General features: G+C 63.2%; 57 protein-coding genes and 2 riboswitches (2 of these 59 running past the window's edge). Of the genes, 18 read left to right on the forward strand and 39 right to left on the reverse strand.

Going from position 1 to position 55,591, the window contains the following annotated elements; translation table 11 throughout:
* The 3 genes from RBB18_RS10100 to RBB18_RS10110 form a co-directional block, all read left to right on the forward strand.
* Window positions 1–189 carry the 3' portion of a glutathione S-transferase family protein gene (locus tag RBB18_RS10100; RefSeq protein ID WP_103763952.1) on the forward strand. Its footprint begins 459 nt before the window's first position, so the window shows 189 of its 648 coding nt (coding positions 460–648); its start codon lies beyond the left edge, outside the window; the stop codon is at window positions 187–189.
* An 82-nt stretch (window positions 190–271) separates the two neighbouring features.
* Complete coding sequence (gene betA, locus RBB18_RS10105) at window positions 272–1,927, forward strand: choline dehydrogenase (protein ID WP_103763953.1); 1,656 nt, start codon at window positions 272–274, stop codon at window positions 1,925–1,927.
* A 90-nt stretch (window positions 1,928–2,017) separates the two neighbouring features.
* A complete protein-coding gene (locus RBB18_RS10110; protein ID WP_103763954.1) occupies window positions 2,018–2,254 on the forward strand; it encodes a YdcH family protein in 237 nt (78 codons plus the stop codon).
* Window positions 2,255–2,401: 147 nt separating this feature from the next.
* Here the strand turns inward: RBB18_RS10110 and RBB18_RS10115 are convergent, their stop codons facing one another.
* The 5 genes from RBB18_RS10115 to RBB18_RS10135 all read right to left on the reverse strand — a co-directional run bounded on the left by RBB18_RS10115 (window position 2,402) and on the right by RBB18_RS10135 (window position 6,593).
* Entirely contained in the window at window positions 2,402–3,307 is a 906-nt protein-coding gene (locus tag RBB18_RS10115; RefSeq protein WP_274593390.1) for a DMT family transporter, read from the reverse strand.
* A 158-nt stretch (window positions 3,308–3,465) separates the two neighbouring features.
* A complete protein-coding gene (locus tag RBB18_RS10120) occupies window positions 3,466–4,695 on the reverse strand; it encodes an acyl-CoA dehydrogenase family protein (protein WP_306111299.1) in 1,230 nt (409 codons plus the stop codon).
* A 182-nt stretch (window positions 4,696–4,877) separates the two neighbouring features.
* Window positions 4,878–5,327: a CAP domain-containing protein gene (locus tag RBB18_RS10125; protein WP_103763957.1), complete on the reverse strand. Its 450-nt coding sequence runs from the start codon at window positions 5,325–5,327 to the stop codon at window positions 4,878–4,880.
* A gap of 41 nt (window positions 5,328–5,368) precedes the next feature.
* Complete coding sequence (gene hisN, locus RBB18_RS10130) at window positions 5,369–6,169, reverse strand: histidinol-phosphatase (protein WP_103763958.1); 801 nt, start codon at window positions 6,167–6,169, stop codon at window positions 5,369–5,371.
* Between the two features lie 52 nt (window positions 6,170–6,221).
* Entirely contained in the window at window positions 6,222–6,593 is a 372-nt protein-coding gene (locus RBB18_RS10135; protein WP_306111300.1) for a helix-turn-helix domain-containing protein, read from the reverse strand.
* A gap of 302 nt (window positions 6,594–6,895) precedes the next feature.
* Between RBB18_RS10135 and RBB18_RS10140 the strand changes: the two genes are divergently transcribed.
* Complete coding sequence (locus RBB18_RS10140; RefSeq protein WP_274593388.1) at window positions 6,896–7,858, forward strand: NADPH:quinone oxidoreductase family protein; 963 nt, start codon at window positions 6,896–6,898, stop codon at window positions 7,856–7,858.
* Between the two features lie 10 nt (window positions 7,859–7,868).
* On the opposite strand, the gene RBB18_RS10145 is transcribed toward RBB18_RS10140, so the two are convergent.
* A complete protein-coding gene (locus RBB18_RS10145) occupies window positions 7,869–8,741 on the reverse strand; it encodes a LysR family transcriptional regulator (protein WP_103763961.1) in 873 nt (290 codons plus the stop codon).
* A 124-nt stretch (window positions 8,742–8,865) separates the two neighbouring features.
* On the opposite strand from RBB18_RS10145, the gene RBB18_RS10150 reads away from it, so the two are divergent.
* Entirely contained in the window at window positions 8,866–9,063 is a 198-nt protein-coding gene (locus tag RBB18_RS10150; RefSeq protein ID WP_103763962.1) for a DUF1127 domain-containing protein, read from the forward strand.
* 123 nt (window positions 9,064–9,186) lie between these two features.
* Window positions 9,187–9,906 (forward strand): Bax inhibitor-1/YccA family protein, encoded by a 720-nt coding sequence (locus tag RBB18_RS10155; protein ID WP_103763963.1) that lies wholly within the window; start codon window positions 9,187–9,189, stop codon window positions 9,904–9,906.
* Window positions 9,907–10,127: 221 nt separating this feature from the next.
* Here RBB18_RS10155 and rpmG read toward each other — a convergent pair whose 3' ends face one another.
* From rpmG to RBB18_RS10190, 7 genes are all read right to left on the reverse strand, one after another.
* Window positions 10,128–10,295: a 50S ribosomal protein L33 gene (gene rpmG, locus RBB18_RS10160; protein ID WP_050927593.1), complete on the reverse strand. Its 168-nt coding sequence runs from the start codon at window positions 10,293–10,295 to the stop codon at window positions 10,128–10,130.
* A gap of 102 nt (window positions 10,296–10,397) precedes the next feature.
* Window positions 10,398–11,006, reverse strand: a complete 609-nt coding sequence (locus RBB18_RS10165) for a cell wall hydrolase (protein WP_245890507.1) — start codon at window positions 11,004–11,006, stop codon at window positions 10,398–10,400.
* A 168-nt stretch (window positions 11,007–11,174) separates the two neighbouring features.
* Entirely contained in the window at window positions 11,175–13,715 is a 2,541-nt protein-coding gene (locus RBB18_RS10170; protein ID WP_103763965.1) for a putative PEP-binding protein, read from the reverse strand.
* A gap of 85 nt (window positions 13,716–13,800) precedes the next feature.
* Complete coding sequence (glyS, locus tag RBB18_RS10175; protein WP_306111301.1) at window positions 13,801–16,053, reverse strand: glycine--tRNA ligase subunit beta; 2,253 nt, start codon at window positions 16,051–16,053, stop codon at window positions 13,801–13,803.
* A gap of 78 nt (window positions 16,054–16,131) precedes the next feature.
* Window positions 16,132–17,004 carry a DUF1206 domain-containing protein gene (locus tag RBB18_RS10180; protein WP_103763967.1) on the reverse strand — a complete coding sequence of 291 codons (873 nt, stop codon included), beginning with the start codon at window positions 17,002–17,004 and terminating at the stop codon, window positions 16,132–16,134.
* Window positions 17,005–17,066: 62 nt separating this feature from the next.
* The gene (locus tag RBB18_RS10185) at window positions 17,067–17,597 is read right to left on the reverse strand and encodes a DUF6446 family protein (RefSeq protein WP_103764089.1); all 531 of its coding nucleotides are present in this window, start codon (window positions 17,595–17,597) and stop codon (window positions 17,067–17,069) included.
* Window positions 17,598–17,619: 22 nt separating this feature from the next.
* A complete protein-coding gene (locus RBB18_RS10190; RefSeq protein ID WP_306111302.1) occupies window positions 17,620–18,549 on the reverse strand; it encodes a glycine--tRNA ligase subunit alpha in 930 nt (309 codons plus the stop codon).
* 164 nt (window positions 18,550–18,713) lie between these two features.
* Here RBB18_RS10190 and RBB18_RS10195 point away from each other — a divergent pair, with 164 nt between their 5' ends.
* Complete coding sequence (locus RBB18_RS10195) at window positions 18,714–20,486, forward strand: serine protease (protein ID WP_103763969.1); 1,773 nt, start codon at window positions 18,714–18,716, stop codon at window positions 20,484–20,486.
* 168 nt (window positions 20,487–20,654) lie between these two features.
* Here the strand turns inward: RBB18_RS10195 and RBB18_RS10200 are convergent, their stop codons facing one another.
* The 8 genes from RBB18_RS10200 to metZ form a co-directional block, all read right to left on the reverse strand.
* The gene (locus RBB18_RS10200; protein WP_103763970.1) at window positions 20,655–22,238 is read right to left on the reverse strand and encodes a 5-guanidino-2-oxopentanoate decarboxylase; all 1,584 of its coding nucleotides are present in this window, start codon (window positions 22,236–22,238) and stop codon (window positions 20,655–20,657) included.
* Window positions 22,238–23,683: a TrkH family potassium uptake protein gene (locus tag RBB18_RS10205; protein ID WP_306111303.1), complete on the reverse strand. Its 1,446-nt coding sequence runs from the start codon at window positions 23,681–23,683 to the stop codon at window positions 22,238–22,240. Before RBB18_RS10205 ends, RBB18_RS10200 begins: the two co-directional genes overlap by 1 nt.
* Before the next feature lie 90 nt (window positions 23,684–23,773).
* Window positions 23,774–23,986 carry a hypothetical protein gene (locus RBB18_RS10210; RefSeq protein WP_103763972.1) on the reverse strand — a complete coding sequence of 71 codons (213 nt, stop codon included), beginning with the start codon at window positions 23,984–23,986 and terminating at the stop codon, window positions 23,774–23,776.
* Window positions 23,976–24,137: a hypothetical protein gene (locus tag RBB18_RS10215; RefSeq protein ID WP_170067233.1), complete on the reverse strand. Its 162-nt coding sequence runs from the start codon at window positions 24,135–24,137 to the stop codon at window positions 23,976–23,978. The genes RBB18_RS10210 and RBB18_RS10215 overlap by 11 nt, the downstream gene beginning before the upstream one ends.
* A 305-nt stretch (window positions 24,138–24,442) precedes the next feature.
* Window positions 24,443–24,571 (reverse strand): hypothetical protein, encoded by a 129-nt coding sequence (locus tag RBB18_RS10220; RefSeq protein WP_306111304.1) that lies wholly within the window; start codon window positions 24,569–24,571, stop codon window positions 24,443–24,445.
* A 237-nt stretch (window positions 24,572–24,808) separates the two neighbouring features.
* Window positions 24,809–25,486 carry a hypothetical protein gene (locus tag RBB18_RS10225; protein ID WP_306111305.1) on the reverse strand — a complete coding sequence of 226 codons (678 nt, stop codon included), beginning with the start codon at window positions 25,484–25,486 and terminating at the stop codon, window positions 24,809–24,811.
* Between the two features lie 170 nt (window positions 25,487–25,656).
* Window positions 25,657–26,757 (reverse strand): GTP cyclohydrolase FolE2, encoded by a 1,101-nt coding sequence (gene folE2, locus RBB18_RS10230; protein ID WP_274593382.1) that lies wholly within the window; start codon window positions 26,755–26,757, stop codon window positions 25,657–25,659.
* Between the two features lie 97 nt (window positions 26,758–26,854).
* Window positions 26,855–28,045, reverse strand: coding sequence for an O-succinylhomoserine sulfhydrylase (metZ, locus tag RBB18_RS10235; protein ID WP_306111306.1), 1,191 nt, complete (start codon window positions 28,043–28,045; stop codon window positions 26,855–26,857).
* A 60-nt stretch (window positions 28,046–28,105) separates the two neighbouring features.
* A riboswitch (SAM riboswitch) is annotated at window positions 28,106–28,184 on the reverse strand.
* Window positions 28,185–28,334: 150 nt separating this feature from the next.
* On the opposite strand from metZ, the gene RBB18_RS10240 reads away from it, so the two are divergent.
* Window positions 28,335–29,327, forward strand: a complete 993-nt coding sequence (locus tag RBB18_RS10240) for an alpha/beta hydrolase (RefSeq protein WP_306111307.1) — start codon at window positions 28,335–28,337, stop codon at window positions 29,325–29,327.
* On the opposite strand, the gene RBB18_RS10245 is transcribed toward RBB18_RS10240, so the two are convergent.
* The 4 genes from RBB18_RS10245 to RBB18_RS10260 form a co-directional block, all read right to left on the reverse strand.
* Window positions 29,276–29,878: a hypothetical protein gene (locus RBB18_RS10245; RefSeq protein ID WP_306111308.1), complete on the reverse strand. Its 603-nt coding sequence runs from the start codon at window positions 29,876–29,878 to the stop codon at window positions 29,276–29,278. The two genes, RBB18_RS10240 and RBB18_RS10245, sit on opposite strands and share 52 nt — an antisense overlap.
* An 86-nt stretch (window positions 29,879–29,964) precedes the next feature.
* The gene (locus RBB18_RS10250; protein WP_103763976.1) at window positions 29,965–30,570 is read right to left on the reverse strand and encodes an inner membrane-spanning protein YciB; all 606 of its coding nucleotides are present in this window, start codon (window positions 30,568–30,570) and stop codon (window positions 29,965–29,967) included.
* A 17-nt stretch (window positions 30,571–30,587) separates the two neighbouring features.
* Entirely contained in the window at window positions 30,588–31,490 is a 903-nt protein-coding gene (locus RBB18_RS10255; RefSeq protein ID WP_103763977.1) for a DMT family transporter, read from the reverse strand.
* Between the two features lie 39 nt (window positions 31,491–31,529).
* A complete protein-coding gene (locus tag RBB18_RS10260) occupies window positions 31,530–32,054 on the reverse strand; it encodes a peroxiredoxin-like family protein (RefSeq protein WP_306111309.1) in 525 nt (174 codons plus the stop codon).
* Between the two features lie 171 nt (window positions 32,055–32,225).
* Here RBB18_RS10260 and RBB18_RS10265 point away from each other — a divergent pair, with 171 nt between their 5' ends.
* Window positions 32,226–32,732, forward strand: coding sequence for an MgtC/SapB family protein (locus tag RBB18_RS10265; protein ID WP_245890508.1), 507 nt, complete (start codon window positions 32,226–32,228; stop codon window positions 32,730–32,732).
* A gap of 22 nt (window positions 32,733–32,754) precedes the next feature.
* Here the strand turns inward: RBB18_RS10265 and RBB18_RS10270 are convergent, their stop codons facing one another.
* On the reverse strand, window positions 32,755–33,339 hold the full coding sequence (locus RBB18_RS10270) for a hypothetical protein (RefSeq protein ID WP_103763979.1): 585 nt from the start codon (window positions 33,337–33,339) through the stop codon (window positions 32,755–32,757).
* Window positions 33,336–34,799: a signal recognition particle-docking protein FtsY gene (ftsY, locus tag RBB18_RS10275; RefSeq protein ID WP_306111310.1), complete on the reverse strand. Its 1,464-nt coding sequence runs from the start codon at window positions 34,797–34,799 to the stop codon at window positions 33,336–33,338. Before ftsY ends, RBB18_RS10270 begins: the two co-directional genes overlap by 4 nt.
* A 97-nt stretch (window positions 34,800–34,896) precedes the next feature.
* Between ftsY and RBB18_RS10280 the strand changes: the two genes are divergently transcribed.
* The 3 genes from RBB18_RS10280 (at window position 34,897) to RBB18_RS10290 (ending at window position 37,510) form a co-directional block, all read left to right on the forward strand.
* Entirely contained in the window at window positions 34,897–35,784 is an 888-nt protein-coding gene (locus RBB18_RS10280) for a lytic transglycosylase domain-containing protein (RefSeq protein WP_103763981.1), read from the forward strand.
* 225 nt (window positions 35,785–36,009) lie between these two features.
* Complete coding sequence (locus RBB18_RS10285) at window positions 36,010–37,074, forward strand: alkane 1-monooxygenase (protein WP_371931624.1); 1,065 nt, start codon at window positions 36,010–36,012, stop codon at window positions 37,072–37,074.
* 40 nt (window positions 37,075–37,114) lie between these two features.
* Window positions 37,115–37,510 (forward strand): hypothetical protein, encoded by a 396-nt coding sequence (locus RBB18_RS10290; RefSeq protein WP_103763982.1) that lies wholly within the window; start codon window positions 37,115–37,117, stop codon window positions 37,508–37,510.
* 7 nt (window positions 37,511–37,517) lie between these two features.
* Here the strand turns inward: RBB18_RS10290 and xseA are convergent, their stop codons facing one another.
* Both xseA and RBB18_RS10300 read right to left on the reverse strand, forming a co-directional pair.
* Entirely contained in the window at window positions 37,518–39,041 is a 1,524-nt protein-coding gene (xseA, locus tag RBB18_RS10295; RefSeq protein ID WP_306111311.1) for an exodeoxyribonuclease VII large subunit, read from the reverse strand.
* 38 nt (window positions 39,042–39,079) lie between these two features.
* Window positions 39,080–39,640: a type 1 glutamine amidotransferase domain-containing protein gene (locus tag RBB18_RS10300; protein WP_103763984.1), complete on the reverse strand. Its 561-nt coding sequence runs from the start codon at window positions 39,638–39,640 to the stop codon at window positions 39,080–39,082.
* 137 nt (window positions 39,641–39,777) lie between these two features.
* On the opposite strand from RBB18_RS10300, the gene purD reads away from it, so the two are divergent.
* Window positions 39,778–41,043: a phosphoribosylamine--glycine ligase gene (purD, locus tag RBB18_RS10305; protein ID WP_103763985.1), complete on the forward strand. Its 1,266-nt coding sequence runs from the start codon at window positions 39,778–39,780 to the stop codon at window positions 41,041–41,043.
* Between the two features lie 117 nt (window positions 41,044–41,160).
* Here the strand turns inward: purD and RBB18_RS10310 are convergent, their stop codons facing one another.
* A complete protein-coding gene (locus tag RBB18_RS10310) occupies window positions 41,161–41,484 on the reverse strand; it encodes a 2Fe-2S iron-sulfur cluster-binding protein (protein WP_057793755.1) in 324 nt (107 codons plus the stop codon).
* 128 nt (window positions 41,485–41,612) lie between these two features.
* Between RBB18_RS10310 and RBB18_RS10315 the strand changes: the two genes are divergently transcribed.
* The 3 genes from RBB18_RS10315 to RBB18_RS10325 are packed head-to-tail and all read left to right on the forward strand — an operon-like array spanning window position 41,613 to window position 43,292.
* On the forward strand, window positions 41,613–42,008 hold the full coding sequence (locus tag RBB18_RS10315) for an OB-fold nucleic acid binding domain-containing protein (RefSeq protein ID WP_103763986.1): 396 nt from the start codon (window positions 41,613–41,615) through the stop codon (window positions 42,006–42,008).
* Between the two features lie 35 nt (window positions 42,009–42,043).
* Window positions 42,044–42,571: a peptidoglycan-binding protein gene (locus RBB18_RS10320; RefSeq protein ID WP_306121248.1), complete on the forward strand. Its 528-nt coding sequence runs from the start codon at window positions 42,044–42,046 to the stop codon at window positions 42,569–42,571.
* A gap of 58 nt (window positions 42,572–42,629) precedes the next feature.
* The gene (locus RBB18_RS10325) at window positions 42,630–43,292 is read left to right on the forward strand and encodes a hypothetical protein (RefSeq protein ID WP_306111959.1); all 663 of its coding nucleotides are present in this window, start codon (window positions 42,630–42,632) and stop codon (window positions 43,290–43,292) included.
* 25 nt (window positions 43,293–43,317) lie between these two features.
* Here the strand turns inward: RBB18_RS10325 and RBB18_RS10330 are convergent, their stop codons facing one another.
* The 5 genes from RBB18_RS10330 to RBB18_RS10350 form a co-directional block, all read right to left on the reverse strand.
* Window positions 43,318–45,612, reverse strand: coding sequence for a glycosyl hydrolase family 28-related protein (locus RBB18_RS10330; RefSeq protein WP_306111958.1), 2,295 nt, complete (start codon window positions 45,610–45,612; stop codon window positions 43,318–43,320).
* 232 nt (window positions 45,613–45,844) lie between these two features.
* Window positions 45,845–46,909 carry an Mrp/NBP35 family ATP-binding protein gene (locus RBB18_RS10335; RefSeq protein ID WP_306111957.1) on the reverse strand — a complete coding sequence of 355 codons (1,065 nt, stop codon included), beginning with the start codon at window positions 46,907–46,909 and terminating at the stop codon, window positions 45,845–45,847.
* 508 nt (window positions 46,910–47,417) lie between these two features.
* On the reverse strand, window positions 47,418–47,690 hold the full coding sequence (locus tag RBB18_RS10340) for a hypothetical protein (RefSeq protein WP_245890509.1): 273 nt from the start codon (window positions 47,688–47,690) through the stop codon (window positions 47,418–47,420).
* 101 nt (window positions 47,691–47,791) lie between these two features.
* Window positions 47,792–47,981: riboswitch (cobalamin riboswitch) on the reverse strand.
* Between the two features lie 77 nt (window positions 47,982–48,058).
* Window positions 48,059–48,340, reverse strand: a complete 282-nt coding sequence (locus RBB18_RS10345; protein WP_103763992.1) for a GNAT family N-acetyltransferase — start codon at window positions 48,338–48,340, stop codon at window positions 48,059–48,061.
* A 146-nt stretch (window positions 48,341–48,486) separates the two neighbouring features.
* Complete coding sequence (locus tag RBB18_RS10350) at window positions 48,487–49,236, reverse strand: YebC/PmpR family DNA-binding transcriptional regulator (RefSeq protein ID WP_306111956.1); 750 nt, start codon at window positions 49,234–49,236, stop codon at window positions 48,487–48,489.
* A 158-nt stretch (window positions 49,237–49,394) separates the two neighbouring features.
* On the opposite strand from RBB18_RS10350, the gene RBB18_RS10355 reads away from it, so the two are divergent.
* Window positions 49,395–51,167: an SLC13 family permease gene (locus RBB18_RS10355; RefSeq protein ID WP_306111955.1), complete on the forward strand. Its 1,773-nt coding sequence runs from the start codon at window positions 49,395–49,397 to the stop codon at window positions 51,165–51,167.
* A gap of 10 nt (window positions 51,168–51,177) precedes the next feature.
* Here the strand turns inward: RBB18_RS10355 and RBB18_RS10360 are convergent, their stop codons facing one another.
* Entirely contained in the window at window positions 51,178–51,663 is a 486-nt protein-coding gene (locus RBB18_RS10360) for a lytic transglycosylase domain-containing protein (protein WP_245890510.1), read from the reverse strand.
* A 221-nt stretch (window positions 51,664–51,884) separates the two neighbouring features.
* Between RBB18_RS10360 and RBB18_RS10365 the strand changes: the two genes are divergently transcribed.
* Window positions 51,885–52,172 carry a hypothetical protein gene (locus RBB18_RS10365; protein ID WP_103763995.1) on the forward strand — a complete coding sequence of 96 codons (288 nt, stop codon included), beginning with the start codon at window positions 51,885–51,887 and terminating at the stop codon, window positions 52,170–52,172.
* A 57-nt stretch (window positions 52,173–52,229) separates the two neighbouring features.
* Here the strand turns inward: RBB18_RS10365 and RBB18_RS10370 are convergent, their stop codons facing one another.
* From RBB18_RS10370 to RBB18_RS10380, 3 genes are all read right to left on the reverse strand, one after another.
* Window positions 52,230–53,090, reverse strand: coding sequence for a DUF2189 domain-containing protein (locus RBB18_RS10370; RefSeq protein WP_306111954.1), 861 nt, complete (start codon window positions 53,088–53,090; stop codon window positions 52,230–52,232).
* Window positions 53,091–53,295: 205 nt separating this feature from the next.
* Entirely contained in the window at window positions 53,296–55,074 is a 1,779-nt protein-coding gene (locus tag RBB18_RS10375) for an SLC13 family permease (protein WP_306111953.1), read from the reverse strand.
* On the reverse strand, window positions 55,074–55,591 hold the 3' portion of the coding sequence (locus RBB18_RS10380) for a DMT family transporter (protein WP_103763998.1). Its footprint extends 439 nt past the window's final position; only the last 518 of its 957 coding nucleotides appear in the window; the start codon falls outside the window, past its right edge; its stop codon occupies window positions 55,074–55,076. The genes RBB18_RS10375 and RBB18_RS10380 overlap by 1 nt, the downstream gene beginning before the upstream one ends.

A 55,591-nucleotide genomic window follows, 5' to 3' on the forward strand; every position in this document is an offset into this window, starting at 1 on the left:
ATCTGCGGCGACCACTTCACCGCCGCCGACATCGTCGCGGGTCACCTGCTTTTCCGCTGGTTCACCATCGACGTCCCCCGCGCCGCCAACCCGACGGTCGAGGCCTATTACAACCGCCTCACCCAGCGCCCCGCCTACCAGACCCACGTCATGGTCCCCTACGACGCGCTGCGGGTGGAGGGCGCCTGATGCGTCTTCCTCTGGCCATAAATATCCGCGGGGGTTGGGGGCTGGCCCCCAATCCGAGCCCACCATCCAAGCGAGGTTCCTGATGCAAGCCGATTACGTCATCGTCGGGGCCGGCAGCGCCGGGTGCGCCATGGCCTACCGCCTGTCCGAGGCGGGCCATTCCGTGCTCGTGATCGAACATGGCGGCACCGATGCCGGCCCCTTCATCCAGATGCCCGGCGCGCTCAGCTACCCGATGAACATGAAGATGTACGATTGGGGCTACCGTACCGAACCCGAACCGCATCTTGGGGGTCGCCGCCTCGCCGCCCCGCGCGGCAAGGTCATCGGCGGGTCCTCCTCGATCAACGGCATGGTCTACGTGCGCGGCCACGCCCGCGACTTCGACCACTGGCGCGACGAAGGCGCCACCGGCTGGGGCTATGCCGACGTCCTGCCCTACTACAAGCGCCTGGAAAACTGGACCGATGCCGGCCATGGCGGCGACCCCGACTGGCGCGGTTCCGACGGCCCGCTGCACGTCACCCGCGGCCAGATGGCCAACCCCCTCACCCGCGCCTTCATCGAGGCCGGCGAACAGGCCGGCTATCCCGTCACCCCCGACTATAACGGCGAACAGCAGGAAGGCTTTGCGCCCTTCGAGATGACCGTCCACAAGGGCCAGCGCTGGTCTGCCGCCAACGCCTACCTCAAGCCTGCCCTGAAGACCGGCAAATGTGACGTCGTCCGCGGCCTCGCCGCCCGCGTCGTGTTCGAGGACGGCCGCGCGGTTGGCGTCGAGGTCACCCGCAAGGGACGCCAGGAGATCATCCGCGCAAACGCCGAGGTGATCCTCTCGGCCTCCGCCTTCAACTCGCCCAAGCTTCTGATGCTCTCCGGCATCGGCCCGGGCGCACATCTCGCCGAACACGGTATCGACGTGATCGCCGACCGCCCCGGCGTCGGAGCGAATCTTCAGGACCATCTGGAGGTCTACGTCCAGATGGCCGCCTCCCAACCGGTCAGCCTCTACAAGTACTGGAACCTGCCCGGCAAGGCGCTCGTCGGCCTCACCTGGCTGCTGGGCAAGACCGGCCCCGGTGCCACGAACCAGTTCGAATCCTGCGGATTCATCCGCTCGGCGGCGGGCGTGGATTACCCCGACCTGCAATTCCACTTCCTGCCCATCGCCGTGCGCTATGACGGACAGGCGGCGGCCGAAGGCCACGGATACCAGGCCCATGTCGGCCCCATGCGTTCCGAGAGCCGCGGGCACGTCACCCTCAATTCCGCCGACCCCGCCGCGCCGCCGAAGATCTTCTTCAACTACATGAGCTGCGACAGCGACTGGCAGGATTTCCGCCGCGCCATCCGTCTCACGCGCGAGGTCTTCGCCCAGGACGCCTTTGCTCCGTTCTCAAAACACGAGATTCAGCCCGGCGCGGACGTGCAGTCCGACGACCAGATCGACGATTTCATCCGCGAACACGCCGAAAGCGCCTATCACCCCTGCGGCACCTGCCGCATGGGCCGGGCGGACGATCCGCGCAGCGTCGTGGACCCCGAGGGCCGCGTGATCGGCGTTTCGGGCCTGCGCGTCGCCGACAGCTCGGTCTTTCCGCGCATTCCCAACGGCAACCTCAACGCGCCCTCGATCATGGTAGGCGAGAAGATGGCCGATCTCGTCCTCGACCGCGCGCTTCCCGCAGACAACGCCCAGGCCTGGATTCACCCCGACTGGCAGACCGCGCAACGCTGATCCCCGCGCCGGTTTGATCCGCATCAAGGTGCGCGCCCCGGCGCGCGCCTAACCTCTCCTTCGACACGCGAACACCAAGGAGGACCCCGGATGTCACACACCCCGCACGAGCTGCACGAAGAATTCCCCGACATGGCCGACCGCATCACGGCGCTGAAAACCTCGGACGCGCATTTCGCCCGGCTGATGGACGACTACCACGCGGTCAACCGGCAGGTTCACGCGGCGGAAACCAACGTGACCCCGGTCGCGCCCGCCGCCGAGACGGACATGCGCAAGGAGCGCGCCCGGCTGAAGGACGAGCTCTACGCGATTCTCAGCGCCTGACACATCCGGGTCGACCGCCCCTTACCGCACCGCCCGGTGCGGTAAGGCCGCCGCGTGCGAAAAATCGCACCGTCGCGTTACCACCCAGATACCGACGCGATACCGACGTGCTATTTTTGAGGTTCCTGTCGAAATTAACCAAGTGATTCAATACTTGGTCTGATGCGCAGCGGGCGTCACCGCGCGCCGCTTCAGCACGGCCTCGCGCCAACTGATGAAGCTGACCGATCCCACGATCACCAGCCCGCCCAAAATGACCCACGGATCAAAGGGTTCGGCAAAGAACGTCACCCCCAACAGCACCGCCCAGACCAGCTGCAGGAACGTCACCGGCTGCGTCACCGCCAGCGGGGCCGCACGAAACGCCAGTGTCATGGTGTAATGCCCGCCCGTGGCAAAGGCCGCCACGCCCATCAAAATCACCAGTTCCCAAAGGGTTGGCGTCACCCAATTGCTCAATGCGACAGGCGCCAGCCCGATCGTCACGGTGATCGACAGCATCGCCACGACCAGCCCCGGACTGCAGCGATCGGACAGCATCTTGGCCAGCAGGTACGACCCGCCAAAGGCAACCGCCGTGAACAGCATGGCGAAATGCCCCGATTGCAACTCGCGAAAGCCCGGGCGCAGGATGATCAGCGCCCCGCACAGCGCGACAAGGATCGCCACCACCCGCCGCAAGGCCAGCTTTTCGCCCAGGAACAAGGCCGCCCCCAGCGTCACGTAGATCGGCGAAAGGTAGTTCATCGCGGTCACATCCGCGATGGGAATGCGCGCCATGGCAAAGAACCACAAACCCACCCCGGCCGAATGCGCGATGCCGCGCGCAGCGATCAGACCCCAGGTTCCGCGATCCAGTCGCAACCGGCTCAGCGTGCCCAGCATTGGCAATAGGAAGATCAGCCCCAGCACATAGCGCAGGAACGCCGCCTCGGGCGCGGGGATGCGGGTGCCCAAAAGCTTGACCATGGCAGTCACGCCGACGAACAGAACACCGGTCACGACCATCCAGAAAACACCCCAGCCGGGCCGTGCATTCAACTCTGAACTCATGGCCGCATAAAGCCTCCGCCGCTCCGGGATGTCGAGCGCAAAAGCACGGGTTTTTCAGAGGCCGTTAACCTCGTCCTGCCATGATTGCGCCAAGGCAAGCCTTGTCGCGGTGGCAAAATTTTTCGAAAAAATTTTGCGCCCGTCGGCGCGGCAGGCGCTCAGATCTTCTCTTGCGTGTACTTGCGCAGTTCCGCCCGCGCCACCTGCCGCCGATGCACCGCGTCCGGCCCGTCCGCCAGACGCAGGGTGCGCAGGTGCGTCCACATCGCCGCCAGCGGCGTGTCCTGGCTGATGCCCTGCGCGCCGAACATCTGGACGGCCTCGTCCACGACCTTCAGCGCCACCTTGGGCGCCACGACCTTGATCTGGCTGATCCACGGCGCCGCCGCCCGCGCGTCGCCCTGGTCCATCATCCATGCCGCCTTCAGGCACAAGAGCCGCGCCTGCTCGATCTCCATCCGGGCCTCGGCGATATAATCGAAATTCGCCCCCAGCTGCGCCAGCGGCTTGCCAAAGGCCTCACGCTGCAAGGCGCGGCGGCACATCAGCTCCAGCGCCGCCTCGGCCTGCCCGATGGCGCGCATGCAATGGTGGATGCGCCCCGGCCCCAGCCGCCCCTGCGCGATCTCGAAGCCGCGCCCTTCGCCAAGCAGCATGTTCTCGGCCGGAACCCGCACATCGGTAAAGCGGAAATGCATGTGCCCATGCGGCGCATCGTCCGCACCGTAAACCGTCATTGGTCTAAGTTTTTCAATGCCTTGCGTGTCGGCAGGCACCACGATCATCGAATGCCGCTGGTGCTTTGGCATGTCGTCATCGCCAGTCTTGGCCATCACGATATAGACCGCGCAGCGCGGGTCACCCGCCCCCGTCGCCCACCATTTCTCGCCGTTCAGGACATAGTCGTCCCCGTCCCGCACACAGCTCAGCGAGATGTTCGTCGCATCCGAACTCGCCACGTCGGGTTCCGTCATCAGGTAGGCCGACCGGATGTCCCCCTCCAGGAGCGGTTGAAGCCAGCGGGTCTTCATCTCGTCGGTGCCGTATTTCTGGAACACTTCCATGTTGCCGGTGTCGGGCGCGTTGCAATTGAACACCTCCGCCGCCATCGGAGTTTTGCCGATTTCCTCTGCAAAATAAGCGTATTCCACCGTGCTCAGTCCCGCGCCGTCCTCGCCATCGGTCAGCCAGAAATTCCACAGCCCCGCCGCCTTGGCCTGCTGCTTCAACCCTTCGAGGATCTCGGCCTGACGCTCGGTATACGTCCAGCGATCTCCCTTCCCGATCTCGTCGTGATAAGGGGCCTCCATCGGCATGATGACATCGCGGACCATGGTGCGCACCCGGTCAAGCAAGTCGGCAATATGCGGTCGGATCTCGAAATTCATGGCGGTCCCTCCCCGGTCGCGGCTGCATCCCGTGATGCCACGCCGCCCCGTCATGGTCCAGCCTCGTCCGTCAAATGCGCACACATCCGGCACATATCTGGTGGATCAGAGCGACCGAGTGACCCCCTGATTTTACCTTGTTGCGTGTCCGGCCGGTCATGAGGTTCCCGGTGACGCCCACGCTAACACCCATCGCGACCCAACATCATCACCCAGATACGCCCCGGCGCCTCGACCAGCGCGACGCTTTCCGCCTCAGAGGCCAGCATATTCTTTCGATGCCCCGGCGACCTTGCCCAACCGGTCAGAACGCTATCGAGACCTGATTGACCCTTGGCGATGTTTTCCGCAATGAAACAAAAGCCGTAGCCGGCGCGGCGGGCGCGATCTGCGATGCTGCTGCCATCCGCTCCAGCGTGGCTGAAATACCCTTTTCGCGCCATGTCCGCCGCATGCGATGCGGCGGCACGCGTCAACGTACCCGACACCTCAAGCGGTGCACGCCCCTCGTTGGCGCGGAACGCGTTGATCCACCCCAGTGCGGCATGACCCCGGTCGACCACGTCCTGCGCCACCGCCGCAGGTGCACTAAGGGCGACAAGGCATGCAATTATGAACGCGCGCGTATCCATGGCTGGATCCTAGCGGACCGCGCCTGACAGGGCCAGAGCGGTCAGACAAACCCTTCGAGAATGTCCAGCGCCGCCCTGTGCTGTTCCCGCCCGGCAGCGGCCACCACGCGGCCGCCCGCATGCGCCACGCCACCGGACCAATCAGTGACGATCCCACCCGCAGCCTCGATCACGGCGATAGGGGCTTGTATGTCGTAGGCGTTCAGGCCCGCTTCGATGACGAGGTCCACCTGCCCGCTGGCGACGAGCGCATAAGCATAGCAATCCAGCCCGTACCGGGTCAGCCGGACCTGACTGGACACCGCACGAAACGCGGCTCCCTCGGCCTCGGTGCCGACTTCGGGAAAGGTCGTGAACAGCGTGCAGGCCGACAATGCACGGTCGCTTCGCGTCTTCAGAACGCGTTCACCCTGCGGCCCGCGCATCATCGCGCGACCAAACCCACCCTCGAACCGTTCGCCGATGTATGGCTGGTCGATCAGGCCGTAAATCGGGCCGCTCTCGTCGGACACCGCGATCAATACGCCCCAGGTCGGCGCTCCCGCCACGAAGGCGCGCGTGCCGTCAATCGGGTCCATCACCCAAGTTAGACCACTGCTGCCGGGACGGGTTCCGAACTCCTCTCCCAGTATCGCGTCGTCTGGCCGGCGTTCGGCAAGTATCGCGCGCATCGCCTGCTCCGCCGCCTTGTCGGCGGCGGTAACAGGGTCAAAACCCGCAAGGGTCTGCGCCTTGTTTTCGACCCCGATTCCTTCGGTCCGGAACAACGGCAGGACCGCACGCCGCGCGGCATCTGCCAGCGCGTGCGCGGTGTCAACGATTTCGGAACTTTTACAAACCATCCTGCCCTCGCCACGTCTTACATGGCATGGATAGACGGCATGTCAGACAGGCTCAAGCGACGTCGCTCAGAACCCTGGCAAGGTCGAAAAGGCGGCGGCGTTGATTTTCGGGTATGGCATAGTAGGACCGAATGAGATCAAGCGCTTCCTTGTCCCCCAGAAGGTCCGCCGGGATCATGTCGGCGCAGTTCTTGTCACCGCTCTCCTGGTCGAGTCCTTCGAAGAAAAAGCTGACTTCCACATCCAGCGCATCCGCAATGTCCCAAAGCCGCGATGCGCTGACGCGATTGGCGCCGGTTTCATATTTCTGAATCTGTTGAAATTTGATGCCCACGCTTTCGGCCAGCTGTTGCTGTGTCATTCCGACGAGCCAGCGACGGTGGCGAATACGTTTCCCGACATGCACGTCTACGGGGTGCGGCATGGGTGATCCTTTCTGTATGTACTGTGCCGGGCTTTAAACAGACATCCCGAGCAGGCGTTCAATAAAATTCGGCCGCGCATCCCAGCGACACTGACGAAAAAATAAGCGTCAGGAATCGGTATATCAAGAAGTATTGCACCCCGAATAAGGGATCGGTCCCTTATACCTACAATCTAAACGAGCAAATACTTCTTTAGCATAGTATGCCACAACCCAAGGGGGCAGTTTGACTTCTTTTCATGTAATCGTTTATTCGGTCGAAACGCCGGACATGCCGGATTTTTGGATGGAGGAGACTGGAGATGCGCGCGTTCCGGATCGATTCGCACGATACAACCGCAAGCCTGCAGGAAATTGCAGCTCCGGCCGCGGCTCCGGGTGAAATCGGCGTTCGCATCAAAGCCTGCGGCCTGAACTTCGCCGACCTTCTGATGCTGAAGGGCGACTATCAGGACACGCCCGAGCCGCCCTTTACCTTGGGGATGGAGGTAGCAGGCACTGTCGAGACGCTTGGCGAGGGCGTCAAGCGGCCGGCGGTCGGAAGCCGCGTCGCCGTCTTCGGCGGTCATGGCGGGCTGGCCGAGTTCGGCTGTTTTCCGGCAGACCGCTCGGTTGTCCTGCCCGACGAGATGAGCTTTACCGATGCCGCCGCGTTCCAGATTGCCTATGGCACCAGCCACGTCGCTCTGGATCACAAGGCGCGCCTCCAGCCAGGCGAGACGCTACTTGTGCTCGGCGCAGCCGGAGGTGTCGGCCTGACGGCGGTGGAAATCGGCAAGCTCATGGGAGCGACTGTCATCGCCTGCGCCCGGGGGGCGGACAAGCTTGATGTGGCGCGCAAGGCCGGGGCCGATCATCTGATAGATGCCGAAAATGACGATATCCGCGAGGCTTGCCGGGCCCTTGGCGGCGTCGACGTGGTTTACGACCCGGTCGGCGGGGATCAGTTCAAGGCCGCGATGCGGGCCTGCCGCCCCGAAGCGCGCATCCTTACGATCGGGTTCGCCAGCGGCGACGTGCCGAAAATTCCCGCCAATCACCTGTTGGTCAAGAACATCTCGGTGCTCGGGCTCTACTGGGGCGGCTATCTCGGCTTCAAACCAAAGGTCGTCACGGACAGTCTTGAACGTCTGATCGGCTGGTACACGGACGGCAAACTGAAACCGCATGTCAGCCATGTCCTGAACCTCGAGCAGGCGCAGGACGGGCTAGACCTGATGCGCGCGAGGAAATCCACCGGCAAGGTCGTCATCAAGATCGACTGAGTGCTTCGGATCATGCTTGCCGCAGCAGCGTCGGCGTCGCCGTTCGAAATCCCTGCCGCAACAGGTCCGCCAATTGCCGCGTGATGTCGTCGCGATTGGCGACGCCATACATATTGATCTGCTGAAACCCCAGGTCCGGCAGCGCGCCTTGCGCATTGATGGCCTCCTGGTGCGGCGGGATGCTCGTTTCCAGCAATGCGCCCACGGCCAAGTCCGCGCTGATCAGCGCCTCGACCGAGCGATCCTCGTCCGACTCGATCGCCAGTTCCCAGTCTATGCCCGCCGTATCCAAGCTGCGCAGCACCGTGGTCCGGAAAATGCAGAAGTTGCAGAATCCAAGGCGCAATGGTCGTTTGCGCCACGCCTGCCCACCCAACGCGCCGACCCATTTGAGCGGCATCTTCGTCAGTGTCTCGCCCCCCGGCGTCAGTGCCCTTTCGGTGGTCAGGATCAAGTCCACCTCACCCTTCTTGAGCGCCTCGTGCAGACGTATCGTGCTGGAGGATTTCAAGGCGATGTTCACACGTGGAAAGAAACTGTTGAAAGTCTTCAGTACACGCGGCACCACGGGATAGACGATGTCATGCGGAACCCCCAATACTATTTGCCCTTCGTAAACCTCGTCCGACAGGCGCCCCACCGCTTCGTCGTTCAGGTCCACGATACGCCGCGCATAGGTCAGAAGCTGCTCGCCCGATGCCGTCAGTGCGATCCGCCGGTTGCTGCGATCCAGAAGGTCGATGCCCAACATTTCCTCCAGTCGCTTGAGTTGCATCGATACGGCGGATTGCGTCAGGTTCAGCACCTGCGCTGCCCGCGTGACGCCGCCCTGCTCGGCTACTTCAAGGAACGACCGCAGCGTGGTCATGTCCAGATTTCGCATTCATCACACTCCTTGATGGCTACGGGCTCAAACATTCATTTTAATTATCATACATGACGTGGCACTTACATCAACAGAAAGAATGCCTCGACTTGTTTGATCACAAAAATGAAAGGAACGCCTCATGCCTATTCTCTCGCACAGCCGCTACGCACCTTTCCGCCGCTCCCGCCGCGTGTCGCTCCTCGACGTCATAGATATCTATCGTCAACGCCGCGCACTCGACCGTCTTGATGACCACGCGTTGCAGGATATCGGCCTGACCCGAGAGGAGGCCCGGGCCGAGGCGCGCCGCCCGATCTGGGATGTTTCCAGTCGTTGAAATGTGAACTGACTGTTTTCGTACGATTTCCGTGCGGATTTGCTTGAAAAGAGGCGGCGCGCCACCGATATTACTGCCAAACCCCTCGTCGGGGTTTAATAGGGACACTTATCGGAGGCTTGAATGGCTGAATTCGAAACGATCCGGACGGGAACTGGTGCGCGTACCGCTGCGATCGACGAAGGCTTGCGCGCCCACATGAACAAGGTCTATGCGACCATGTCGATCGGCATGTTGCTGACCTTTGCGGCCGCTTGGGCCGTGGGCAACAATGCGGCGATGATGGAGACGCTGTTCACCGGCTTTACCCGATACATCGTCATGTTCGCTCCGCTGATCATGGTCTTTGCCTTCGGCGCAGTGATCAACAAGCTCTCTGCCGCCGCGGCACAGTTTTTCTTCTACGCCTTCTCGGTCGTGATGGGCGTGTCGATCTCGTACATCTTCGTGGTGTTCACGGACTTCTCCATCGCGCAGATCTTTCTTGTGACGTCGATCGCTTTCGCTGGCCTGTCGCTCTGGGGCTACACCACCAAGAAGGACATCTCCGGCTGGGGCAGCTTCCTGATCATGGGTGTGATCGGCCTTATCGTGGCGTCGATCATCAACATCTTCATCGGGTCGCCCGCGATCATGTTCGCGATTTCGGCCATAGGTGTGCTGATCTTTGCGGGCCTGACGGCGTATGACACGCAGTCGATCAAGAATGAGTACCTGGCGCATGCGCATCACGGCGACAGTGAGTGGTTGGGCAAGGCCGCCATCATGGGCGCTCTGCGGCTCTATCTGGACTTCATCAACATGTTCATGATGCTGCTCAACCTCCTGGGCCAGCGCGAGTAATCTTCGCCACATTCGATTGCCACGGGGCCGGTTGTATTGACCGGCCCTTTTCTTTTGCCCTGGTGGGAATGTCGCTGGAGATTTCCCGTCCAGGGCTTGCCCCGGGACCTCACGGTCGGGATCAGTTCCCGCAAGCTGATAACGCGCCGCAGCCACGTTCTACTAAAGCAAAAGGCCGCGCCAGACGGCACGGCCCTTTCAGCATTACGGTCGGGCGGATCTTACTTGATCTTACCTTCTTTGTATTCGACATGCTTGCGCGCGACGGGGTCGTATTTGCGCACCGACATCTTCTCGGTCATGGTGCGGGCGTTCTTCTTCGTCACATAGAAGTGGCCCGTGCCGGCGGTCGAGTTCAGGCGGATCTTGATAGTGGTCGGCTTCGCCATGGGTATCTCTCCTGCGGCGAGGTGTCAGCTACCCCGCGAAATTCGTCATGAAGCCCGCCTTTTATACGGGCAGGCCTGCATGTCAACCGGATTCTCCGCGCCTCAGTTCGAGCTGATGCGCGTCGGCATGCGGTAGAAATGATGCACCCCGATCGTCGTGGTCCGGGCGAAGGTGCGCGACCATTTCGGACGCACCGCCTTGGTGTGGTAATGCGTCGCTCCATCGGTCAGTTGGCGCTTGGCGCCTTTGACCATCAGGTAGGCCACCTTGCCCGCCCGTTCGAAGGCGCGCTTCTCATTGATCCGGTCGCTGTAGCCGTCGCAGGTGTAAGTGAACTGGCATTGGTACTTCCGTCCCGTCCCCTGGTGCACAACGCCGCAGATCGAGTCGGGGAAACGGGCGCTGTCGACGCGGTTCAGAATGACCTCGGCCACTGCGAACTGGCCCTTCACGCTTTCGCCGCGCGCCTCGTGGTAAAGCGCCTCGGCAAGGCAACGCCACTGCTTGCCGCCGGTCTGGGCGGATTGCGCCGCCAGCCAGTCGCGTGAATAGGTGACGTCGACGCCCGGGCGCTCCATGTATCGCGCCACCATATCTTCGGGGATCGAGCTCAACACGCGGTTCTCGTGCGCGTACAAACGGTTGATGTCCTGCTCCGCCGCAGCAGCGGTTCCAAGCATTATCGTCAAAGCTATTGCGAGGTTTCTCAAGGATCGCCTCCTTCAAAAAAAGACCCTACGGGCCCGTCAAGTCGCGGGAGGTACATAAAAGGCCAACGCGAGTCCAGCCCAGCCCCATGCAACACGGCTATGCAGGCGCCACCTGCGGGTCATGGGTGAGCGGTTCCGCGGCAAATGTGGCGAAAATTTGCCGGGCCGCTACCCGATTTTGTCCTTAACGGCCAATTGTGCGGCAGCTAGTCGCGCCACCGGAACCCGGAACGGCGAACAGGACACATAGTCGAATCCCGCCGTCCGGCAGAAGGCTATCGATTCGGGATTGCCCCCGTGTTCGCCGCAGATCGACAAGGTCAGATCTGGGGCAACCTCACGGCCACGCCGTGCGCCGATCTCCAGCAACTCGCCCACCCCATCCACATCCAGCACGTGGAACGGGTCCTCGGGATAAACGCCCTGCTGCACGTAATGCGACATGAACCGCCCCGCGTCGTCACGGCTGAGACCATAGGTCATCTGCGTCAGGTCGTTTGTCCCGAAGCTGAGGAACGACACATGTGGCGCAATCTCGGCCGCCCGCAGCGCGGCGCGCGGGGTCTCGACCATTACACCCAACCTGTAAGTGAAGTCGCGTCCGGTCTCGCGGCGCACGGCATCGGCGACATTGTCGACATTCTCGCGCACAAGTTCGACCTCGCGCATCGCCGAAACCAGCGGAATCATGATTTCGGGTACAACCGGGTCGCTCTCGTGGCTGGCGGCCACAGTCGCCTCGAAGATCGCACGGGCCTGCATCTCGTAGATCTCGGGCACCGCGATGCCGAGCCGCACGCCCCGCATGCCCAGCATCGGGTTGTATTCCCCCATCGACTCGACCCGCTCGGTCACATCCGCGACCGGCAAATCCAGCGCGTCCGCAAGCTCGCGTATGCCCTCGCGGTCCGCCGGCAGGTATTCGTGAAGCGGCGGGTCGAACAGGCGAATGCAAACCGGCATGCCGGACATGATACGGAAAAGATCTATGAAATCCGCTCGTTGCATCGGCAGCAAGACTTCCAGGGCCGAGGCGCGGTCCTCGCTGGTATCGGCAAAGATCATCTCGCGCATCGCCACAAGGCGGCTGGGTTCGACGAACATGTGCTCGGTCCGGCACAGCCCGATCCCCTGCGCCTTGAAGGTCAGCGCCAGTTCGGCATCGGCCTGCGTGTCGGCATTGGCACGGACCTCTATATCGCGCACGTTGTCGGCCCAACTCATCAGCGTCTTGAACGACTCGTCTCGCGCAGCTTCCAGCAGGCGCGGTTCGCCGGCCAACACCTCGCCGCTGGTGCCGTCGATGGTAATCTGGTCCCCGGCCTGCAGGCTGCGCCCGTCCGGAAAGACCAGCCGCTTACGCTTGATTTGAAAGGTGATGGCAGAGGCGCCCACAACGCAGGGCTTGCCGATGCCACGCCCGATCACGGCGGCATGGCTGGTGATCCCGCCCCGCTCGGTCAGAACGCCTGCGGCGGCGTGCATCCCGCGAATGTCCTCGGGGCTGGTCTCGCGCCGCACAAGGATCGCGGCCTCGCCCCGAGAATCCGCCGCCTGCGCGTCCTCGGCACTGAACACGATCTTGCCGGTGGCTGCGCCTGGGCTGGCGGCGATTCCGCGCGCATAGACATCCCGTTGAACCTCTGGATCGATCTGCCGGTGCAGGAGTTCATTCAATGCCCGCGGCTCGATCCGCATCAACGCCTCCTCGCGGCTGATGATGCCGTCCTCGGCCAGTGACACCGCGATGGCAACCGCAGCGCGGGCATTGCGCGCCACGCGCACCCCGTCCAGCAGGTAGACTTCGCCATTCTCAATGGTGAACTCGGCCTGCATTTCCTCGCACAGCTTCTCGCGCATCAGCTTGGTGCACTGCTTGAGCCGCTCAAAGGCCTCAGGTGCCAACTCTTCCAACGACGGACCGCGTGGGTCCTTCTGCAGGTACAGCGCCTCCTTGCTGGCCTTCAGCGCCTCGCGCCCCTGACTCTGGCTCAGGTAGCGCCCGGTGCAGCGCCGATCACCGGTGACGCTGTCCACCAGCTGCATGACGCCAGAGCCGCATTCACCCTCGCCCAGTCCCAGCGCCATTTCCTGCACCACGAGGCCCAGCCCGGCATCTGCAGGCGCCCCCTTGGCCTGCCGCAAGAGCCGCGCCGTGGTACCCTGCCACGCCCGCGCCATCGAACGCAGCACGCCCAACAGTTGCACCTTGGCATCCTGTGGGAATTCTTCCTCGACTTCTTCCTCGTAGGCAACCAATGCTTGGCCCACCGCCTTGACCGGATCGTCGTCCAGCGAGTCGAACATGTCCGGATCGGCGCGCGCCACGTGAACCGCGTAGGCCTGCACGAAGCGCAGGTACAGCCGCGCCGCAGCCGGTTTACCGATCCTCTCGGACAAGTCGACGAACCGCGCGTCGTTCATTCCGATATTCAGTACTGCCCCTGGCCCGCCCCAGTCGGGGTCTTCGGACGAGGGCCGCACGCACAGCACAGGCAACTCGCCGAACGGGTCCAGCAAGGACGCCATGTCCGGCACTTCGCCATCCGCGACACACCTGACCGCGTCAAAAGACAAGGCAACGGTACGGGGCACGGGCAGGTCCAGCCGCACCAGCCGCTGAAGGCATTTCGCCCGCCCGCCATGCGTTGCTATGGCAATCGGCGCATCGGGTGTGATCGGCGTGATATGTTCAGGGCCCTGCTGCACTGCGGCAATCCTTTTCTGGCCCGCAGAATACGCAAGCCGATTTATTAGGCAAGACCTGTCGGGTGCCCCGCTACGGTTTGCCCTATTATCCTTCCAGCCGTCGTAAATCCGCCGCCTGGAGACAAATCTGGCGGATAGAGTGCAGCATGTTCAGACGGTTTCGGCGCAGGATCTCGTTGTCGGAATTGATCTGCACCGCCTCGAAGAATGCGTCGATCGGGGCGCGCAGCCCGGCCATGGCGCCCATGGCGCGGGCGAAATCCTCGTCCTTCTCCGCCTCGGCGATCGTTTTTTCCGCATCCTGCAAGGCCGCGAACAGGGCTTTTTCGGTGTTGTCCTCGGCAAACTTGGGATCGGCGCCGAATGAATACTCGACCCCGTCCTTCTCCTCGGCCTGAGTCAGGATGTTGTTCGCCCGTTTGAAGCCCTGCACAAGGTTCTCGCCGTCCTCGGTTCGGAGCACATCTTGCAGCGCGCGCGCACGGGCCACGATCAGCGTGAAGTCGTCCCCGCCGGCCAGCGTCAGGCAGGCATCGATCACATCATGCCGCAGCCCCTGATCGCGCAGGTAGACCTTCAGCCGATCATGGAAAAACGCAAGAAGGTCGGTGCTCAGGTCCGGCACCAGCGCCCCCACGGTGCGCAGAACACCGTCCTCCGGCAGGTCCTTGTGGTCTTTCGCCTTGACCCGGTCGATCACCGCGTGAAAGGCCGCGACGAAGACGCCGTGATCGGCGATCTCGTCCAGCACCTCCTCCAGCGTGTCGATCTCATCGGCGCTGGCGTTTCCGGCATTCAGCTTGATCTTGTGACGCAGAAGCTGCGCATCAATGAACCGGTCCAGCCGGATGCGCAGGTTGTTGTCCAGCACCAACCGGATCACCCCCAAAGCCGCCCGCCGCAGCGCGAAAGGATCCTTCGAGCCTGTCGGCTTTTCATCGATCGCCCAGAACCCGGTCAGCGTATCCAGCTTGTCCGCAAGCGCGACCGTGACCGAAACGGCGCGCGACGGCACCGCGTCAGAGGGGCCGAGCGGTGCGTAATGCTCTTCGCAGGCCGCCGCGACATCCTCGGGCAACCCGGCCTCGGCCGCGTAATACCGCCCCATGATCCCCTGCAATTCCGGGAACTCGTAAACCATCTCGGATGACAAATCCGCCTTCGCCACCTTCGCCGCCTGTTCCGCCAGATCAGGATCGGCTCCCACCGCCGGCGCGATTTCCCGCGCCAAGGCCGCGATCCGCGCGATCCGCTCGGCCTGGCTGCCCAGCTTGTTGTGGAAGGTCACGTTCGCCAGGCTTTCCAACCATGGTCCCATGCCCTCTTTCGCGATACGCAGATCGTTCTCCCAAAAGAACTTGGCATCCGCCAACCGCGCGGCCAGGACCTTTTGGTTGCCGGCAAGGATCGTTGCGCCATGATCCGCAGTCTCGCGGTTGGCCACGGTCACGAACTGCTCGATGCGGCCCGTCTTGGGGTTGCGCACCGAAAAGAACTTCTGATGCTCCTTCATCGACGATTGCAGCACCTCGGGCGGCAGGTCCAGGAACTCGGCCCCGATCTCGCCCATCAGCGGCACGGGCCATTCCACCAACCCCGCGACCTCCGCCAAAAGCCCCTTGTCCTCGACCACCTCAAGGCCGCGGGCAAAGGCCAGGTTCGTGGCCTCCTGCCAGATGTGGCCCGCCCGTTCCTCGGAGTTCAGAACGACCTTGGCACGCTTCAGCTTCGCCGCGTAATCCTCGTAAGACGTGACGGAAAATCGCCCCGGCGCCATGAACCTGTGCCCTTCGGTGCTGGCACCCGCCTTGATGCCGTCCACGTCCAGCGGCACGACCTGCGCCTCGCCCGCGTCGTCGGTCAGGATGCACAGGATCGAATGCAAGGGCCGAACCCAGCGCAAGCTGCCCGCGCCCCAGCGCATCGACTTGGGCCACGGGAAGTTGCGGATCGTGTCCTCCAGCACTTCGGCGACGATCTCTGCTGCCGGGCGGCCCGGCTTGGTGATGGTCGCGAAGTAGACCTGACCCTTCTTCTCGTCGCGCACCTCAAGATCGTCGCGCGCCACGCCCGCGCCGCGCAGGAAACCTTCAATGGCTTTCTCGGGCGCATCCACGCGCGGCCCCTTGCGCTCTTCGCGTAAGGTCGGGCTCTCCGACAGCGATCCTTCCAGCGCCAATGTCAGCCGCCGCGGGGTGGCGAAGGCCGCGGCCCCCGCGTAGGTCAGGCCCGCCTCGACCAGCCCGTCGGTCATCCGCTTTTTCAAGTCCTCACAAGCCCGGGCCTGCATCCGGGCCGGGATTTCCTCGGAGAAAAGTTCGATCAGAAGGTCGGGCATGATGTCACCGGAACGTCTTGGGTCAACGTCCCGGTGCTTAACGGGCCTGCCGCGGCGCGGCAAGCCGATAGAGAGCAATTAGCCGGCGCTGACGCTTCGCGCCTCCGTCTTGGCTTTTGCCTTGGCGGCTTGCGCCATGCTCCGTATGTCGCTGCTGTGGCCGACGCCTGGCACGATCCGGTACCGCGCCTCCACGAAATTCTCGATGCCGAAGCCGATGATCCCCAGCGCGGTCACACCCAGCAGGACCTGACCACCGGTCAGCCCACGGATGTATTCCAGCGCGCCGCCGACACCCATGGCCGAGGACGGATCGGAATTCATCGCCGCAAAACCCAGGAAAACGCCCACGATGGCCAGAACGATCCCGTAACTGACGAAGCCCCAGCGCAACAGCGGTTCAAGCTTTTGCGTCATTTCGTTGTTCTGGATGTACCGCTTGTACTTCTTCTTCCAACCCTTGATCACGTAATGGACACCCGCGCCCAGAATGCCGAGCGCGGCGATTCCCACGATCCACTTGCCACCGGGCATCTGCAAAACCTGTGCGGTCCAGTCCGACGCGCCACCGCCGTCCGAGCTGCCACCGACCCCCAGCGCCAGCGATGCCATCGCCACACCGAGACCAACGTGGATCAACCCCGTCACGACCAGCGCAAGCCGCTGAAACATGCCTTTTTCCTCGTCGCCACGATTTTCCAGATCGAAATAGGCCGCAATAAAGCGCCAGATACCGTAACAGACGAACCCGAAGGCTACGAGCCAAAGCAGGATCTGGCCGAACGGCGCATCGCGCAAGGTTTGAAGTGCACCCTTGGTGCCCTCGGTGTTGCCGCCCCAGAAGGCAGCCGACATCGTCAATCCGCCGAGAATGAGATAGACCAGCCCCCGTGCGGAATAGCCCGCCCGCATCATCGGAATGACCCAGTCGGGTGCTCTTTGATCGGCCATGACGCGTCCTCCGCTGCTTTTGGGCGTTGCTAGGACAGCGTGCGAGGCCGGTCTATAGTTCCTTAATTATCTGGATTATCTCCACGCGGCGGGCATTCCTCGCCTACGACAGTGCCGTCATAGGCCTTGTCACCGCATTCGTTCAGCTCGTGCCAGACATAGCCGCGCCCGTCCTCGGTGACGACCACGATGCGGTCTATCCCGTAACCGATATTCTTCTCTCCGAGAAAAGCCAGCGCGGTGCCTGCTTCAAGTTCATCGGCAATGACTTCCGCATCGAAACAGTCGAACCAACCCGGCGCTGTCAGGGGCTCGGCGCCTTGGTACATCTGGTAGGTCTCGGTCAGCATTGCCTGGCTCATCTCGGTGGTAAAACAGGCGCGATAGCGGATCGGGCTGCTGCTGGCGTCGATCGCCTCGAAATTGTCGTACAGAACCGGCTCGGGCTCCCCAGTTGCCAGGTTCACCATGCGCACGTCATCGATACCGGTCGCCTCGACCGGCTCGTAGAAATGGTAGACCTGCAGGTAATACATGGCCGCCCCGGCCAAGAGTGCAATCATGACGATCCCGATCCCGATAACCTTGCCCATCAGCCTCCCTCCGCGCCCGTTCTTACGCAGCAAAACCGCCATCGGCGGTCAGCACGTAGGCATCGGCACATTTCTTGGCCAGCGCCCGGACACGCCCGATATAGGCTTGACGCTCGGTGACGCTGATCACGCCCCGCGCGTCCAGCAGGTTGAAGATGTGACTGGCCTTGATGCACTGGTCGTACGCGGGCAAAGCCATGACGATCCGACGGCCGGTCTTGGGGTCTTGCTCCGGCTCACCCAGGATGCGGTCGCACTCGGCCTCTGCCTCGACGAAGTGGCGCAACAGCACATCCGTGTCCGCCACGTCGAAATTCCACCGCGCGAACTGCGCTTCGGCCTCCAGGAACACATCACCATAGCTTAGCGCGATGGAGGCGTCGGGGTCGTTGAAGGGCATGTCCATCACATGGTCGACGCCCAGAACGTACATTGCCAGACGTTCCAGCCCGTAGGTCAGCTCGCCCGAGACCGGGTGACAATCATGCCCGCCCACCTGCTGGAAATAGGTGAACTGGCTCACTTCCATCCCGTCGCACCAGACTTCCCAGCCAAGGCCCCACGCGCCCAGTGTCGGGCTTTCCCAGTCATCCTCGACGAAGCGGATATCGTGCATCTCCATTTCGATGCCAATGGCTTCAAGACTGCCAAGGTACAGCGCCTGCAGGTCCGGCGGGCTGGGTTTGATCAGCACTTGATACTGGTAATAGTGCTGCAACCTGTTGGGGCTTTCGCCGTAACGCCCGTCGGTGGGCCGACGTGACGGCTGCACATAGGCGGCTGCCCAGGCACGCGAGCCCAGAGACCGCAGCGTCGTGGCCGGGTGGAAGGTCCCTGCCCCCACTTCCATGTCATAGGGCTGCATCACGGCACAGCCTTGCGCAGCCCAGTAGGCCTGCAAACGCAGGATGATTTCCTGGAATGACCGCGGTTTGCCGGTGCTGTCGCTCATGGAATGTCCTCCGGGTCGCCCCTCGTGATCTTCGGCTCTTCCCTACGGCGCTCTCACCCAAGGGTCAATTGCCCTGAAAGGCCATATTTTGGATGCATGCGCCCAAAGATTTGCTTAAAAGCGGGGAAGAGCAGAAACAACACCGAATTCGGCAAGGGACGTACATGTCGCGCATCTTTCTTACCCTCGCATTTCTGGCCGTCACCCTTGTGGCGCCGATCGCCGCCAAGGCGCAGGTTTTCATCCAGATCGAGGCGCAACCCAGCCTCTCGCGCGCCGAGGACAGTGCGCGCCGGTACGCGGGTCAGATGCAGGATGTGAACGGCTTTGCCCTGGGCGGCGGATGGTATGGTATCGCGCTCGGACCCTACACCGAAGAAGATGCCAACACGATCCTGCGCAACCTTCGATCGTCCCGCCTGATCCCGCGCGACAGCTACATTGCCGAAGGGGCCGAGTTCGGTCGCCAGTTCTGGCCAGTGGGGGCTAGCGTCCTGAACCGCCCGACACAGGATATCACCGAAGGCACCGGCACAAACAGCGCGACAGAGGGGGCCGAGCAGCAAACCACAACCGTCGACCCCCTGCCCCAGCCAGAGCCGGAGCCGGAGCCGTCCGACGAAACCGTGCGCGAGGCGCGCGCCAGTGAGGCGCTCTTGACCCGCGAAGAACGCGCTGCCTTGCAAGAAGCCCTGAAATGGGCCGGGTTTTACGGCGGCGCGATCGACGCCGCATTCGGTCGCGGCACACGCGGCTCGATGGCCCGCTGGCAGGAAGCAAACAATTTCGAAGCCACCGGCGTTCTGACCACCCGCCAGCGCGCGGAGCTCTTCCGGCAGTATAACGCGGTCCTCGAAGGGCTGGACCTGCGGGTCGTGCGCGACACCGGGGCTGGCATATCGATGAAACTGCCAACCGGCGTCGTGGAATTCTCGAAATACGAGCCGCCCTTCGCTCATTACGAAGCCACCGGCGACATCGACGCAAAGGTCCTGCTTATCAGCCAGGCCGGCGACCGCGCCACGCTTGCCGGGCTTTACGATATCATGCAGACGCTGGAAATCGTGCCGCAGGACGGCCCGCGCAATCTGGACGGCGACTCCTTCACCCTGATCGGCGAGAACGCCTATACCATTTCACACACTCAAGCCTGGTTGCGTGACGGGCATATCAAGGGCTTCACCGTGGTCTGGCCCGCGGGCGACGAAGAGCGCCGCACCCGGATGCTTGGCGAAATGCAGGAAAGCTTCTCGCGCCTCGACACCGTGCTCGATCCAACCGCCGGCACCAACGACGTGCAAAGCATCGACCTTGTCGCGGGGCTGGAAATCCGCAAGCCCAAGATCTCTCGTTCGGGGTTCTACGTCGATCGTTCCGGAACGGTCGTCACCACGACCGAAGTGGTCGCATCCTGCGGGCGCATCACCCTTGACGAAACCATCGAAGCCGAAGTTCAGACAGCGAACGACGAAACCGGCATCGCAGTCCTGCGCCCGAGCACGCCGCTGGCTCCCTTGGGCGTTGCGGCCTTCCAGCAGAACATTCCCCGCCTGCAATCGGACGTGGCCGTCGCTGGCTATTCCTATGGAGGCGTTCTCGGCGCGCCGTCTGTCACCTTCGGACAGCTGGCCGATGTGCGGGGCCTGAACGGCGAACAAGAGATGAAGCGCCTTGCGCTGAACGCGCTGGATGGAGATGCCGGCGGGCCAGTCGTGGACGCGGGCGGTGCCGTTGTCGGGATGTTGCTGCCTGCCCGCGACAACAGTCGGCAATTGCCCGAAGGCGTCAGCTTTGCCGCCAATGCCGAGACGATCCGTCGGGTGCTGGAACAGGCCGGCATCACCCCTTCGGCCACCAACGGTAACGGCCAGATGCCGCCCGAAAGCCTCTCCGAGCGTGCTTCAGGAATGACCGTTCTGGTCAGCTGCTGGGAATAACCGAGGAAATACCGCCCGGCCCGGCTGCCCCAAATACATCGTCAGCTACAGCCCCTGCAACGATGTCAATTGAGTAAGGCAGCCAGGGTGCTTCGAGCATTTGCAGAATGATGCAAGCCAGCAGCCGCGCGTCGCTTTCATCGTTCGCGAAAGACTCGTGTCCTGCCCTCAGCCACCAATCCCGGCTTGAACGTGAATGAGCGTCGGTCGGTCCGCATCAAATGCCGCGCGCACCGCCGCACCCATGTCGTCAAGGCTACCGGGCTGGACAGCATGGGCGCCATAGGCTTTCGCCAGCGCACAGAAGTCCGGGTTTCGCGCGACCACCGCGTTGGGCGCGATCTGCGACCGGATCATCGCATCCTCGATCTCTTTCAGCTTGCCATTGTCCCACAGGATTATCGGCAACGGCAAGCCATGCTCGACGGCCGTTCCCAGCTCCTGCACGGTATACTGAAAGCCGCTGTCTCCGCAGATCGCGAGCGTCGGCTTTCCGTCCCGCGCGATGGCTCCACCGATCGCGGCGGGCATCCCGTATCCCAGCGTGCCGTATCCGAACGGGTGATGCCAATGGCCCGGCCGGTCCATCGGCCAGACTTCCTTGGCGGCATAGGCGAATTGCGTCATGTCGGAATAGATCATCGTCTCTGCCGGGCAGGCAGCGTGCAGCGCGTCGACCACCGGCACGATGCCGGGGCGTTCGGCTTCCACCTCGACCCTCCAGCGCGACTTTGTGGCCGCCACGACCGCCGCATCCCATTTCGGCTCGGCACGGTCAGGCAAGCTCTCTGCCAACGCCACCAGGAACGCATCTGCGTCGGACAGGATGCACAGCTCGGCCCGTGGATGCTCCAGCTCCACCGGATCGATATCCACTCGGATCATCCGTCCGGTATGGCCCAACTCGTCACGCCACAGGTCGATCTCGGACAGCTCGGACCCCACGACAAGCACCAGATCTGCCCGTGCCAATACCTCCGCGCTGTCCGGCCGCGCCAGGTAAGCCCCGAAATCGAGCGGCAGGTCGGCCCCGACGACACCGCGTCCCGCATAGGTTGTCATCGCCGCTGCGCCACTGCGCTCGACTACCGCCCGAGCCGCCGCGCCAGCCCCGACGCTGCCACCACCAAACAAGACCATCGGGCGTTTCGCCTCTTGCAAAGCCTCGGCCGCCGCCGCCACGTCCTCTTTCCGGGCCACGGGTCGCTTGGCGCGCGTCTCAACAGGGGCCGGCGCCGGGTCGGCCAGGCTGCCGCCCAAGGCGATCGGCACTTGCAGGTGCTTGGTGCGGGGCCGCGCGGTGGCGAACTCGTTGAACGCCCGCTCGACCAGGGCGTATGTAGCACCGGCCGACTTCGTCTCATGACTCCAGTCGCAGATGCAGCGCGCCGCGCCTTCCTGGTCGATCATCTGGTGCAACTGCCCGCGCCGCGCCGCCGTCTCGTCCAGGCAGCTTGAGATCACCAGCATCGGCACGCTGTCCGAATAGGCCTGCCCCATCGGCGTCATCGCATTGGTCAGGCCCGGGCCGGTAATGACGTAGGCCACACCCGGCTTGCCCGACGCACGAGCATAACCATCGGCCATGAACCCTGCGCCCTGTTCATGCCGGGCCAGCACATGACGGATGCCTGCTTCCTCGATGCCACGATACATCTCGACGTTATGCACCCCCGGAATGCCGAAGATCACGTCGACCCCACGGGCCTTCAGCATGTGCGAGATTTGTGCGCCAAGCGGTCGCTGAGTCATCAGGCCCTCCAGAAAGACAGTGTAAAAATTGCAAAGACGGCCAGAAGCTCCAGCCGTCCGACGAGCATCGCCGCGATAAGGATCCACTTCGCGGTGTCGTTGAGCGGCTGGAAGTTCCCCGAAGGCCCGATCACGTCCCCCAGCCCAGGGCCGATATTGGCCACCGCCGTCGCGGCCCCCGACACCGACGTGGTGAAATCCAGCCCCGTCATCCCAAGCGCCACGGCCACCAGCCCCAGCGTGACCACGAAGAACACGAAGAAGGACATGACCGACGTCAGAACGTCATCGGAAATCGGCCGACCGTCATAGCGCGGCGTGAACACGCCATGCGGCGAATAGATCCGCTGCAACTGCGCCCTTACCGAGGCGAACAGCAGCTGATAGCGGAAGATCTTGATCGAACAGCTCGTCGACCCGGCGCAGCCTCCAATCAGGCCAATGAAAAAGAACAACGCGATCAGGAAGGTCCCCCACTCCATGTAATCCACGCTGGAATAGCCCGTGCCGCTGATGATCGAGGTGATGTTGAACGCCGCCTCGCGCAGTGCCTGTTCGGGATTATGCGGAAAGATCGACATCAGGATGACGGCGGTGCCCACGATCAGGACACCGATGGTCATCAGGAAAGCCCTAATCTGGCTGTCCTTCAACAGCGCGTTGCTGCCGCTCAGCAATTGCACGTAACGTACGAAGGGCAGCGCCGCGAGGATCATGAACGCCGTCGCCACCCACTCCGCCGGCCCCTGAAAGGTGCCGAAGGACGCGTCGTAGGACGAGAAGCCGCCTGTCGACACCGTCGTCAGCGCGTGCATGGTGGCGTCGAACGCGTTCATGCCCGTCATCATGTAGCAGGCCGTACAGGCCAGCGTCAGCCCGAGGTAGATCACGGAGATGCGCGAGGCGATCTCGGTCGCGCGCGGCAGGATTTTTCCCATCGTGTCGAACGCTTCCGAGCGGAAGATCTGCATCCCACCGACCCGCAATTCGGGCAGGAAAACCATCGCGACGATGACGATACCGATCCCGCCCAACCATTGCAGGATACCGCGCCACAGGTTCAGTCCCTTGGGCAGCGTATCCAGTCCAGACAAAACCGTCGAGCCAGTCGTCGTAAGGCCCGACATCGCCTCAAAAAATGCATCCACCAGGCTCGAATTGGTGGCCCCGAACATGAACGGTATCGCGCCGAAGATTGGCAGGATCACCCAGACCCCGGTCGTCAGAAGGAACGTTTGCTGGATGGTCAGGCCTTCGCGCACGCCGTTCTTGCACGACAGCGCCACAAGGCCACCGGTCAGGACAGTCAGGATTGCGCTTTCCGCGAAAACCTGCCAGTGGCCGCGCCCTTCAGCGATATCCACCATCATGGGCATGACCATCGCCAGGCCCAGCGCCATGACCGTCAGGCCAATCACATATCCAACCGGGCGAAAATCCACCATGGATCGAAGCCTTGGCTGCGGTTCTGGCCTATGTCAAGCCGCTCCGCGAGGACCCTGTAAGGAAGGGCCCTCGCGGGGCTGGAAAGGTCGTCAAGCGTAGAACAGATCCTGGAAGACGTGGCGCACGATATCTTCGCGCTTGATGCCCATCTCGGCCAGTTCTTCGTCGCTTTTTGCAGTCAGTTCCTCGATCAGGCCGCGGCGCGACATGATGCGCGCGTGCTGCTCAAACCGCTCCACGATGCCGTGGAACAAGCGGGTGAAAACGCCGCCGTGATCAAGATTGGTTGTGCTAGTCGCCATTTGGAAACCTCAAGAATGTTGCTTCGGTTTCCTCCCTGACACCAAGGTAGGCCAAACTATCGGTCAGCACCACTGCCATACCCGAAACCCTGGCTTGCAACTGATGCAACCCCGCAGGTTTCGACCCAACCGGCAGGACAATATCGGCCATCGTTGAATCCCGCTGGCTCAAGCCAAGTCCTTACTGCTATGTAGGAATTTCACTGGAATAGTGTCTCGACGGACGGCAGTCGACACGTTTGGGCAACGTTGACGCCCCTTGCATCGATGGTCCGTTGCCGCAAGAGCTTGGTTCCGACTCAAACCGCCCTCGGGAACAGATGCCCTTGCAGGCGTCCCGGAGGGCGGCTTCGTCGTCGGCCTGGGTTAAGGCCCTTACGTTCGCGATGGGTCAGTTCGCTTTGAAAGGCGCTGACAGGTGCTGGTCAGACATCCCGGTTCGGGAGCTTTTGGCGCTCAGGCCGCCCATTCGATCTGGGTCTTGCGCGTCATGGCCTGGGTCAGTTTTCTCAGTGTCTCGCGAACTTTGCGGAACAGGCGACTGAGACCATGTTGATAGTTAAGGTTGGTTGTGCTGGTAGCCATTTTGGAAACCTCGTGTGTTAATCTTTCAGTTTCCTCCCTGGTCAACAGGTATACCTGCAGACCACAGGCAACCACTTTAAAAGTGGAAGCCCCGATTTGCATCCTGTGCAATGCTCCGCGATCCGGGCGCATTTTCGGCGGCCAAGGCAACACCGAAACAAGAAAGCGCGGCCACCGCTTCAGCAGTAGCCGCGCCTCTTCTGTCGTCGCGTCATTCGATCCGGCTGAAGCCGCGTCCTATGAATCCGCTGCCTTGTCGGGATTGGCGGAGCGTTCGGGCATCGCCGGCGGGGCCGAGGGCTTGCGCGGGCGCTTGGCGCCGCTGTTATTTTCCGTGCCAGTCTCGGGCTTCGGAAAGGTTGTCACGTTGCTCGCTTCGGGCTTTGCCGGGGCTTGGCTTGCTGTTTGCGAGTCTGGTGTCGCGGCCGGCGTCGGCTCAGATTTTGCTGGCGTGTCGACCGGCTTTGCTGGGGCCGGTTTGGTCGCCGGCTTCGAGGACGACCCGGCCACTGCCGGTTTTGCCGCCTTGGCAGCGGGTTTGGCAGCCGTCTTCGCGGCCGGTTTCCCTGCCGGCTTGGCGGCGGCTTTGGCAGTCGGTTTTGCCGCGGTCGTCGCTGCCGGTTTGGCCTCCGCCTTTGGCGCGGGCTTGGCCGTCGTCTTGGCCGCTGGTTTCGATGCGGTCTTCCTGGGTGCCGGCTTCGCCTTGGGTTTCGCCGCGGGCCGCGACTTGGCGGCCGGTTGCTCCCGCACCGGGCCCAGAGCCGGCAGATCAAATGCCAGACCCAGGAACTGGAGCTGCGATTCATAGGCGGCGCGTCCCAGCACCTGCATCACTCTCAGCTGCTTTTCCACGAAAATGCCGCTCAGCTGCAGGCCCATCAACGACGCCTTCAGCGGTGCCGAATACATATCCATTGCTCTATCCCGTTTTGGATCGCCCCCTGCGGGCAAGATTGCATAACAACCATACCAGCTTTGCACGTGCAGAAAAAGATATGCCGCACCGCAGCCAGCGTCGCGGCCGATTCCGGCAGGCTATTGCCAAAGGTTTCAGCACAAATTGCGCCGGATCGGCGCCGCGCGGGTTATCCGACGTGAAACAGCGTGGTGAACAGCTTAGGATCAAGGCTTTCGGACGCGAACGTGTCGCCTTGCGTCGTGATGCTGACCGCGTCGTGGCTGTGCAGGCTTTCCTGGTGGCTGGCGATCACGCGAAAATCGCCAATCCGCGCGTCATTCAGAAACTGCTCGGAAAACAGCCGCGCCGCATCCTCCACGAAAATCGGGTTGGCCGCGTTCAACTCGGCAAAGGCCTGCTCGTCCTCACGCTTGACCATCACCTGCGTCTCCGTCGCCACCGCCTTGCGGGCCAGCTCGATCAGGTCTTCGAACCACAGGCAATCCTCGCCGACCACCTCGACCGAAATTCGCGCCACCGACCGCTGGGAATGCGGCGTGGCCAGTTGCCCCCGCGCCTGTCGCGCGTGCTCGCTCAGTTCCAGTGAGCAGGGGCAGGTGGATGAATAGACATAATCCAGATGCATGAACTTGCGACGCACACCGTCATGCTCCACCAGCTCCATCGCGATGTCGTAATACTGGTAACCTTCCAGCCCCGACCGCAGCGACGTGATCTTCATCGGGAAGGAAAACCGCATCTGGATGCGCGCATCGATGCTGTCCAAGTCCGAAATGTAATCGTCGAGCGCCGTCTCGATCACCTCGAAACTGAAAGTCCGCTCGGCATGCTTGTAAAAGCTGCGCATGATGCGGGACATGTTGATGCCCTTCTTCTCGGCCTCCAGGCTGACCGAGCCGGTCACCGAGGTTTCGAGCGTAAGGTCGCCGTCGTCACGGGTGTGGAAGCGGATCGGCAAACGGAAATTCGAAATTCCGACATGCTGCAATTGCTGCCGCGCCCCCTTGATCAGCGAGGACGGGCCGTTCTGCAAATCCGGCATGCTGGCCTTGTAGGCGGCGTCGGGTTTGAATTCTTCCGGATAGTCACGGCGCAACGTCGGATAGTTCGACACCTCGCCCTGCGGCAGAAGCCGGGCAATCGCCGGGTCGAGGTCGGCAACCTCCTCCGGCGTGGCCGTTTCCGCCCACGCACGCAATGTATCCAGCGCGGCCTTCGCCTCGGTGCGGTCCTTGACCTTCTTCATGTCAGAAGGGTGCACATTCATCGTCGGGTCCTCGCTCGCATCGGGCGGCATCATACTTATGCGTAAACACGGTAAATTACCACTAGCACATAAGATACGTCAGAAGCGCTGCCTTGGATCACTGTTGCGTCACTGCCTCCAGTGCCTGCATCACGTCGGCAATCAGGTCCTCAGCGTCCTCCAACCCGACGCTCAGCCGGATCAGGCCCGGCGCAATGCCCAGTGCGTCCTTCTGCGCGTCCGACAGGCGCTGGTGCGTCGTCGTTGCCGGATGGGTGGCGATGGATTTCGCGTCGCCGAGGTTGTTCGAGATCACGACGATCTCCAGCGCGTTCAGAAATTGGAACGCCGCCGCCTGTCCGCCCTTGATCTCCAGCGCGAGAACCGTGCCGCCCTTGCCCATCTGGCGCTCGACCAGCTCATGCTGCGCGTGGCTGGCGTGCCCGGGATAGAGCACGCGCTCAAGCCTCGCATGTCCCTGCAGCGCATCGGCGATGGCCAATGCGTTTTCGGCCTGTGCTCGCACTCGCAGGTCGATCGTCTCCAACCCTTTCAGCATCAGCCACGCGGTAAACGGCGACATCGACCCGCCGGTATGCTTCATGTAAGGCTCGATCGTCTTGCGGATATACTCCTCGGTCCCGAGGATCACACCGCCCAGCGCACGGCCCTGCCCGTCGATATGCTTGGTCGCGGAATAGACCACCACGTCGGCACCCTGTTCCAGTGCCCTCGAAAAAACCGGCGTGGCAAAGACGTTGTCGGCTACCACCTTGGCGCCGACGGCATGGGCGATCTCGGCCACTGCCGCCACGTCCACCACCTCCAGCGTCGGGTTGGCGATGGTCTCGAAGAACACCACCTTGGTGTCCTCACGCACTGCGGCCCGCCACGCGTCAAGGTCCGTGCCATCGACGAAAGTCACTTCGACACCATAGCGCGTCAGGATCTCTTCCAGCACATAGAGGCACGAGCCAAAAAGCGCCTGCGCCGAAACAACATGATCCCCGGCTTTCAGCATCGAAATCAGCGCGCCGCTCACCGCTGCCATGCCACTCGCTGTGGCAAAGGCGGCCTCTGCGTTTTCCAGCGCCGCGATTCGGTCCTCGAACATCGCCACTGTCGGGTTCCCGTAGCGGGCATAGATGAACTCGTCATCACCGGCCTGCACGAACCGCGCCTCCGCGGCCTCCGCGCTGTCATAGACGAAGCCCTGCGTCAGGAATATCGCCTCGCTCACCTCGCCGTACTGGCTGCGCCGCGTACCGCCATGCACCAGCTTGGTGCGTCTGTTCCAATCGTTTTTCATCATCGACCTCCGGGCGATCCGCCCCAAAAAAATAAAGTCCCCAAGCCGGTCAAGCGAAAGGGGACTTTCATCCTGACCTCTTTAGCGGAGATGTTTAACGTGGCCCGCAATCCGGTAACAAATCGCCACAAACAATGATGTACGCCCACCGGCGACTCGCGTCAACAGCTAGCTCTAACGCTGCGGTGTGCCCTCTGGGTACCGTCACGGTGCTGTAACTCAAACTTCAAGCAAGCGTCATATGGCTGGAGTACTGCCTGCCTACAAGATGTAGTTAAAAGGGTCGAAGATGCCGCTCTTGCAGATCGACGCCACGCCATTTGGTCCTTGCCTTCATGGTGCCTCGCAGCCGCTTCTGCCCACCCTGCGCCGCGCGCTCGTCCGTCCCGGCCCGGTCATCATCATGACACACGGGTTCAAATTTGAACCAGGCCATCCCAACGCCTGTCCGCACAACCATATCCTGTCGCTCGATCCGAAACACCGCACATGGAAAGCCAAAAGTTGGCCGCGCGGTCTGGGATACGGCGCAGGCGAGCGTGACGAAGGACTCGCGATCGGATTCGGCTGGTCCGGGCGCGGCACCATCTGGAACGCCTACAAGCAGGCCGAAGAGGCTGGCCTTTGCCTTGCAGACCTTGTGTCGATGATACGGCAGGTCGCTCCCGACCGTCAGGTTCACCTTGTCGCGCATTCTCTGGGCGCGCGCGTGGTCCTTGGTGCCCTGCCCCACGTCCCAGCGCGCGCGGTCGCCCGCGTTCTTTTGCTGAACGGTGCCGAATACGGCGCCGCCGCACGGGCCGCAATCGAAAGCGCCGCAGGCTGTGCCGCCGAGATCATCAATGTCACGACCCGCGAGAACGACCTGTTCGATTTCCTGCTGGAAAGGCTGATCTCGGCCCCCGAACACGGCGACCGCAGCCTGGCGCAGTCCCTGCCGCAGCGGCCCAACACGCTCACCGTACAACTCGATCATCCCGACACGCTGACGTCGCTGGAGCAGGCCGGGTTCCATGTCGCGCCGGGACGGGCGCGGTTTTACTGTCACTGGTCAACCTATCTGCGCGACGGGCTGTTCGACTTCTACCGCGCCCTGCTGCGCCAGCCCGAACATCATAGCTTGGCCCGCTTGCGCACGTTGCTTCCCGATATTCAAGATCCGCGCTGGTCGCGCGTCCTGCCCTGGCCCAGACCGGGGATGGCAATTATCCCGTTTTTGTCCCGCCAGCCTCAGGCGAGGCTGTCTTCGGGCGGAATCACAAGCAGCACGATGTACCAGTAAGCCGCGTGGACGAGAAACGCCGCGATCATCATCGCCGACATCCACACCACCAGTGACCCGGTCGCGATCAAGGCTTCGTTCACACACAGGAAAACCAGTGCGAAACAGGCATTGACCCGCAAGAGCGAAACAGGCCGCCCCTCGGTCACGCTGTGCATCATCCGCGCCATGACCTCCCGCTCGCGCCGGACGCCCATCAGCATCACCAGAAGCACGAAAACGCAAGCACCGGACAACAGGCGCTGGCTGAACAGCGGATCGTTGATACCCAGTTGCAGCGCCGACAACGCGGTGACAATCAGCACAGGCCAGACCATCTTGGCGCGGTTCCCATCGTTCAGGTGACAGGCGGCGTTTGGCAGGCTGCGCCAGACCGCATGGGCTTGCGCCAACACGAGAACCAGAACGAAAACCCGGTCCTCCGGCATCCCCGTCGCGTTGAGCCCGATCCAGAGTATCAGCATGATCACGAGTGGAAGAAGCGTTTCTGCCCGCATCGGCGGAATAGAGGCGAAAGCGTCCCGGACGCGGGAAATCACGGCATATGTCATGCGCCTTGCGTGACGCACCATTGGGGCGAAAGTTTGACCCGTGCCGCGGATCGCACGCGGCACAGTCCCATAGGCAACATAATCGGTCAGGGCTTACCGCTGTCGTCCGTTCCATGCTCGGCGATCAGCTTGCCCTGCATCATGAAAAACACGAACATCGCCGCCATCAGGCCGAAGGTCTTGAAATAAACCCAGGTTTCCTCGCTCTGCGTGCGCCAGACCAGTTCGTTCAGTGCCGCCATCGCGAAAAAGAAGATCGTGATCCGCTTGGTCAGGATCATCCAGCCCGTGCCCGTCAGCGGCATCAGCCCGTCCATCACGTATTGTAGATAGGACCGCCCGCGCAGAAGCCCGATGCCCAGAACCGTGCCGAAAAACAGGTAGATGATCGTCGGTTTCATCTGGAAGAACTTCGGATCGTTCAGCCACACGGTCAGCCCGCCGAACACGACGACCAGCACCGCCGTCAGGATTTGCATCTTCGACAGGTGCCCCGTCAGCCTCCACATCAGCGCGGTACAGATCAGCAGCACGGGGATGAAGACCGCCGTGATGACGATGAACCCTTCGTATTCCGTGCCGCCGATGGTGAACAAGCGGTCCTTCAGCAGCAGATACGCCACGAAGAATCCAAGCACCGGGCCAAATTCCAACACCGCCTTCAGTTTGCCATTCGTGTTCTTGTCGTCCATCGTCTCGCCTCTTCGCTTCAACCGCCACTCTCAACTATGACCGCACCGGCTGCAATCAATGCCATCAGCGCGATCCGCCGAGGCCCCACCGTTTCTTTCAGGATCAACCAACCTATGAGGGCGGCAAACACCGTCGAGGTTTCGCGCAGTACCGCCGCCTCGCCCACCTTGTCCAGCCGTGTGGCCATCATGATCGAGCCGAACGAGAAAAATGCGATGAACCCGCCCGCGACCCCGCGCACCAGCAGCGGACCGGGTTCGGGCGCATCCTCCATCCCGCGCCACCGGCGGTAGGCGATCACCGGAAAGATCAGCCCGTCGATCATGAAGAACCACGCAAGAAACGTGAACGGGTCGGCGGTGGCGCGAATGCCATAGGCGTCATACGTGGTGTAAAGCGCTACGAACAGTCCCGTAAGAACAGCCAGCCCCAAGGCCGCGGGCATGGTCTCACGATCCAGCTTGATCGTGCGCAGATTATAGATAGCCAACCCGTAAATGCCGGCCAACAGAACGCCTACGCCCGTCCATTGCACGAGGTTGAACGTCTCGCCGAACAGCAGATAGGCCCCAATCACTGTGAAAAGCGGCCCCGTGCCGCGCACCACCGGGTAAACCACAGTGTAGGCGCCGCGCATATAGGCCATCGCCTGCAAGATCTTGTAAAGCGTGTGGATCAGCCACGCGGTCGCGAAGATCACCCACATATGCGGCTCGGGCCACGGCACGACGAACAGCGCAAAGGGCGCCGCCATCAGCGCATAAGCCCCGTCGATCGCGCCCCGCGTCAGCCACGGATCGTGCCGCCCTTTCTGCAACGCTCCGAACAACGCGTGCAGAACAGCGGCCAGCAAGGCCAGCCCCAGGGCAAGCTGGTGACCGGCCTCGGTCCCCTCCAAGGAAACGATCCATTCGCTCATGCGCCGGTGTCACACCCCCGGCACGGCCCGGTCCACTCGTCAGCTTTCATGCGTGCCGCGTATCGGATAATCGTTCTCAAGCACGTACTTGATCCGCGACGGCAGCTTCTCCAGCTCCGGGCGCAGGAACGGCGCGTTAGAGATATCCACCATGTGCAAGTTGCCCTCCGGGTTGACCAGGAACAGGCCGGGTTCCGCGAAGGGCCGGTCGGTTTCCTCGGGCGAGCGCGGGTCCGAGACATAAAGCCCCAGCGCCTGCATCTGCGCCACGTCCATCCCGTACCCCAGCGGTACCGAAAGGGAAAGGTCCGCCCGCAATTTCCGCGCCTTGGCCTCTGTATCGGCGGACACGGCCACCACGTCGATCCCCATATCCGCGAATTCTTCGAGCTTCGGCTCAAGGTCCTGCAGGTACTGGCGGCAGATCGGGCAGTGGATGCCGCGATACACGAAGATCAACTGCCACGGCTTTTCTTCGGGCTTGCCAAGGCGGATCGATCCGCCGTCGAGGCACTCGATCTCGGTCACGGGAAATGCGGTAGCGGATTGCAGGGCGTTGGGCATGGGAAAGCTCCTTTCCAGGGGGCGGATGCCGTCGTCAGCGGCACCGGGATCCGGAGTACCTAGTCACGAAGACCGGAACCCAACCCCCTCGGGCCCAGCGACCGACAGGCAAACTCGACAAACAATCCGCAACGCAACGGAACCCACGCAGTATCACGCCGTTGATCCCTCATGCAACCCATGCTCGCCGCTTTCATGGATCAGATCGTGAACGAGGTGCAGGGCACCTTTTCAGTAGTGCCTGCCTCGGTCGCATTCGCGCGTCTCAGTGTTGCCGTGGTTCTAGGCGCGTTCATCGGCTTCGAACGTGAAATGCGAGACAAGCCGGCCGGACTGCGCACGCATATCCTCGTGGCCGTGGCCGCATGCCTTTTCGTCATCATCGGCCGCGAACTTGCCGCTCTGGATTTCGGCGGCGGCAACAGCGAACAACGCAATGATCCCATACGCATGATCGAGGCGGTCACCGCCGGGGTCGCCTTCCTCGCCGCCGGGCTGATCTTTACCGCAGGCGACAAGGTGCGCAACGTCACCACGGGTGCTTCGCTCTGGCTGGCGGGCGCCGTGGGCCTCGGCTGCGGTGCCGGGCAGATCCCGCTCGCGGCAATGGCCGCCGCAATTGTCGTTATCGTGCTTTTCGTGCTGCGCCAGATCGAAAAACTGATTGGCACGCATTGAAGCCGCGCGGCATACGGCTGCCTCAGACGGGATAGATGAAATTGTTCACGTGCCCGTCGACAGTCTTTTCCTTGTCCAGTCGATCCAGCAGGAAGAAGATGCGATGCCGCTGCGGGTCCTGCGGCGCCAGCTTGGGCCGCTCTTTCGATGTCACGCCGGTGATCGTCTCATGCCCGTTCAGATAGTCTATGACAGGCTTGGGGTCGCCGGTGACTTCGACAAACAGCTTGAACTGCGTTCCCAGCCGTTTGTGCAATCGCAGCTTTACGCTGATCGGTGCCGACTTTGACGGCAGCGCCTCGGCAAGTTGAATCACTTTGTTACGCAGACGTCCGTGATGCCGTTCCTGATCGCTCGCAAGCGAACTCAGATAGGTGTCGTTCCCATAGCGGATCAGCAAAAGGTTCAGGCTGGTGATGTTCTGCGGCACGCCGCTGTGCGGCTCCAGAATGAACTCGAATTCCCGCGTGCGAAGCGACAACTGAAAATAAGCCGCCTGGACCAAGCGGTTGACCACGGTCCAGACCGCGCTCGCCACCGCAATGAAAAGTGTCGTGTCGAAGGCCAGCTCGAGCGTGCTGAACCGCGCAAGGATCTCTTCGATCATGCCCGCGCGCCCAGCTCCAGCCCGGTCAGCGCCGCGGCGAAATCCTCAGGATCGAACGGTGCAAGATCGTCTATCTGCTCGCCCACGCCGATGGCGTGAATGGGCAGCCCGAACTTGTCCGCCAACGCCACCAGCACGCCGCCCTTCGCGGTACCGTCCAGTTTGGTCATCACCAGACCCGAGACATTGGCCAACTGCTGGAACGTCTTGACCTGGCTCAGCGCGTTCTGCCCCGTCGTGGCGTCCAGCACCAAAAGCGTGTTGTGCGGCGCATCCGGATCCTTCTTGCGAATGACGCGCACGATCTTGGCCAGTTCTTCCATCAGGTCGGCGCGGTTCTGCAAACGGCCCGCCGTATCGATCATCAACAGGTCCGCACCGTCCTTCTCGGCTTTATCCATGGCATCGAAGGCAAGGCTCGCCGGGTCGCTGCCCTCGGGCGCCGTCAGAACCGGCACGCCCGCGCGATCGCCCCAGACCTGCAACTGCTCCACCGCCGCGGCGCGGAACGTGTCGCCCGCCGCGATCACCACCGACTTGCCGGCTGCCTTGAACTGGCTCGCCAGCTTGCCGATCGTCGTGGTCTTGCCCGACCCGTTGACACCAACCACCAGCACGACCTGCGGGCGTTTGGGGTAGAGCGGCATGGGCTTGGCCACAGGCTCCATGATCCGGGTGATCTCGCGTGCCAGAAGCTCCTTGATCTCCTGACTTGACAGCTTCCGCCCCATGCGCCCTTCGGCCATGTTGGCGGTGACACGCAGGGCCGTATCCACGCCCATGTCGGCGGTGATCAGCAGCTCCTCCAGCTGTTCCAACATGTCGTCATCGAGTACGCGGCGCACGACCGTTTTCGCCTCGCCACGCCCCAACAGACGGCCCAGAAGGCCCGACCGCGCTTGCGGGGCGGCCTCGCTCTTCGGTGTATCGGGCGGGATCTCGATCGGCGTCGGCATGGGTTGCGGATCAGGGGATCGCACCGGATCTTCCAGGGGCGGCGTCTGCGGCACCTCCTGTGGCGCGGCGGGCGGTTGCTCGGACGGCGGCGCGGGAATTTCCTGCGGCGACGGCTCCGGTCGCGGCTCCGGCGGCGGGGTCGGACGCGGCTGGGGTTTCGGCTCGGGCTCTGGTTCGGGTTCAGGCTCCGGCTCTGGTTCAGGCTCCGGCTCGGGTTCGGGCTCCGGTGTCGGCTCGGGTTCTGGCTCCGGCGTGGGGCGCGGCTCCGGCTCCTCTACCGGTTCCGGCTCGGGCTCTGGTTCCCGTTCTGGCCGTGGGTCGGGTGCCGGTGTGAGTTCGGGCTCTGCCGTGGGCTCCGGAGACGCGTCTTGCGCCGGATCGGGCTCCGCTGCCTCGGTCACCTCCTCGGCTTCGCCACCGTCCTCGACAATCGCGTCCAGCCCCTCCTCCAGCTTCGAGGAAGACTTGAACAACCGATCCTTCAGCTTGCGGAAAAACGCCATTGAGACACCCTTGCTTTCTTGTCTATCCAGTTAAACCGCCCCGCCCGAGATGAAAACCCACCATTGACAAGCGTGGGCGACAGGCAACCATGCCAACATGCTTCTGCGCCTCGCCCTGATCCTGTTGATACTTGTCCCCGGTCGCGCATTCGCGACGCCGCCGGACACGATCTGCTCCACCGACAAATGGGGGCCGCCGGTCTGCATCCGCAAGGCGCATTTCGTCTACGACACCTGCAACGCGCTCCAGACCTTCGCCACCCGTCACGGGATCGACGCTCATTTCTTCACCCGTCTCATCTGGCAGGAAAGCCGCTTTGACCCCAACGCGCTCAGCCACGCCAATGCCCGCGGAATCGCCCAGTTCATCCCCTCAACCGCCAAGCTGCGCGGCCTCAAGGACCCCTACAACCCCGCCGAAGCTCTGGAGCATTCCGCCCAGTACCTGGCCGAAATGGCCCGCCGCTATGGCAATCTCGGGCTGGCCGCCATTGGTTACAACGGCGGCGAGCGTCGCGCGGAAGGCCTGATCGCGGGCACCGGCGGGCTGGCACGGGAAACCATCGACTACGTCCGCATCATCACCGGCGTCCCCTACTCCAACTGGACCGAAGAGCCGACGCCGACACCAGATCTGCGCCTGTCGCATGAACTGCCGTTCGACAAGGCCTGCTTCGACCTTGCCCGCAACCGCCGCATGACCGCCCTGAAATCCTATCTTCCGAAACTCAAGCCATGGGGCATTCAGATGGCGTTCGGGATCACGAAGAAGGCATCGCTCGCCAAATTCGCGGCGCAGACCCGTGCCTGCACCGGGCTGATCGGCAAGCAAGAGCCGGATGTGGTCTTTCAGAAAAGCCGTGCAAGCCCGAAGGGCGGCTATTTCATGGCCCGTCTCGGGCGCGACAGTCGCGACGCCGCTTGGCGCGACTGCGCGAAATTCAAGAAAGCCGGCTGTATCTGCGCGGTCTACAGCAACAACTGAATACAATAGGCGCGCGAGGCCAGCAAACTCGAACACAAACATCGAGTGGTTCAAATTGAAGCTTTAAGCTGCGCACCCCGCACTCAATACATCCTATGCGCCCTTCCGCTTGCGACCTTTGCGCGGAAACAAGATGTTTCGACGATAAATCCAGCCGCGAAGCTTGAGCGAATCGAAATCCTGCCCATGGTAAAGTGCCGTGCAAGCACTAGAAAAAGGAACTTCATGCAGGGGCTGCGCCTCTTCACAATCGCGACCTGCCTTCCGGTCGCCTTTATCCTGCTCGCCGCCGCCCTCGGCGGTGCCTGGGCGTGGATCGCCTTGGGCTATCTTACCGTGCTCACCTTCCTGCTGGATCGCCTTATCGCGGCAGAGGCGGCCAATACCGACCCTGATGCGGAGTTCCCCGCAGCAGACAAACTTCTGACCGTACTTGGCGTGTCGCATTTCGCCCTTTACGGCGTGGCGCTATGGGCCATCGCCGGCCCCTCCAGCCTTGGCTGCCTGGAGCGGTTTCTCACCGGATTCGCAACCGGGCTATTCTTCGGCCATGTGTCGCACCCCGTCGCACATGAGCTGATCCACCGCCCGAGCCGCGCAAGACGCTTTCTCGGCCGCCTGATCTACACGTCCCTGCTGGTCGGCCATCACGCCAGCGCCCATCTCCGCGTGCACCATGTCCACGTGGGCAGCGATGCGGACCCCAACAGCGCAAGACCCGGTGAAGGCTTCTATCGCTACGCAATGCGGGCCAGCGCCGGATCATTTCGCGCCGGTCTCGCGGCCGAGAACCGCTTGCGCGCGGGCCGCAAACCGTTTTGGACCCACCCTTATGCGCTCTATCTCGGCGGGGCGGCGGCGCTGAGCATCGGCGCGCTCGTTTTCGGCGGCCCCGATGCGCTTTTGGCGGTGCTGGCCCTGTCGCTTTACGCGCAGATGCAAATCCTGCTCTCCGACTATGTGCAGCACTACGGCCTGCGCCGCGCCGCCCTGCCCGACGGCCGCATGGAACCGGTGGGACCGCAGCACTCCTGGAATACGCCGCACTGGTTCTCCTCGGCGCTCATGCTCAACGCGCCGCGTCATTCCGACCACCATGTCACCCCGGCGCGCGGTTACCCGGCGCTGCAACTTGATCCCGAAACCATGCCGATGTTGCCGATGCCGTTGCCATTCATGGCTACGGTCGCACTCTTCCCGACGCTCTGGCGCCGGATGATGGACCGCCGTTGTGCAAAGTGGCGCGATCGTGCCGAGCGGCACGCATCTCGGCCGATGGCCTGCGAATAACGCGGTGGCGCGCCCGGCGCACATCTGTCAGGATCGAACCATGCGCCTGTTGCTTGTCCTTTCCTTGCTTGTCACCCCCTGCGCCGCCGTCACTCAAGACCAAATGACCGCGGCAGAGTTCGACTCTTACACTCGCGGCAAGACCTTCTATTACGGTGCGCAGGGTGCCCCCTATGGCGGCGAGGAATATCTTGAAAACCGTCGCGTGCGCTGGTCTTTCCTCGACGGCCGCTGCCAGGAAGGTGAATGGTACGAGGACGATGGCCTGATCTGCTTCGTCTACGAGAACAAGCCCGAGCCGCAATGCTGGAGTTTCCAGCGCTCGGGCAGCGGCCTTGTGGCGCAATTCCAGAACGACCCCGCCCAGACCCAGCTTTACGAAATGGAACAGACCGGCGAGCCGCTGCACTGCCTCGGCCCCGAAATCGGCGTCTGAGCCGGCGTCAGAACAGGCTGCCCTGTTCGGGCGGCGGTTTCTTCGGCTTCGGACTCGTCCTCGCCTTCGATGTCTGCTCCACCGTTTGCGGTGCTTCGGCACCTGAGCTTCCCCCGACGGCAAGCGTGCCGTCGCTGAACTCGATCTCCAACAGTGTCGCCGCCTGCGCCGCGGCTTTCGTCGTCACCACCTCTGCATCGCCTCGAACCACGGCATAGCCGCGGCTCAGCGTCGCCTTGTAGCCCAGCGTCTCGCGCAGCCGCTCCTGCGCGGCCAGCCGGTCGCGCCAGTCCCGCACCTGCTGCCGGCTGACATCGGACAGCCGCTTGGTGACGCGTTCGAAGTCCGCCCGTTTCTGGCTGATATCGCGCTGCAATGTGCGCGTATTCATCCGCGCGGCAAGCGAGACGAACCCCTCACGGCGGTTTCGCACCCTTTCCCGCAGCATCCCGGGCCGCAACGCACCTGCCTTCTGCGAAAGCGCGACCTGCCGCACCTGGATAGACGCCCGCAGCGCGCCGGGCAGCTTGTCCCCCATCCCGTCCAGCCTCTGGCGCGGCCCGTCCAGCAAGGCCTCGCCCCGGGGCAAGGCGCGGCTCAGGTCGCGCAGTCTTTGCCGCCGCGCCGTCACTTGTCCCTGCAGGGCTTGCAACAACCTCCCCTCCTGACCATCAAGCCAGGCCAGAAGGTCCAGCCGCACCGGAACCGCCAGTTCCGCCGCCGCCGTGGGCGTCGGCGCCCGCTTGTCCGAGGCAAAATCGATCAGCGTCGTATCTGTCTCGTGCCCAACGGCCGAAATCAGCGGAATCTCCGATGCCGCGGCGGCCCGCACGACCGATTCCTCGTTGAACCCCCACAGGTCCTCGATACTGCCGCCGCCGCGCGCGACGATCAGGAGATCCGGGCGAGGCAAGGCCCCTCCGGGCGTCAGCGCGTTGAAACCCTGGATGGCGTTCGTCACTTCCGGCGCACATTTTTCGCCCTGAACTGCCACGGGCCAGATCAACACCTTGCGAGGGAACCTGTCGCGCAGACGATGCAGAATATCGCGGATGACGGCACCGGACGGAGAGGTCACGACCCCGATCACCTCCGGCAGGTAAGGCAATTGCTTCTTGCGCTCGGGCGCGAACAGCCCCTCGCCCGCCAGCGCCTTGCGCCGCGCCTCCAGCATCGCCATGAGCGCGCCCATTCCGGCAGGCTTGAGATCCTCGATGACGATCTGGTACCGCGATTGCCCCGGGAACGTTGTCAGCCGGCCAGTTGCGACAACCTCCATGCCCTCTTCGGGCTGCACAGCCAGACGCCCGGCCACACCTTTCCAGATCACCCCGGCCAGCACCGAGCGATCGTCTTTCAGGTCCATGTAGAGATGACCAGAGCGAGGCCGGCTTACACGGCCCACCTCACCCTTGACGCGCACGTGGGAAAACTCCCCCTCGATCATGCGCTTGATTACCCCCGACAGATCGGAGACCGAAAATTCGGGGGCATTTTCGCCCGGGGCGGGATCATCAATGAGGTCGGACATGACCCCATCTTTGACGCATCCCGCCCCGGTTGGAAAGGTCAGGCGGCACGGCTTTCGTGACGGCCTTCGCAAATTTCCTCGATCACCTTGCCACAGAAGTTCGGCAGATCATCGGGATTGCGGCTGGTGACCACGCCTTGGTCGACCACCACCGGGCTGTCTTCCCATCTTGCACCGGCATTTTCCATGTCGGTGCGAATCGAATGGTACGACGTCAGGTGCAAACCTTTGGCGATGCCCGCCTCGGCCAACAGCCACGGCGCATGACAGATGGCGGCGATGGGTTTCTTGGCCTCAAAGATCGTCTTGATGAACCTAATGGCATCCTTGTCGGTACGCAGGATGTCCGGGTTGATCTGGCCGCCGGGAAGAACCAGCGCATCGTAGTCGCTAGGGCTGACAGCGTCGACGGTCTTGTCAACGTCGACGGACCGGCCCCAGTCGTTCTCATTCCAGCCGCGGATCTGGCCCGCCTTCAGCGAGACGATGTGGACCTCGGCACCTTCGCTCAGCAACGCATCGCGCGGCTTCTCCAACTCTGATTGTTCGTAGCCGTCGGTGGCCAGTATCGCGACTTTTCGATTCGACAGTTTGGTCATTTCATTACTCCTGCATTACTCGATTACCTTACGCTTTCCCAACGCCACGACCCCCGATCCGTTCCCGCGACAGGCGGTCGCTTGCCACCCGGCCACGCAACGCTTAAGCAAACGGCGAAATCCAACGGAGCGGTGCCATGAACATTCTCATTCTCGGCGGCGGCGGGCGCGAACACGCACTGGCCTGGGCGGTGATGCAGAACCCCAAATGCGACAAGCTGATCGTGGCGCCGGGCAATGCCGGGATCGCGCAGATCGCCGAATGCGCGTCGCTCGACATCGAGAACGGCGCGGCGGTGGTGAATTTCTGCGAGGCCAACGCCATTGACTTCATCATCATCGGTCCCGAAGCGCCACTGGCCGCAGGCGTCGGCGACAGGCTGCGCGACGCGGGCTTTCTCGTCTTCGGCCCCTCGCAGGCCGCGGCCCAGCTCGAGGCCTCCAAAAGCTTTACCAAGGAAATCTGCGACGCCGCGAACGCCCCCACGGCCGCCTACGGCCACTTCACCGACGCCGCGGCCGCCAAGGATTACGTGACCAGCCAAGGCGCGCCCATCGTGGTCAAGGCCGATGGCCTGGCCGCGGGAAAGGGCGTGATCATCGCCCAGACCGTCGAAGAGGCGCACGCCGCCATCGACGACATGTTCGGCGGCAGCTTCGGCAGCGCCGGCGCCGAGGTGGTGATCGAGGAGTTCATGGACGGCGAAGAAGCGTCGTTCTTCGTGCTGTGCGATGGCCAGACGGCCCTTCCCATGGGCACCGCTCAGGATCACAAGCGCGTGGGCGAAGGCGACACCGGCCCCAATACCGGCGGCATGGGCGCCTATTCCCCCGCCCCCATCCTGACCGATGCGGTCGCCGAAAAGGCGCTGGATCAGATCATCCGACCCACCCTGCGCGTCATGGCCGAGCGCGAGATGCCCTACCAGGGCGTGCTTTACGCCGGGCTGATGATCAAGGATGGCCAGCCGCGCCTGGTGGAATACAACGTGCGTTTCGGCGACCCCGAATGCCAGGTCCTGATGCTGCGGCTGGGTGCACAGGCGTTGGACCTGATGCAGGCCGCCGCCGAGGAACGCCTGCACCAGGTCGAGGCCAGCTGGGCCGACGATCATGCCCTGACGGTGGTGATGGCAGCCTCGGGTTATCCCGGCGCCTATCAGAAAGGCAGCATCATCAGCGGGTTGGACGACTGTCCTGAAGACAGCTTTCAAATGGTGTTCCATGCCGGCACCGGCGAAAAGGACGGAAAGATCACCGCCACGGGCGGCCGGGTGCTCAACGTCACGGCTCGGGCCGATACCCTGCGCGAGGCCGCCGACCGCGCCTATGACATGATTGATCGAATCGACTGGCCCGACGGGTTTTGTCGGCGCGATATCGGGTGGCGGGCTCTGGACTGAGTTCCGGACCGCGCTGCGCGCGATCCGATAGATGCGGGGACCAGCCCCCGCACGCAGGTTCAAGCGGGGACCAGCTCCCGCACCCCCGGGAAATTTATGGCCAGAAGAAGAGGCGGATCAGATCTGTTTCTCTGGCATTTGTACGACAAGGCCGTCCAGCGCGTCGCTGACCTTCAACTGACACGTCAGGCGCGAGCGCTCGGGATCGGGCTCGAACGCGAAGTCCAGCATGTCCTCTTCCATGTCGTCTTTCGCCGGCAGCTTCTCGACCCAGGCCGGATCCACATAGACATGGCAGGTCGAACAGGCGCAGGCGCCGCCGCAATCGGCCTCGATGCCGGGGATGTTGTTGTCGCGCGCGCCTTCCATCACGGTCAGGCCGTTGGCGACCTCGACCTCGTGCTTGGTGCCGTTATGTTCGATGTAGGTGATCTTCGCCATGTATTCGGGCTCCCGTCGCTTCGTCTTACAAGGGTTCCTAGACGCGCCATTTAGCCGATGCCAGTCCCATTTGCGACATCACGCGGAAAAGAGTTGCGCAAAATCCGCGATGTTCTACCTATGTTCTTATGAGAGTTTTCTCCGAGAGCACGGCCCATGACTGGCCACGCCCGCCTTCCGCGCTGGTGGCCGCGCGCATGGACGACCCGCCGGACGGGGCGCGCATCACCGTCGCGGGCCTCGTCATCCTGCGCCAGCGCCCCGGCACGGCCAAGGGCGTGATCTTCATCACGCTCGAGGACGAAACCGGCGTGGTCAACATCGTGGTCTGGCGCGCACTTTACGAGAAATACCGCCGCGCGGTCATTGCCGGGCGGCTGCTGCGCGTCACCGGCCGTATCCAGCGGCAATCAGGCGTCGTGCACGTCATCGCCGAAGACGTCGAAGATATCTCGCACTTGCTGGATCGCCTGCTGGAGGACGCGGGCGACAGCACACTTCCCCAAGCGGATCAAACCGGGTAAGATACTGCAAAACACGCCTAAAAAGGCACGAGCGGATGATCCGACCGACCCTGATAGCCCCCTGCGCCCTTCTGGCGCTGGCCGCCTGTGGAGACGTGTCCGGCGCGGGTACCGACGCGGTGCAGCGGCTGGACCCCCCCCCACCCGGCGCGGCCCCCGGCACCTGCTGGGCACAAGACACCTCGCCCGCCGTGGTGGAAACCGTGACCGAGCAGATCCTCGTCAGCCCCGCCGAGGTGGCCGATGACGGCACTGTCACGCGTTCTGCCAGCTACCGGACCGAAACCGCGCAGAAGATCGTGCAGGAACGGCGCGTGACCCGGTTCCAGGTCCCCTGCCGCGCTGAACTGACGCCGGAATTCAACGCCTCGGTACAGCGCGCCCTCAAGGCCCGCGGGCTCTATCGTGGGCCGATCAACGGCCAGTTGGATCGCGGCACCCGCGCCGCCATCCGCAGCTTTCAAAAGCCGCAGGGATTTGATTCCGATATCCTGTCCATTGCCGGCGCGCGCCAGCTTGGATTGATCGCGGTCGCCCGCGACACGCCGGACAACCCGGAATAATCGGCTTTCGTTAACCAACGGTTTACCAAATTTAACCAATCTGAACGCGTGAGGTGCAATGCTGCTCAAGCGCGTTATCATTCCCGTTTTGCTGATCGCCAGCGTCGCGCCGGCGCTGGCCGGTCCCTGGATGCGGGCCGAGGGTGAAACCTTCTTGAGCTATTCAATCGAGACCGACTTCGAGAACGGCATTTCCGATGGCAGCGGTTTCTACGGCTCGCTTTATGCCGAGCATGGGCTGACGCGCGGCTTGACCCTCGGCCTCGATGCGGGCGGCCACGAGGACGACATGTCTAAGGCCATCGCGTTCCTGCGCTGGCCCATCGGCGCCACCGACCGCAGCACGCGCATCGTCCCCGAATTCGGCCTTGGGATGGCTCGGGAAACTTTCGCGCTTCGGCCGGCTCTCAGCGTCGGACGCGGGTTTGAGCTTGGGGATACACCCGGCTGGCTGAGTATCCACAGCCGGGCGGTGATCATCGGCAGTTTCGATGGCATTCTGGAAACCGATATCACCTTCGGCCTCAGCCCCCGCCCCGATGCCAAGATCATCCTGCAACTACAGACCGGCATCCCGACGCAAAGTGATCCTTACGCCAAGCTGGCTCCATCCTACATACGCCGCATCGCACCGGGCCGCCACGTCGAACTCGGGCTTGTCGCCGGCGTGGCAGAGGCCGATGATTTCAAGCTGAAATTCGGCCTCTGGCAACAGTTCTGATGCGTTGCGCGACACCTTCCTTGCATCAGATCAGATCGTCGATCCTGATGCGCATCGTGACCGTCCCGCTGACCGCCTTTTCCCAGCGCAAGTTGACGCTGTCCTTGTTCGGTCCTTCCTTTCCGTCGTAGTAAGGCACCCCGAAATAGGCCGTTCCATCGGCTTCGCGGATCGCCCCCTCTGCCACGATCGACTCGACCGTCTGCGCCCAAGCCTCGAAGGGCAGCTTGGGATGAGGCGACACGACCCATGTCTTCTGCGCACTGGCCTCGGTATGTTGCATGACCAACGGGTTTTCCACCTGGATATTGACGTTGAAATAGGCGTTGTCCTCGAAGCGGATGCTGCGGAACCGCTCGAAGTTCATGGTCGCAAAGCTGGTGTCGATGCCCTCGAAGCGGTCAATCGGCCCGTCGATCAGGCGCACCGTGTTGCCCGTGACCGTCAGCCCGTTGATGAAGTGCCCCGGCCCATACGGTTTCACGGACAGGAAATTGAAAGAGGGCGCAGTGCTCTGGCTGAGGAAAACGTTACTGGTGATGGACAAAGCGCTGAACGAAAATTCGCTCGAGAAATCGGGCGCCTCGTCATACTCGTTGGTCCACTCGATCGAGCCGTCGCAGATATAATTGCCGGTGAAGGTGCCCCGGTTGTTGGTCCGCGCCATAACGAAAATTGCGCTGCGTGGACCCGGATCAGCACTGTCGCCCTGGAAACAGTGGTTGCCCATGATGATGCTGGACGATCCCGCCAAAATCGCGAAATGCTTGAAGAAATTGCACCGGCAATTGCGGATCTTGATGTCGTTGCCGTTGCAGTTCACCCCGATCGTTGTCCGGTCGGGCACCAGCAAAGGACTTTCCCGCGACAAAAACTGGCAGCGGTCGATCATCATGCCCTGGTCGCCCTCGCCGTGGCTGGTGATCCCCCGGTCGCGCGGCTGTGTGAAGAAACAATCCCGGAAATGTATGGCCGATCCCGCGGGGGGCAGCAGCACGGCACTGCAATCGCCGCCGCACTGGAACTCGACATTCGATACCGCGAATTTCGAGATCTGCGAGAAGCCGCTGAAATCCCACATATATTTGAACCGTTTGAACGTGTAGTTCTGCGTGCCTTCCGCATCAAAGAGCGGGTGACTGAGGGTAACGGTCTGGGCACCGACGTTTTTGGAACGCACATAGACCTCTCGGCCAACCCCGTTGCCCGTGACCAGCGAACCGACCTGGATATTGGCCACGTTCGCCACGTTGGTCAGTCGCTTGTTGTCGTTGGCGTTGTACGTTGCCTGCGAGGTGACAGTATCGGTGTCCCAGTTCGCCCCCGGAAAAACCGAGAATTGCGCGTTCTTGATCACGTGTCGCGTCTTGTAGGTGGTCCGGTTCGGCACGGCGGCCTGCATGTCCACAGGTTCGCGCAGCGCCACCTTGCGGCCTTTCATGTCCAGCTCCACGTGGCCGGGGTTGTTCAGCAGCGCCTGGTAGGCCTTCTTGAACGCCGTCCCGGTTTCACCGCCGAAAGCGTCCACGTATTTGGAAAAGTCGAAATCGTTGACCAACTCGAAAATCTTGTCGACTGGCATGGTGACCTCGCCCTCGAACTCGACCTTGCTTTGCATGGTCAGGCTGTCGCCCAGAAAATACGTACCGGCGGGCACCAGCACGGTCCGGCCATGCGCCGCGGCATCCGCGGCCTCGAACGCAGGCAGGTCATTGGTGCTGCCATCCCCTTTCGCGCCGTAATCGCGCACGTCCACCAGTCCGACCAGATCGCGCAGGAAGATGCTGGTTACATCCTCGATCCTAATGTCGTCGATCCGCACCACGCCGCCATTCGGCCCCGTCAGGTCGATGCCGAAATGGCCATACAGGGGCTCTGTGCCCCAGACCATATCGACACCGCCGCGGTCGCCGCTGCCGACAATAGCCGTGACCTCGACCACCTCACCATAGTTGGTCAGCGCCACGCTCGGGCCGGTCTCGACCAGGCCGTTGACATGGGCGCCGCCCGCACCGCCGGCCCAAGCCGCGATGCGCACGTTCGGCAAGTTCCCGGCAATTGCCTTCACCCGCGCGGTGATCTGAAGGTAACAGCCCGGCAGGATCGGCGTCTCGCCCATGTACCGCAGTTTCTGAACGCTTTGGGTTTTCTGGATCTCCAGCGCCCCGCCGAAATCCTGATCGGCAGGTACGAAGGCGGCGTTGGCCGCCCCGTCATACGTGTCGGACCCCGGCGTGCCGTTCCCGCTCGACCAGACGTCCAGCCCGTTCGCATAGGCCGGCGGCATGAAGGTGATGCCATCGGTAATTGCCTTGTTCATGAATTTCCCTTTCCGCGCCAGGGGGCCGTCCCCAAGGCGTCACATGTTTGCCAGCCATAGGCGCGAAACGGAGCGCACCCGGGCTTCGGGAAATATCAACGGGGAGTTAACGGGACCTCAGGACACCGTGACGGTGCCCGACCTTTGGCGGCCTATGCCAATGGCGGTGTGAATTGTACCTAAAGTGGGTAAAAACCCACTATATCAGGCATTCTCATAGGCCGAATTGGGCCTACGCCATTCCGCCCTGCACCAGCCGATCCGCCAACCGCGCATAAGCCTCCGACACCGGACCGTCCTCCAGCGCCACGGGCCGCCCGGCGTCGCCGCCCAGCCGTGTGTCGAGGTCGATCGGCAAGGCCCCCAACAGCGGCAACTCCAGCCTCTCGGCCTCCTGCGCCACGCCGCCATGGCCGAAAATCGCCGCCTCGTATCCGCATTGCGGGCAATGGAACATCGACATGTTCTCGATCAGCCCCAGCACCCGCGTCTTCAGCGTGTTGAACATGTCGATCGCCTTGCGCGCATCCAGAAGCGCCACATCCTGCGGCGTCGAGACCACCAGTGCACCGGTGGGCGCCGCCCTTTGGCACAGGGTCAACTGCACATCCCCCGTTCCCGGCGGAAGGTCCACCAGCAGCACGTCCAGCTCGCCCCAGTCTACTTGGCTTATCATCTGCTGCAAAGCCCCCATCAGCATCGGCCCTCGCCAGACAACGGCGCGGTCCTCTTCGATCATCAGTCCGATGGACATCATCTTGACGCCATGTGCCTCCAGCGGAGTCAGGATCTTGCCGTCCGGGCTGCTCGCCCGCTCGGTCACGCCCATCATGCGCGGCAGGCTCGGCCCGTGTATATCGGCGTCCAGCAAGCCCACGCGCCGTCCCGCCCGGGCCAGTGCCACCGCAAGGTTCGACGCCACGGTCGACTTGCCCACGCCGCCCTTCCCGGACGCCACCGCCAGAATCGACTTCACCCCGCCTGGGCGGATCGACGCGCTTCCGCCCTCGGGGTGCCGGCCCACCTTCAGTGACGGGGTCGGGGCCTCGGGCGCCTGTGCGGTCAACGCCACCTGCGCCGAAGACACTCCCTCGACCGACAGCGCCGCGCGCTCGGCGGCTGCTCTCAGGGGCTCCATGTGGCGGGCCATCTCGGCAGTGGGCGCCTCCAGCACGAATCGCACTTCGCTGCCTTCGAGTCGCATCGCACGCACCATGTCGCGTGAAATCACGGTACCACCGTCCGGCAATTCAAGCCGTTCCAGCTCCTGGCGCACTTTGTCGAGTATTTCCGTCATGCCCTGCCTCCATGCATCTGCGCCGCCAAAAGTCGCATTTCTGAAAGCAGGCACAACCCCCGTTTCAATCCCGCACAAAAAACCGGCAAATAGATGATATTGCACGCAAAAAATGAACTATTCTTCTATGCGCTTCCTGCATAGCCGCGTTGCAGCAAAATCTATTGTGCAAGCGCAGCATATCGCTATCTTTAACTCAACAGCGAACGAAACGGCCACCGCGCCAAACGCTCGCTAAAACAATCAGGTGCTTCTCCTCCCGTTTGGCACCTGTTCGGGATACCGCCTCTCCTCCCTTGTGCGGTCCCGGCAAGACCTGGGCTCAGAACGAGCCCAACTGTAACGAACGGTCCCTTCCTCCTCCCTGGGACCCGACGTAAAGAACGGCGGCGCCTCTCCTCCTCCCTGGCGTCGCCGTTTTTTTTGCGCGACACCATCCTTTCATCTTCCGGACACCTGAACCGGATGCGCCCCGCCGCACGTGACAACGGGGCCAAATTCCGTAAGCTCAGTGCATGACCCGAGCCGCGCGCCCGCGCCGTCCGCGGGCCATCGCTGCCGCATGCCGCGCCTCTTCCAGGAAATCGACGAAGGCACACGCCGCAGCACTGCCCGGGTTCTGCACAATTGGCTCGGCCAGCGCCTCGCGCAACACGCGCGCCGTGACGGTCCCCGGATAGGCGAAAACCCATTCCAGGAATCCCAGTCGCGCCACGGCCTCGGCCTCCGCGCCGGTGGCGCCGCTGCGCTCCAGTCCATCCATGATCGGTGTCAGGTTCATGTCTTCTGCTCTTCCTCCGGCCACACCCCGGGCCGGACTGGGGCGAAGGAAAGCCGCGCGAGAACCGCTTTTCGGTCCACCGCCCGTACCGCCCCCCGCGGTTCGACGTTCACCCCAAGGGCTGGTTTCCGGGCTTGGCGGGGGTGCGGATACGCGCGCCTTCCCGGGGCATCTTGCCCCAGTGGCCCTCTGCGGTATCCCCCATCCTTACCGTTGCGGGGGCAGCGCCGGACTTTCACCGGCTTCCCAATTCTCCACGGCTTTCGTGGCACCTTCGGGACCATCATCTTGCCGCCAACCGGCCTCTGGCGCAACACGCGATTGCGACCTTGAAGGGCCTCCCGACGACACATGCGTCAAACCAGCCCTCAGGCCAGAACGTCGGCCCATTCGGGATGCCGTCGAAACTGCGCCGCGGCAAAGGGGCAAAGCGGCGTGATCTTGCGGCCCGCCGCCCGGGCATCCTCCACCGCGCGCGTGACCAGCGCCAAACCCACACCATCGCCACGATATTCGTCCGGCACGCCGGTATGGTCGATAATCATTCCCGAGCTTCCCAACTTGGAATAGGTCAGCTCGGCCTCCGGTCCGTCACCGATGCGGGTGACATAGCGCCCCTTGCTCTCGCCGTCCTCGTGTTCGATCTGCATGTCTGTCTCCCATGGCCGAGCGCAGGATGCCGCACCGCCGACGAAAGGTCCATCACACTGTACATCGCGTGCCGTATGCACGACGCCGAACCAAACGCAAAACGGCGCCCCGAGGGGACGCCGCTCCATGGTCCGGGCCGGCAGGATCACTCCGCCGCCAACTGCTCCATCACCTCATCGCTGGCCTCGAAATTCGTCGTGACGTTCTGCACGTCATCGTCATCCTCCAGCGCGTCGATCAGCTTCATCAGCTTCTGCATCGCTTCCAGGTCCAGCTCAGTCGTGGTCGTGGGCCGCCAGACCAGCTTGGTTTCGTCACTCTCGCCCAGCTCCGCCTCCAGCGCGGTGCTGACGTCGTTCAGATCGGTATCCGCACACCACACGGTATGCCCGTCCTCGCCCGATTCCACGTCCTCGGCCCCGGCCTCGATCGCGGCCATCATCACCGTATCGGCGTCGCCCGCATCCGCCGGGTAGGTGACCTGCCCCTTGCGTTCGAACATGAACCCGACAGAACCAGTCTCGCCCAGGTTCCCGCCATGCTTGGTAAAGGTCGAGCGGACCGTGCTGGCGGTACGGTTGCGGTTGTCGGTCATCGCCTCGACAATCACCGCCACGCCGTTGGGGCCATAGCCCTCATAGCGGATTTCCTCGTAATCCTCGCCGTCGCCCGCGACCGATTTCTTGATCGCCCGGTCGATATTGTCATTCGGCATCGACTGCGACTTGGCCTGCTTGATCGCAAGGCGCAGGCGCGGGTTCTTGTCGGGGTCCGGATCGCCCATTTTGGCGGCAATCGTTATCTCCTTGGAAAATTTGGAGAAAAGCTTTGCCCGCTGGGCATCCTGACGCCCCTTGCGGTGCTGAATATTCGCCCATTTTGAGTGGCCGGCCATGACGCGCCTCCGATGACATGTGTAAAGTTCACGCCTCTATAAATCAGGCGCGGGCCGCTGTGCAATCCCGGCAATCGACTGTTGCGCCGCCGCCCGTTGCCTCTAGGCTGGCCGGACGGGCCGCGCCCGTCAGACCACTCCGGAAAGACCTCGCCCAGATGACCCAGGACCAGATCATACTCTTCGCGCTTTTCGGCGGCGTGTTCGCGCTACTGCTCTGGGGCCGCTACCGCTACGATATCGTCGCGTTCGGCGCGCTGATGCTCGGCGTGGTGCTGGGTGTCGTGCCCACCGAGCAGGCCTTTACCGGCTTCGGTCACCCGGCAACGATCATCGTGGCCCTCGTCCTCGTTGTCTCCGCCGGTCTGGTACGCTCGGGCGCGGTCTTTCTCATTACCCGGACGCTGGTCGACAGCTCGCGCAGCCTCGGCGCGCATATCACCATCATGGGCGGCATCGGCGGCGTGCTCTCGGCCTTCATGAACAACGTCGCGGCACTGGCCCTGCTGATGCCCGTCGATGTCCAGACCGCGCGCAAGGCCAAGCGATCTCCGGGGCTCAGCCTCATGCCGCTTTCCTTTGCCACGATCCTTGGCGGCATGGTCACACTTATCGGCACGCCCCCCAACATCATCATCGCCGGCATCCGCGAGGACGCCTTGGGGCAATCCTACTCCATGTTCGACTTTGCCCCCGTCGGCGCCGTCACCGCGCTTGCCGGTCTTGTCTTCGTCGCCCTCATCGGCTGGCGGCTCATTCCGGCCCGCGACGACAGCGGTCTGCACGCCGCCGAACTGGCCGATTACCTGGCCGAACTCACCATCCCCGAGGACAGCGCCCAGATCGGCAAGCGCCTCGCAGAGTTGCAGGAGGATGCCGACAGCAACGACGTCGCGCTTCTCGGCGTGGTGCGCGACGGCAAACGCCGCTATGGCCGTGCCCGCAACACCATTCTGCAAGCCGGCGACGCGCTGGTGATCGAGGCCACGCCCGACGCGCTGGATGAGTTCCGCTCCGCGCTGTCTCTCGCCTTTTCGGACTCCAAGCGCGAGGACAAGGTCCGCGCCGCCGGCGACGGGCTCGACATGATCGAGGTCGTGGTCCCCCGCGACGCCCGCATCGCCGGCCGTACGGCGCAGTCCGTGGGCCTGAATTGGCGTCAGCGCTCGGTATTGATGGGCATCTCCCGCCGCGGCCGCCAGATCCGCGAGCAAGTGCGCAAGACAACGATTCAACCGGGCGATATCCTCCTTCTGCTGGTCCCGCACGAAACCGGCTCGGACGTGACCGAGTGGCTGGGCTGCCTGCCGCTGGCCGAACGCGGGCTGAAAGTGACGCAGGACCGCAAGACTTGGGCTGCCATCGGCATCTTCGGTGCCGCCGTCGCCGCGGCCAGCTTTGGCCTGCTCTACCTGCCTATCGCGCTCGGGCTGGTGGTCATGGCCTATGTGCTGACGCGCATCGTCCCACCGTCGGAGCTCTACACCCATATCGAGTGGCCCGTGGTGGTGCTGCTCGGCTCGATGATCCCCCTGGGTGCCGCATTCGAAGAGGCGGGCGGCACCGCCCTGCTCGCGGGCGGCCTCGTCGACCTGACGGCAGGCTTCCCCGCCTGGGCGATCCTGACCGTGCTGATGGTGGTCACGATGACGCTCTCCGACGTGCTCAACAACACCGCGACCACCATCGTCGCCGCCCCCGTCGGCATCCAGATGGCCAGCACGCTCGACGTCTCGCCCGACCCGTTCCTGATGGCCGTCGCGGTGGCCGCGTCCTCGGCCTATCTCACGCCGATCGGGCACAAGAACAACACGCTGATCCTCGGCCCCGGCGGCTACGCCTTCGGGGATTACTGGCGCATGGGTCTGCCGCTCGAAATCATCGTGGTTGCCGTGTCCGTGCCGGCGATCCTGGTGTTCTGGCCGCTTTAGACGCCCGGCTTCAGCGGCAGTGCCGGGCGATCTCGCGCTCGCGCAGGCCCGTCTCGACCAGCAGGCACTTGTCCCGCGCAGCATAGTAATAGCCCCGCGCGTACCACATTACCGCATCGGGCTCGCTGCCATCTGATACCAGCCACGCGCCGCGCAGGTATTTCACCGCGTATTTCAGGTTGGTCTCAGGATTCAGCAGGTCGCTCGCCTGACCCTGGAACCCCATGCCCCGTGCCGTGGCGGGCAGGATCTGCATCATCCCCCAATACGGACCATTGCGCGCCTTGGGGCGGTAATCACTCTCGCGCTGCACCACCCGGTGCACCAGAGAACGCGGCACCTCGTAATTGTCGGCATACTGGTTGATCAGCGCCCGGATCTGCGGCGTCTCGTTGGGATAAAGCGGCGGGTTGTGCCGCGCTGGCGGCTCCGACGCCTCTTTAGCGCTGCATCCCGCAACCACGCACACCAGCATCAAGGCCATCAAACGCCGCATCAGAGAATCCCCCGGTTTTTCGGTCTTTTTCCCCAAGCCCCGGTCTCTGGCAAGCTTGCAGAATTCCGACGGGCGAGAATCCGCCATTTATATTTGGGCCGTCCTCTTGCAAACCACGCGGCCCATCCCATTTCACCGCCATCCGGGTGCGAGGCTCCGCCCGGCGGCTACGAAAGCGCGGAGTCGCGCCGAGAGTGCTTTCCTCCCCTTGGACCAACCCCATGCGCATCATAACCGCTGCAGTCGCGATCGCCGTCGCAACCCTCCCCGCCTTCGCAGATGAAACCGAGGGCCACGTCCTCGCCTTCGACCGCATCGACGGCATCATCGTTCTTACCGACAAGACCGTCTGGGAAGTGCCCACCGAGATCACCCTGCCCGAGGACCTCGGTCGCGGCGATCGCGTCCTCTTCGAGTACGACACCGCCGGCGAAGACGGCATGACAAAGCTTAACGCCGTCACGCGCCTGGCCACCGCGCTGCCCGAAGGCACCGACGGCGGCAGCTAAGCCTGGCATCCCGGGGCCGGCCTCACCCGGCCCTGGCTTGCGCAGACCGCGGTGGCCTCACGCCCACCCCACGGCGGCGCGATAGAGATGCCAGGTCGCATGACCCAGCACCGGCAGCACGACGATCAGCCCCAGGAATAGCGGCACCGTCCCGATCAGCATCAGGACAGCCACGATGGCACCCCACCTGGCCACTGTTGCCGGGTTCTTCTGCATCACCCGCAACGAGGTGGCGACCGCCACAGCCAGCCCGACCCGGCGGTCGATCAGCATCGGAAATGTCGTCAGGCTGACCGCCAGCACCATCACCGCAAAGACCGCGCCAACCGCCATTCCGACCGCGATCATCGTCCAGCCCGGCCCGGTCGTCAGCACATCCGTCACGAAACCCGACAGGCTCTGCGGGGGCTGTGGCCCCAGCGTCCAGTCATAGATCTTCATCGCCGCCAGCATCCAGATGATGAACACCCCCAGCAGGTACACCGCCATCACCAGCACCGGCCCGATATTCTCCGCCCGGATCACCGACAGCGCGGCGCTCCATCCCACGTCGTCGCGCTGCTCCGCCTGTCGGCTCATCTCGTAAAGGCCGATCGCCACGATCGGTCCCAACAGCAGGAACCCCGCCGCCAGCGGAAACAGCATCGGCAACATCGCCCGGTGAAAGGCGAAGAACGACAGGCACAGCCCGATCGCCGGATAGATCATCACCAGGAACATCACGTCACTGCGAAAGCGGCTGAAATCGGCATAGCCCTTGCGCAGCGCCTCGCTCGGATCTCCGCGTGACAGCGACCTGACCTTCGGCGTGGCGCCTGCCTCGCCGCTCAGCGCGACGGTGGCATCGCCCACCGACCGGCTCACGCCGGACACGCCCTGAAAGAACCATGAAAGTGGGTTTCCGATTGTCTTGACCATGAGACACTCCCTTCCTCCATTCGGCCGGGCATCCCGGTCGGATTAGGTTCGGCGGGTCTCGTCACTTGGCGGAACACCCGCCTGTCTGGTCATCCTACCACAACCAAGGCGTGCAGGTGATCACTATTTAGGGACAGCGCCCGTCAGCGACGGCGCCCCTGACCTTTCACTGTTCCAGGAACAACCCGAAGGTCCGGCAACCGCCTCACAGCGGCCAGATGAACGGGATCAGCGCACTGGCCAACACCCCCACGCTCAGGTTCAGCGGCACGCCCACCTTCAGGAAATCGGTAAACTTGTAGCCTCCTGGCCCATAGACCAGCGTGTTGGTCTGGTACCCGATGGGCGTGGCGAAGCTGGCCGAGGCCGCGACCATCACCGCCACCACCAGCGCCCGCGCGTCGATCCCCATCGCATCCGCCAGCCCGATGGCAATGGGCGTCACCACCACCGCCACCGCGTTGTTGCTCACCAGTTCCGTCAGGATCGAGGTCAGAAGGTAGATCGCCCAGACGATCAGGAAGGGCGGTAATGACGACAGCGCCGGCGCCACCGCATTCACAATCAGCTGCACCGCCCCCGACGCATCCAGCGCCGCCCCGATGGCCAGCATCGAAAAGATCAGCGCCAGCAGCCGCCCCTCGACAAAGGAAAACGCCTCCTCCGCATCGATGCAGCGCGACAACAGCACCACAGCCAGCGCGATCACCGTCAGCGCCAGGATCGGCGCCACGCCCAGGGCGGCCAGGATCACGATCCCCGCCAGGGCCGCCAGCGCCACCGGCGCGTGCCCGCGCCGGAACGCCTTGGCCGACGGATGGCTGACGTCAACCAAGTTCATTTCGCCCGCCAGCCGCTTGATGTCCTCCGGCGCGCCTTCCAGCAGCAGCGTGTCGCCCACCCGCACGATCAGGTCGTCCAGCTGCCGCCCGATATTCTGGTTCCGCCGGTGCACCGCCAGCGGATAGACCCCGAACCGCCGCCTCAAGCGCAGCGATCCCAGGCTGCGCGCCACCATCTTGCACCCCGGCGTGATCAGGACCTCTACCGTTGTCGTCTCCACCTGCGACACCTGGTCGACGCGCTTCAGCTCCTTGTTGCGCTGCAGGCTCAGCAGCTCGGTCATCTGCGTGCGCAGCACCACCCTGTCGCCCACCTGCAACTCCACTCCCTGCAAGTTCCGCCTCAGCGAGATATCGCCCCGCACCACGTCCACCAGCCGCACGCCCTCGCGCTTGAACAGCTGCACGCCGGTCACTTCCCGGCCAATCAGGTTGCTCTCCGGCGGGATCACCGCCTCGGTGAAGAACTTCATCTTCGAGCGGTCCGACAGCATGTCCGCCATGCTCTCGCGCTCCGGCAACAGGCGCGGCGCGATCAAATACAGGTACACCGCGCCCCAGGCCACCAGGCACAGCGCCAGCGGCGTCACCTCGAAAATCCCGAAAGGCTCCATCCCCTGCGACCGCGCCACGCCGTCGACCAGCAGGTTTGTCGAGGTCCCGATCAGCGTCAGCGTCCCGCCCAGAATGGCCGCGTAACTCAACGGGATCAGCATCTTCGAGGCCGTCACCCCCAACGTCCGCGCCAGTTGCACGAAGATCGGGATCATAACCACGACCACCGGCGTATTGTTCATGAAGGCCGAGCCGAAGACCACGAAGACCATCAGCAACCCGATCGCCAGCTTGGGGTTCACCTTGGCCTGCCGGTCCGCCACCGTCGTGAACGCGTCCAGCGCGCCCGTGCGCACCAGCGCCCCCATCACCACGAACATCCCGGCGATGGTCCAGGGCGCGGGATTGGACAGCACGTCGAGGCCCGCATCATAAGGCAGCACCCCCAGCGCCAGCAGCACCGCCGCCCCGCTCAGCGCGACCACCTCTGTAGGATAGACCTCGCGTATGAACAGCACGAACATCACCGCGACCACACCCAGCGCGACCAGCGGCTGGGCGCCCTGCGAAAGTTCAATGAATTGCATCAGCTCTGCCCGTCCCGGTCCGATGTCATCCCAGCTTCGGCATTCTCATCTATCACGCGCCCCGGCACAAGAACCCGTGCGGCCCGGGGCTGCACCAGGAACATCCCAAGCATCATCACCCCCAGCGCCAGCCAGACCCAGATCGAATAGCTCTCGCCCAAGAGCGTCATCGACCACAGCACGCCCGCCGCCGTCACCATGTACGATGTCTGCGCCGAGAAGACCGACCCGGCATGGCCCACCATCCACACGTAAGAGGCATAGACCAGCGCGTGCAGCCCCGCCGCCCCCAGCAGCGCCAGCTCCGGCATACCCACACCCTCCAGCGGGTTGATCCACTGCCCCGTACCCACCGCGACGGGCAGCGCCACGACCGCCCCGATCATTGATGCACCGATGATCACCTGCATCGGGTCCAGGCCCTGCGTGCCCCATTTCGCCACCAGGTTGCCTTCGGTCGCGTAAAGTGCCGGCGCACACAGCGCCACCAGAACGAACAGCGCCGATGTGCCCGTGG

Origin of the sequence: Roseovarius sp. MMSF_3298 (assembly GCF_030733705.1) — a bacterium.
In the GTDB taxonomy this organism is placed as follows: Bacteria; Pseudomonadota; Alphaproteobacteria; order Rhodobacterales; family Rhodobacteraceae; genus Roseovarius; species Roseovarius confluentis.

Bases quoted from the DNA above. Each gene is read 5' to 3' on its own strand.
- RBB18_RS10150 (WP_103763962.1), top strand. From the start codon at position 8,866: ATGCCTATTCTCTCGCACAGCCGCTACGCACCTTTCCGCCGCTCCCGC.
- RBB18_RS10215 (WP_170067233.1), bottom strand. From the start codon at position 24,137: ATGGCCGATATTGTCCTGCCGGTTGGGTCGAAACCTGCGGGGTTGCAT.
- RBB18_RS10260 (WP_306111309.1), bottom strand. From the start codon at position 32,054: ATGCCCAACGCCCTGCAATCCGCTACCGCATTTCCCGTGACCGAGATC.
- RBB18_RS10320 (WP_306121248.1), top strand. From the start codon at position 42,044: ATGATCCGACCGACCCTGATAGCCCCCTGCGCCCTTCTGGCGCTGGCC.
- RBB18_RS10315 (WP_103763986.1), top strand. From the start codon at position 41,613: ATGAGAGTTTTCTCCGAGAGCACGGCCCATGACTGGCCACGCCCGCCT.
- RBB18_RS10325 (WP_306111959.1), top strand. From the start codon at position 42,630: ATGCTGCTCAAGCGCGTTATCATTCCCGTTTTGCTGATCGCCAGCGTC.
- RBB18_RS10250 (WP_103763976.1), bottom strand. From the start codon at position 30,570: ATGGACGACAAGAACACGAATGGCAAACTGAAGGCGGTGTTGGAATTT.
- RBB18_RS10135 (WP_306111300.1), bottom strand. From the start codon at position 6,593: ATGCCGCACCCCGTAGACGTGCATGTCGGGAAACGTATTCGCCACCGT.
- RBB18_RS10365 (WP_103763995.1), top strand. From the start codon at position 51,885: ATGCGCATCATAACCGCTGCAGTCGCGATCGCCGTCGCAACCCTCCCC.
- RBB18_RS10120 (WP_306111299.1), bottom strand. From the start codon at position 4,695: ATGAATTTCGAGATCCGACCGCATATTGCCGACTTGCTTGACCGGGTG.
- RBB18_RS10285 (WP_371931624.1), top strand. From the start codon at position 36,010: ATGCAGGGGCTGCGCCTCTTCACAATCGCGACCTGCCTTCCGGTCGCC.
- RBB18_RS10245 (WP_306111308.1), bottom strand. From the start codon at position 29,878: ATGACATATGCCGTGATTTCCCGCGTCCGGGACGCTTTCGCCTCTATT.
- glyS (WP_306111301.1), bottom strand. From the start codon at position 16,053: ATGCCCGACCTTCTGATCGAACTTTTCTCCGAGGAAATCCCGGCCCGG.
- ftsY (WP_306111310.1), bottom strand. From the start codon at position 34,799: ATGGCGTTTTTCCGCAAGCTGAAGGATCGGTTGTTCAAGTCTTCCTCG.
- RBB18_RS10280 (WP_103763981.1), top strand. From the start codon at position 34,897: ATGCTTCTGCGCCTCGCCCTGATCCTGTTGATACTTGTCCCCGGTCGC.
- RBB18_RS10225 (WP_306111305.1), bottom strand. From the start codon at position 25,486: ATGGATATGTATTCGGCACCGCTGAAGGCGTCGTTGATGGGCCTGCAG.
- RBB18_RS10185 (WP_103764089.1), bottom strand. From the start codon at position 17,597: ATGGGCAAGGTTATCGGGATCGGGATCGTCATGATTGCACTCTTGGCC.
- RBB18_RS10115 (WP_274593390.1), bottom strand. From the start codon at position 3,307: ATGAGTTCAGAGTTGAATGCACGGCCCGGCTGGGGTGTTTTCTGGATG.
- RBB18_RS10190 (WP_306111302.1), bottom strand. From the start codon at position 18,549: ATGAGCGACAGCACCGGCAAACCGCGGTCATTCCAGGAAATCATCCTG.
- RBB18_RS10345 (WP_103763992.1), bottom strand. From the start codon at position 48,340: ATGCAGATCGAACACGAGGACGGCGAGAGCAAGGGGCGCTATGTCACC.
- RBB18_RS10240 (WP_306111307.1), top strand. From the start codon at position 28,335: ATGCCGCTCTTGCAGATCGACGCCACGCCATTTGGTCCTTGCCTTCAT.
- RBB18_RS10125 (WP_103763957.1), bottom strand. From the start codon at position 5,327: ATGGATACGCGCGCGTTCATAATTGCATGCCTTGTCGCCCTTAGTGCA.
- RBB18_RS10330 (WP_306111958.1), bottom strand. From the start codon at position 45,612: ATGAACAAGGCAATTACCGATGGCATCACCTTCATGCCGCCGGCCTAT.
- RBB18_RS10200 (WP_103763970.1), bottom strand. From the start codon at position 22,238: ATGACTCAGCGACCGCTTGGCGCACAAATCTCGCACATGCTGAAGGCC.
- RBB18_RS10310 (WP_057793755.1), bottom strand. From the start codon at position 41,484: ATGGCGAAGATCACCTACATCGAACATAACGGCACCAAGCACGAGGTC.
- RBB18_RS10300 (WP_103763984.1), bottom strand. From the start codon at position 39,640: ATGACCAAACTGTCGAATCGAAAAGTCGCGATACTGGCCACCGACGGC.
- RBB18_RS10370 (WP_306111954.1), bottom strand. From the start codon at position 53,090: ATGGTCAAGACAATCGGAAACCCACTTTCATGGTTCTTTCAGGGCGTG.
- metZ (WP_306111306.1), bottom strand. From the start codon at position 28,045: ATGAAAAACGATTGGAACAGACGCACCAAGCTGGTGCATGGCGGTACG.
- RBB18_RS10210 (WP_103763972.1), bottom strand. From the start codon at position 23,986: ATGGCGACTAGCACAACCAATCTTGATCACGGCGGCGTTTTCACCCGC.
- RBB18_RS10255 (WP_103763977.1), bottom strand. From the start codon at position 31,490: ATGAGCGAATGGATCGTTTCCTTGGAGGGGACCGAGGCCGGTCACCAG.
- RBB18_RS10350 (WP_306111956.1), bottom strand. From the start codon at position 49,236: ATGGCCGGCCACTCAAAATGGGCGAATATTCAGCACCGCAAGGGGCGT.
- RBB18_RS10265 (WP_245890508.1), top strand. From the start codon at position 32,226: ATGCAACCCATGCTCGCCGCTTTCATGGATCAGATCGTGAACGAGGTG.
- RBB18_RS10360 (WP_245890510.1), bottom strand. From the start codon at position 51,663: ATGCGGCGTTTGATGGCCTTGATGCTGGTGTGCGTGGTTGCGGGATGC.
- rpmG (WP_050927593.1), bottom strand. From the start codon at position 10,295: ATGGCGAAGCCGACCACTATCAAGATCCGCCTGAACTCGACCGCCGGC.
- RBB18_RS10180 (WP_103763967.1), bottom strand. From the start codon at position 17,004: ATGGCCGATCAAAGAGCACCCGACTGGGTCATTCCGATGATGCGGGCG.
- hisN (WP_103763958.1), bottom strand. From the start codon at position 6,169: ATGGTTTGTAAAAGTTCCGAAATCGTTGACACCGCGCACGCGCTGGCA.
- RBB18_RS10355 (WP_306111955.1), top strand. From the start codon at position 49,395: ATGACCCAGGACCAGATCATACTCTTCGCGCTTTTCGGCGGCGTGTTC.
- xseA (WP_306111311.1), bottom strand. From the start codon at position 39,041: ATGTCCGACCTCATTGATGATCCCGCCCCGGGCGAAAATGCCCCCGAA.
- purD (WP_103763985.1), top strand. From the start codon at position 39,778: ATGAACATTCTCATTCTCGGCGGCGGCGGGCGCGAACACGCACTGGCC.
- folE2 (WP_274593382.1), bottom strand. From the start codon at position 26,757: ATGAATGTGCACCCTTCTGACATGAAGAAGGTCAAGGACCGCACCGAG.
- RBB18_RS10155 (WP_103763963.1), top strand. From the start codon at position 9,187: ATGGCTGAATTCGAAACGATCCGGACGGGAACTGGTGCGCGTACCGCT.
- RBB18_RS10335 (WP_306111957.1), bottom strand. From the start codon at position 46,909: ATGACGGAAATACTCGACAAAGTGCGCCAGGAGCTGGAACGGCTTGAA.
- RBB18_RS10375 (WP_306111953.1), bottom strand. From the start codon at position 55,074: ATGCAATTCATTGAACTTTCGCAGGGCGCCCAGCCGCTGGTCGCGCTG.
- RBB18_RS10270 (WP_103763979.1), bottom strand. From the start codon at position 33,339: ATGATCGAAGAGATCCTTGCGCGGTTCAGCACGCTCGAGCTGGCCTTC.
- RBB18_RS10145 (WP_103763961.1), bottom strand. From the start codon at position 8,741: ATGCGAAATCTGGACATGACCACGCTGCGGTCGTTCCTTGAAGTAGCC.
- RBB18_RS10110 (WP_103763954.1), top strand. From the start codon at position 2,018: ATGTCACACACCCCGCACGAGCTGCACGAAGAATTCCCCGACATGGCC.
- RBB18_RS10220 (WP_306111304.1), bottom strand. From the start codon at position 24,571: ATGGCTACCAGCACAACCAACCTTAACTATCAACATGGTCTCAGTCGC.
- RBB18_RS10290 (WP_103763982.1), top strand. From the start codon at position 37,115: ATGCGCCTGTTGCTTGTCCTTTCCTTGCTTGTCACCCCCTGCGCCGCC.
- RBB18_RS10205 (WP_306111303.1), bottom strand. From the start codon at position 23,683: ATGGTGGATTTTCGCCCGGTTGGATATGTGATTGGCCTGACGGTCATG.
- RBB18_RS10340 (WP_245890509.1), bottom strand. From the start codon at position 47,690: ATGAACCTGACACCGATCATGGATGGACTGGAGCGCAGCGGCGCCACC.
- RBB18_RS10140 (WP_274593388.1), top strand. From the start codon at position 6,896: ATGCGCGCGTTCCGGATCGATTCGCACGATACAACCGCAAGCCTGCAG.
- betA (WP_103763953.1), top strand. From the start codon at position 272: ATGCAAGCCGATTACGTCATCGTCGGGGCCGGCAGCGCCGGGTGCGCC.
- RBB18_RS10195 (WP_103763969.1), top strand. From the start codon at position 18,714: ATGTCGCGCATCTTTCTTACCCTCGCATTTCTGGCCGTCACCCTTGTG.